Annotated in this window: 54 protein-coding genes and 2 pseudogenes (2 of these 56 cut by a window edge); 31 read left to right on the top strand and 25 right to left on the bottom strand. The window is 42.2% G+C overall.

Going from position 1 to position 57,671, the window contains the following annotated elements; translation table 11 throughout:
* Positions 1 to 984: the 3' portion of a lipid-A-disaccharide synthase gene (gene lpxB, locus HADU_RS14150; RefSeq protein ID WP_004809571.1), read on the top strand. It extends 189 nt beyond the left edge of the window; 984 of the gene's 1,173 nt are visible here — the last part of the coding sequence; its start codon lies beyond the left edge, outside the window; the stop codon is at positions 982 to 984.
* Positions 985 to 993: 9 nt separating this feature from the next.
* Here lpxB and HADU_RS14145 read toward each other — a convergent pair whose 3' ends face one another.
* Positions 994 to 1,929 carry an AraC family transcriptional regulator gene (locus HADU_RS14145; RefSeq protein ID WP_034593059.1) on the bottom strand — a complete coding sequence of 312 codons (936 nt, stop codon included), beginning with the start codon at positions 1,927 to 1,929 and terminating at the stop codon, positions 994 to 996.
* A 178-nt stretch (positions 1,930 to 2,107) separates the two neighbouring features.
* On the opposite strand from HADU_RS14145, the gene HADU_RS14140 reads away from it, so the two are divergent.
* Positions 2,108 to 3,322 (top strand): alkane 1-monooxygenase, encoded by a 1,215-nt coding sequence (locus tag HADU_RS14140; RefSeq protein WP_008307419.1) that lies wholly within the window; start codon positions 2,108 to 2,110, stop codon positions 3,320 to 3,322.
* 83 nt (positions 3,323 to 3,405) lie between these two features.
* Here the strand turns inward: HADU_RS14140 and HADU_RS14135 are convergent, their stop codons facing one another.
* Positions 3,406 to 5,193: an acyl-CoA dehydrogenase gene (locus HADU_RS14135; RefSeq protein ID WP_008307417.1), complete on the bottom strand. Its 1,788-nt coding sequence runs from the start codon at positions 5,191 to 5,193 to the stop codon at positions 3,406 to 3,408.
* Positions 5,194 to 5,306: 113 nt separating this feature from the next.
* Here HADU_RS14135 and HADU_RS14130 point away from each other — a divergent pair, with 113 nt between their 5' ends.
* The gene (locus HADU_RS14130; protein ID WP_034593049.1) at positions 5,307 to 6,287 is read left to right on the top strand and encodes a GlxA family transcriptional regulator; all 981 of its coding nucleotides are present in this window, start codon (positions 5,307 to 5,309) and stop codon (positions 6,285 to 6,287) included.
* Positions 6,288 to 6,294: 7 nt separating this feature from the next.
* On the opposite strand, the gene HADU_RS14125 is transcribed toward HADU_RS14130, so the two are convergent.
* Positions 6,295 to 7,491, bottom strand: a complete 1,197-nt coding sequence (locus HADU_RS14125) for an MFS transporter (protein ID WP_008307414.1) — start codon at positions 7,489 to 7,491, stop codon at positions 6,295 to 6,297.
* Positions 7,484 to 7,924 (bottom strand): MarR family winged helix-turn-helix transcriptional regulator, encoded by a 441-nt coding sequence (locus HADU_RS14120; RefSeq protein WP_034593046.1) that lies wholly within the window; start codon positions 7,922 to 7,924, stop codon positions 7,484 to 7,486. The genes HADU_RS14125 and HADU_RS14120 overlap by 8 nt, the downstream gene beginning before the upstream one ends.
* 254 nt (positions 7,925 to 8,178) lie before the next feature.
* On the opposite strand from HADU_RS14120, the gene HADU_RS14115 reads away from it, so the two are divergent.
* A complete protein-coding gene (locus HADU_RS14115; protein WP_227499365.1) occupies positions 8,179 to 8,898 on the top strand; it encodes a hypothetical protein in 720 nt (239 codons plus the stop codon).
* Between the two features lie 324 nt (positions 8,899 to 9,222).
* Here the strand turns inward: HADU_RS14115 and HADU_RS14110 are convergent, their stop codons facing one another.
* Positions 9,223 to 9,777, bottom strand: a complete 555-nt coding sequence (locus tag HADU_RS14110) for a thermonuclease family protein (RefSeq protein WP_008307411.1) — start codon at positions 9,775 to 9,777, stop codon at positions 9,223 to 9,225.
* A 166-nt stretch (positions 9,778 to 9,943) separates the two neighbouring features.
* Positions 9,944 to 10,861, bottom strand: coding sequence for a LysR family transcriptional regulator (locus HADU_RS14105; protein ID WP_008307409.1), 918 nt, complete (start codon positions 10,859 to 10,861; stop codon positions 9,944 to 9,946).
* Positions 10,862 to 10,952: 91 nt separating this feature from the next.
* Between HADU_RS14105 and HADU_RS14100 the strand changes: the two genes are divergently transcribed.
* The 5 genes from HADU_RS14100 (at position 10,953) to HADU_RS14080 (ending at position 15,362) form a co-directional block, all read left to right on the top strand.
* Positions 10,953 to 12,194 carry an acyl-CoA dehydrogenase family protein gene (locus HADU_RS14100; RefSeq protein ID WP_008307407.1) on the top strand — a complete coding sequence of 414 codons (1,242 nt, stop codon included), beginning with the start codon at positions 10,953 to 10,955 and terminating at the stop codon, positions 12,192 to 12,194.
* A 50-nt stretch (positions 12,195 to 12,244) separates the two neighbouring features.
* Positions 12,245 to 13,366: a phosphotransferase family protein gene (locus HADU_RS14095; protein WP_008307404.1), complete on the top strand. Its 1,122-nt coding sequence runs from the start codon at positions 12,245 to 12,247 to the stop codon at positions 13,364 to 13,366.
* Positions 13,363 to 14,061 (top strand): histidine phosphatase family protein, encoded by a 699-nt coding sequence (locus HADU_RS14090; RefSeq protein ID WP_008307402.1) that lies wholly within the window; start codon positions 13,363 to 13,365, stop codon positions 14,059 to 14,061. The genes HADU_RS14095 and HADU_RS14090 overlap by 4 nt, the downstream gene beginning before the upstream one ends.
* A 36-nt stretch (positions 14,062 to 14,097) precedes the next feature.
* Complete coding sequence (locus tag HADU_RS14085) at positions 14,098 to 14,841, top strand: SDR family oxidoreductase (RefSeq protein ID WP_008307401.1); 744 nt, start codon at positions 14,098 to 14,100, stop codon at positions 14,839 to 14,841.
* A gap of 179 nt (positions 14,842 to 15,020) precedes the next feature.
* Complete coding sequence (locus tag HADU_RS14080; protein ID WP_005222299.1) at positions 15,021 to 15,362, top strand: hypothetical protein; 342 nt, start codon at positions 15,021 to 15,023, stop codon at positions 15,360 to 15,362.
* Between the two features lie 133 nt (positions 15,363 to 15,495).
* Here HADU_RS14080 and HADU_RS14075 read toward each other — a convergent pair whose 3' ends face one another.
* Positions 15,496 to 16,026: a hypothetical protein gene (locus HADU_RS14075; RefSeq protein WP_005222298.1), complete on the bottom strand. Its 531-nt coding sequence runs from the start codon at positions 16,024 to 16,026 to the stop codon at positions 15,496 to 15,498.
* Between the two features lie 270 nt (positions 16,027 to 16,296).
* Between HADU_RS14075 and HADU_RS14070 the strand changes: the two genes are divergently transcribed.
* The 3 genes from HADU_RS14070 to HADU_RS14060 all read left to right on the top strand — a co-directional run bounded on the left by HADU_RS14070 (position 16,297) and on the right by HADU_RS14060 (position 19,001).
* Positions 16,297 to 17,358, top strand: a complete 1,062-nt coding sequence (locus tag HADU_RS14070; RefSeq protein ID WP_008307398.1) for a fatty acid desaturase — start codon at positions 16,297 to 16,299, stop codon at positions 17,356 to 17,358.
* A 312-nt stretch (positions 17,359 to 17,670) separates the two neighbouring features.
* Positions 17,671 to 18,381 (top strand): SGNH/GDSL hydrolase family protein, encoded by a 711-nt coding sequence (locus HADU_RS14065; RefSeq protein ID WP_008307396.1) that lies wholly within the window; start codon positions 17,671 to 17,673, stop codon positions 18,379 to 18,381.
* Positions 18,382 to 18,416: 35 nt separating this feature from the next.
* Positions 18,417 to 19,001 (top strand): uracil-DNA glycosylase family protein, encoded by a 585-nt coding sequence (locus tag HADU_RS14060; protein WP_008307394.1) that lies wholly within the window; start codon positions 18,417 to 18,419, stop codon positions 18,999 to 19,001.
* A gap of 143 nt (positions 19,002 to 19,144) precedes the next feature.
* Here HADU_RS14060 and HADU_RS14055 read toward each other — a convergent pair whose 3' ends face one another.
* The 3 genes and pseudogenes from HADU_RS14055 to HADU_RS14045 all read right to left on the bottom strand — a co-directional run bounded on the left by HADU_RS14055 (position 19,145) and on the right by HADU_RS14045 (position 21,972).
* A complete protein-coding gene (locus HADU_RS14055) occupies positions 19,145 to 19,666 on the bottom strand; it encodes a hypothetical protein (RefSeq protein ID WP_050977189.1) in 522 nt (173 codons plus the stop codon).
* A 125-nt stretch (positions 19,667 to 19,791) separates the two neighbouring features.
* A complete protein-coding gene (locus tag HADU_RS14050) occupies positions 19,792 to 20,229 on the bottom strand; it encodes a hypothetical protein (RefSeq protein ID WP_004809530.1) in 438 nt (145 codons plus the stop codon).
* 185 nt (positions 20,230 to 20,414) lie between these two features.
* Positions 20,415 to 21,972, bottom strand: a pseudogene (locus HADU_RS14045) (phospholipase D-like domain-containing protein).
* A 123-nt stretch (positions 21,973 to 22,095) separates the two neighbouring features.
* On the opposite strand from HADU_RS14045, the gene HADU_RS14040 reads away from it, so the two are divergent.
* The 4 genes from HADU_RS14040 to HADU_RS14025 all read left to right on the top strand — a co-directional run bounded on the left by HADU_RS14040 (position 22,096) and on the right by HADU_RS14025 (position 26,967).
* Positions 22,096 to 23,208, top strand: coding sequence for an S-(hydroxymethyl)glutathione dehydrogenase/class III alcohol dehydrogenase (locus tag HADU_RS14040; RefSeq protein ID WP_004895024.1), 1,113 nt, complete (start codon positions 22,096 to 22,098; stop codon positions 23,206 to 23,208).
* Positions 23,209 to 23,413: 205 nt separating this feature from the next.
* Entirely contained in the window at positions 23,414 to 23,944 is a 531-nt protein-coding gene (locus HADU_RS14035; protein ID WP_004809525.1) for a hypothetical protein, read from the top strand.
* Positions 23,945 to 24,464: 520 nt separating this feature from the next.
* Positions 24,465 to 25,514 (top strand): 3-deoxy-7-phosphoheptulonate synthase, encoded by a 1,050-nt coding sequence (locus HADU_RS14030; protein WP_034593041.1) that lies wholly within the window; start codon positions 24,465 to 24,467, stop codon positions 25,512 to 25,514.
* Between the two features lie 247 nt (positions 25,515 to 25,761).
* Positions 25,762 to 26,967 carry a PilT/PilU family type 4a pilus ATPase gene (locus HADU_RS14025; RefSeq protein ID WP_008307385.1) on the top strand — a complete coding sequence of 402 codons (1,206 nt, stop codon included), beginning with the start codon at positions 25,762 to 25,764 and terminating at the stop codon, positions 26,965 to 26,967.
* A 57-nt stretch (positions 26,968 to 27,024) separates the two neighbouring features.
* Here the strand turns inward: HADU_RS14025 and HADU_RS14020 are convergent, their stop codons facing one another.
* From HADU_RS14020 to HADU_RS13995, 6 genes are all read right to left on the bottom strand, one after another.
* A complete protein-coding gene (locus HADU_RS14020) occupies positions 27,025 to 28,203 on the bottom strand; it encodes an MFS transporter (protein ID WP_008307383.1) in 1,179 nt (392 codons plus the stop codon).
* Positions 28,204 to 28,432: 229 nt separating this feature from the next.
* On the bottom strand, positions 28,433 to 28,807 hold the full coding sequence (gcvH, locus tag HADU_RS14015) for a glycine cleavage system protein GcvH (RefSeq protein WP_004809515.1): 375 nt from the start codon (positions 28,805 to 28,807) through the stop codon (positions 28,433 to 28,435).
* 72 nt (positions 28,808 to 28,879) lie between these two features.
* The gene (locus HADU_RS14010) at positions 28,880 to 29,908 is read right to left on the bottom strand and encodes an AraC family transcriptional regulator (RefSeq protein ID WP_008307381.1); all 1,029 of its coding nucleotides are present in this window, start codon (positions 29,906 to 29,908) and stop codon (positions 28,880 to 28,882) included.
* Between the two features lie 152 nt (positions 29,909 to 30,060).
* Entirely contained in the window at positions 30,061 to 30,510 is a 450-nt protein-coding gene (locus tag HADU_RS14005) for a MaoC family dehydratase (protein ID WP_004895014.1), read from the bottom strand.
* 3 nt (positions 30,511 to 30,513) lie between these two features.
* Entirely contained in the window at positions 30,514 to 32,358 is a 1,845-nt protein-coding gene (locus HADU_RS14000; protein ID WP_005222282.1) for an ABC transporter ATP-binding protein, read from the bottom strand.
* Positions 32,359 to 32,612: 254 nt separating this feature from the next.
* Positions 32,613 to 33,869: a mechanosensitive ion channel family protein gene (locus HADU_RS13995; protein ID WP_004809506.1), complete on the bottom strand. Its 1,257-nt coding sequence runs from the start codon at positions 33,867 to 33,869 to the stop codon at positions 32,613 to 32,615.
* A 358-nt stretch (positions 33,870 to 34,227) separates the two neighbouring features.
* Here HADU_RS13995 and HADU_RS13990 point away from each other — a divergent pair, with 358 nt between their 5' ends.
* Positions 34,228 to 35,007 carry a hypothetical protein gene (locus tag HADU_RS13990; RefSeq protein WP_005222280.1) on the top strand — a complete coding sequence of 260 codons (780 nt, stop codon included), beginning with the start codon at positions 34,228 to 34,230 and terminating at the stop codon, positions 35,005 to 35,007.
* Positions 35,008 to 35,162: 155 nt separating this feature from the next.
* Positions 35,163 to 35,810: a ParA family protein gene (locus HADU_RS13985; RefSeq protein ID WP_005222278.1), complete on the top strand. Its 648-nt coding sequence runs from the start codon at positions 35,163 to 35,165 to the stop codon at positions 35,808 to 35,810.
* A 75-nt stretch (positions 35,811 to 35,885) separates the two neighbouring features.
* On the opposite strand, the gene HADU_RS13980 is transcribed toward HADU_RS13985, so the two are convergent.
* The 5 genes from HADU_RS13980 to HADU_RS13960 all read right to left on the bottom strand — a co-directional run bounded on the left by HADU_RS13980 (position 35,886) and on the right by HADU_RS13960 (position 40,931).
* A complete protein-coding gene (locus tag HADU_RS13980) occupies positions 35,886 to 36,422 on the bottom strand; it encodes a DUF2058 domain-containing protein (RefSeq protein WP_004809500.1) in 537 nt (178 codons plus the stop codon).
* A 16-nt stretch (positions 36,423 to 36,438) separates the two neighbouring features.
* Positions 36,439 to 37,113, bottom strand: a complete 675-nt coding sequence (locus HADU_RS13975; protein WP_008307376.1) for a YoaK family protein — start codon at positions 37,111 to 37,113, stop codon at positions 36,439 to 36,441.
* Between the two features lie 47 nt (positions 37,114 to 37,160).
* A complete protein-coding gene (gene sstT, locus HADU_RS13970) occupies positions 37,161 to 38,357 on the bottom strand; it encodes a serine/threonine transporter SstT (protein WP_008307373.1) in 1,197 nt (398 codons plus the stop codon).
* Positions 38,358 to 38,667: 310 nt separating this feature from the next.
* Complete coding sequence (locus tag HADU_RS13965) at positions 38,668 to 40,419, bottom strand: SulP family inorganic anion transporter (RefSeq protein ID WP_008307371.1); 1,752 nt, start codon at positions 40,417 to 40,419, stop codon at positions 38,668 to 38,670.
* A gap of 200 nt (positions 40,420 to 40,619) precedes the next feature.
* Positions 40,620 to 40,931 carry an ArsR/SmtB family transcription factor gene (locus HADU_RS13960; protein WP_004809492.1) on the bottom strand — a complete coding sequence of 104 codons (312 nt, stop codon included), beginning with the start codon at positions 40,929 to 40,931 and terminating at the stop codon, positions 40,620 to 40,622.
* 283 nt (positions 40,932 to 41,214) lie between these two features.
* Here HADU_RS13960 and cysK point away from each other — a divergent pair, with 283 nt between their 5' ends.
* The 4 genes from cysK (at position 41,215) to HADU_RS13940 (ending at position 45,705) form a co-directional block, all read left to right on the top strand.
* On the top strand, positions 41,215 to 42,213 hold the full coding sequence (cysK, locus tag HADU_RS13955; RefSeq protein ID WP_008307369.1) for a cysteine synthase A: 999 nt from the start codon (positions 41,215 to 41,217) through the stop codon (positions 42,211 to 42,213).
* Positions 42,214 to 42,361: 148 nt separating this feature from the next.
* Positions 42,362 to 45,046 carry a heavy metal translocating P-type ATPase gene (locus HADU_RS13950; RefSeq protein ID WP_008307367.1) on the top strand — a complete coding sequence of 895 codons (2,685 nt, stop codon included), beginning with the start codon at positions 42,362 to 42,364 and terminating at the stop codon, positions 45,044 to 45,046.
* Positions 45,047 to 45,050: 4 nt separating this feature from the next.
* A complete protein-coding gene (gene cueR / locus HADU_RS13945) occupies positions 45,051 to 45,482 on the top strand; it encodes a Cu(I)-responsive transcriptional regulator (protein ID WP_004809488.1) in 432 nt (143 codons plus the stop codon).
* Positions 45,483 to 45,510: 28 nt separating this feature from the next.
* A complete protein-coding gene (locus HADU_RS13940; protein ID WP_004809486.1) occupies positions 45,511 to 45,705 on the top strand; it encodes a heavy-metal-associated domain-containing protein in 195 nt (64 codons plus the stop codon).
* Positions 45,706 to 45,747: 42 nt separating this feature from the next.
* On the opposite strand, the pseudogene HADU_RS13935 reads toward HADU_RS13940, so the two are convergent.
* Both HADU_RS13935 and HADU_RS13930 read right to left on the bottom strand, forming a co-directional pair.
* Positions 45,748 to 46,352: pseudogene (locus HADU_RS13935) on the bottom strand (TetR/AcrR family transcriptional regulator).
* A 210-nt stretch (positions 46,353 to 46,562) separates the two neighbouring features.
* Positions 46,563 to 47,654 carry a putative zinc-binding metallopeptidase gene (locus tag HADU_RS13930; RefSeq protein ID WP_008307362.1) on the bottom strand — a complete coding sequence of 364 codons (1,092 nt, stop codon included), beginning with the start codon at positions 47,652 to 47,654 and terminating at the stop codon, positions 46,563 to 46,565.
* A 317-nt stretch (positions 47,655 to 47,971) separates the two neighbouring features.
* Between HADU_RS13930 and ureE the strand changes: the two genes are divergently transcribed.
* The 9 genes from ureE to HADU_RS13885 all read left to right on the top strand — a co-directional run bounded on the left by ureE (position 47,972) and on the right by HADU_RS13885 (position 55,666).
* Positions 47,972 to 48,454: an urease accessory protein UreE gene (gene ureE / locus HADU_RS13925; protein WP_008307360.1), complete on the top strand. Its 483-nt coding sequence runs from the start codon at positions 47,972 to 47,974 to the stop codon at positions 48,452 to 48,454.
* The gene (locus HADU_RS13920; protein WP_008307358.1) at positions 48,441 to 49,106 is read left to right on the top strand and encodes an urease accessory protein UreF; all 666 of its coding nucleotides are present in this window, start codon (positions 48,441 to 48,443) and stop codon (positions 49,104 to 49,106) included. The genes ureE and HADU_RS13920 overlap by 14 nt, the downstream gene beginning before the upstream one ends.
* 17 nt (positions 49,107 to 49,123) lie before the next feature.
* Positions 49,124 to 49,738, top strand: a complete 615-nt coding sequence (gene ureG, locus HADU_RS13915; RefSeq protein WP_004809476.1) for an urease accessory protein UreG — start codon at positions 49,124 to 49,126, stop codon at positions 49,736 to 49,738.
* Between the two features lie 30 nt (positions 49,739 to 49,768).
* Positions 49,769 to 50,650 (top strand): urease accessory protein UreD, encoded by an 882-nt coding sequence (locus HADU_RS13910; RefSeq protein ID WP_004809474.1) that lies wholly within the window; start codon positions 49,769 to 49,771, stop codon positions 50,648 to 50,650.
* A gap of 353 nt (positions 50,651 to 51,003) precedes the next feature.
* Complete coding sequence (gene ureA / locus HADU_RS13905) at positions 51,004 to 51,306, top strand: urease subunit gamma (protein WP_004809472.1); 303 nt, start codon at positions 51,004 to 51,006, stop codon at positions 51,304 to 51,306.
* Between the two features lie 9 nt (positions 51,307 to 51,315).
* Positions 51,316 to 51,624: an urease subunit beta gene (locus HADU_RS15950; RefSeq protein ID WP_004809471.1), complete on the top strand. Its 309-nt coding sequence runs from the start codon at positions 51,316 to 51,318 to the stop codon at positions 51,622 to 51,624.
* 15 nt (positions 51,625 to 51,639) lie between these two features.
* Positions 51,640 to 53,340 (top strand): urease subunit alpha, encoded by a 1,701-nt coding sequence (ureC, locus tag HADU_RS13895; protein WP_004809469.1) that lies wholly within the window; start codon positions 51,640 to 51,642, stop codon positions 53,338 to 53,340.
* A gap of 184 nt (positions 53,341 to 53,524) precedes the next feature.
* Complete coding sequence (locus HADU_RS15945; protein ID WP_155756527.1) at positions 53,525 to 54,613, top strand: hypothetical protein; 1,089 nt, start codon at positions 53,525 to 53,527, stop codon at positions 54,611 to 54,613.
* A 165-nt stretch (positions 54,614 to 54,778) separates the two neighbouring features.
* Positions 54,779 to 55,666 (top strand): DMT family transporter, encoded by an 888-nt coding sequence (locus HADU_RS13885; RefSeq protein WP_008307354.1) that lies wholly within the window; start codon positions 54,779 to 54,781, stop codon positions 55,664 to 55,666.
* 69 nt (positions 55,667 to 55,735) lie between these two features.
* Here HADU_RS13885 and pcaD read toward each other — a convergent pair whose 3' ends face one another.
* Together pcaD and pcaF are read right to left on the bottom strand one after the other, a co-directional pair.
* Entirely contained in the window at positions 55,736 to 56,515 is a 780-nt protein-coding gene (gene pcaD / locus HADU_RS13880; RefSeq protein ID WP_008307353.1) for a 3-oxoadipate enol-lactonase, read from the bottom strand.
* Between the two features lie 99 nt (positions 56,516 to 56,614).
* A protein-coding gene (gene pcaF / locus HADU_RS13875) for a 3-oxoadipyl-CoA thiolase (RefSeq protein WP_008307350.1) crosses the window boundary here: on the bottom strand, positions 56,615 to 57,671 show its 3' portion. Its footprint extends 149 nt past the window's final position; the window shows 1,057 of its 1,206 coding nt (coding positions 150–1,206); its start codon lies beyond the right edge, outside the window; its stop codon occupies positions 56,615 to 56,617.

Below are 57,671 nucleotides of genomic sequence, written 5' to 3'. Positions count from 1 at the left end.
ATTGTCGAAGTCTTGAAAGATATCCGTAAGCTGTTTGCTGTACGTGATGGACTGGTGGAGACCTGGACGAAAGATCCAGTCGATGTATTTATCGGCATTGATGCACCAGATTTTAACCTGCGTTTGTCCAAGAGCATCAAGCAACGACAGTTGCCGATCAAAACCGTTCAATATGTCAGCCCATCCGTCTGGGCGTGGCGTCAGGGACGTGTACATGGCATTAAAGCCAGTATCGATCTGGTACTGTGTTTATTTCCATTTGAAAAAGTCTTTTATCAAAAATGGCAGGTACCCGCTGCATTTGTCGGTCATCCATTAGCGAGTCAATTGCCGATACAGAATCCACTGGCTGAAGCAAAGCAGGAGCTGGGACTCGATCCTGCCCAGAAATATATTGCCTTGCTGCCAGGCAGCCGGCGTGGAGAAATTGAACGTCTTGGGCCATTGGTGCTGGATACTGCACAAATTTTGCAACAAAAACATCCTGAATATATCTTCCTGATTCCTGCCATCAATGATGCACGTAAGCAGCAAATTCAAGCCTTGCTGCAAACTTATCCAGAAAGCTTACAGACCCAAATTCGTCTGATGGAAAATACCGGTAGCGATTCCAAAATCGGTCGTCAGGTCATGAATGCAGCAGATATCGTCGCTTTGGCATCGGGAACAGCAACTCTGGAAGCAATGTTGTTACATCGTCCAATGGTGACTTTCTATAAGTTACATTGGCTGACTTATCGTATTGTTAAACTTCTGGTGAAAATTCAGTACTATTCATTGCCAAATATTATTGCGGGCAAGAAAGTGATTCAGGAGCTGATTCAATCTGAAGCAACCCCTGAGAATCTTGCTGCCGAAATTGAAGCGTTAATGAATGTTGAAGCAGCACAGATTCAGGCGATGCAGCATCTGACCATGCATAAGCAACTACTTTCAGGGAATAGTGAAGATCCTGTGAGTGCCATTTTAGAACTGGTAAAATAATCTTCTCAGCTATTGTTGACCCTGATGCTGCTGACGATACTGGCTCGGAGTAAGTTCAAACTGCTTTTTAAAGCTCTGACTAAATGCAGTTTCTGAAGAATAACCTACGCGATGCGCAATCTGTTGTACGGTCATTAAGCCATCTCTTAAATAACGTGCTGCCAGACGCATCCTGTGCTGTTGCAGATAAGCCAAAGGCGTTTCACCGACCACTTGCGTAAACAATTGTGCAAATTTGGAACGTGACATATGGCATTGTTCAGCCAGACTTTCAACGGTCCAGCTCTGTTCTGGCTGGCCATGAATGGCAGCTAAGGCACTGGAAAGTTCAGGATGGCTTAAGGCATTTAACCAGCTGGAGGCATGCCGGGCATTCAAAATATAATCCCGTACACATTCAATAAGTAAAATACTGACCAAATGATCGAGAATACGGTCACGGCCCGGACGTGTATTCTGGGTTTCTAAAGCCAGGAACTGTAATCCGATCTGTAACCATTCCGGGGCTGAATCACTCAAAATATGCTGGATATGCAGATAATCCGGCAAAGAGGTAATTAGCGGTCGCGCCATCTGGATATCCATTTTTGAACGAATCGCCAGAATAAAGTTGCGTTGTGGCTGGACCTGACCGAAATCAATACTTTGCTGTGAATGCGAAGCAAAGAAGCTGTTAATGGGACTACTTTGTGTTAGTTCTTGATCATTTGGACAATGCAGCTGGTGCGCTTTGGCAGATGGAAGCAGAATCAGATCACCCTGCTGTAAGACAATGACATGGTCTGAATCTTCAAAGCTAAGGTGTGCCTGTCCATGCAAAATCACATAGGCCAGCATGGACGGTTCATGTCTGTATAACAGCCGATAAGGATGATGAACATTCAGATAGATATATTCTGATTTGGCTAAATGTATATCATCAAAAATTTTACTAAGCGCATCCATGCGTGTTCTATTCTGAATTAAAAAGATATTTTTATTTAAATCTGCATGTGAATTGAGGTCAGAAATCGGCTGATCAGGACAAAGACGCTGACATAGCTTTTCTGGACGCTGACAACTGTGCACATGCGCTGAATTATTCAACTATAAGGGCAGGGTAACATAAAACAGGAGGGTCGCAATGAATGTCCCTGCAAAAATCACAAATATTCACCTGGAGCAGGACGCTCAGTTGCTGAAGGGCCGCCAGCTAGATAAAAAACGTTTCGGATGGCTGTTGAGTCCCGGTCTGCCAGTCATCGGTATGGGTATTTTGGCCGGCTACCATTTTGGACCGAAAGTCACCAAGAAAGTTTTTGCCTTGGGTGGTCCATTATTACTGCATGTCATCATTCCGACACTAGATGCTCTGATTGGCGAGGATGAAAATAATCCCAGCGATGATCAGATCAAAGCTTTAATCAAAGATCCCTATTATGACCGTATCGTAAAATTGTTTATTCCTTTGCAAATGGCTGCTAATACTTTTGCAGGCTATGTGGTATCACGCCCCAATGTTTCATTGACCGATCAGGTTCTACTGGGGATCTCGATGGGTGCAATTAATGGAGTTGGCGTAAACACTGCACATGAATTGAGTCACCGCCCGAATAAATCTGATCACTACTGGTCACATGCCAGCCTGATGCCATTGGCTTATAACCATTTCCGGATTGAACATCCTTATGGACATCATAAACGGGTCGCGACGCCTGAAGATCCTGCCTCATCAAAAATGGGGGAGTCATTCTACAAATTCTGGCCACGTACGGTATTTGGTGGACTTAAATCTGCAATTGAAATTGAAAAACGCCGTTTACAGCGTAAAGACTTGAGTTTCTTTAGCAAGGAAAATGAATTGTTTCATGGCTGGGGGATGACTGCTGCTTATCATGGCTTGATGCTGAAAACCTTTAGCAAGAAGATTATTCCATATACGTTAACACAGGCATTTTATGGCATCAGCCTGTTTGAAATTGTCAATTATATTGAACATTATGGTTTGAAGCGTGCTGAAACTGAGAAAGGTAAATACGAGCGTACTTTGCCTGAACACAGCTGGAACAATAACAATATTGTTACCAACCTGTTTCTGTATCAGTTACAACGCCATTCTGATCATCATGCGTTCCCAAGCCGGCCGTTTCAGGCATTGCGCAATTTTGAGGAAGCACCTGTCTTGCCAAGCGGTTATGCGACCATGCTGATTCCAGCTTTGATACCACCATTGTGGTACAAAATGATGGATAAGCGTGTGTATCAACATTATCAAGGCGACCTGAACAAAGCCAATATCTTACCTGCTAAACGCAAGCAGATTTTCAGAAAATTTGGCATACAAGATAATGCAGCTTAACTATTTTCAGTTTTTAATATTTTCCAGTTTTGAATAAAAAATGCGCCTTTCAGGGCGCATTTTTTATTCATTTTCGTTAAATCTTAAAACCATTCTGGCTGCATATTCAGGCAGGTATCATCAAAGTTCATCAGTAATTGTGCCTGATGTTCAACTTCAGGCAATTCCCAGCGGATAAAGTATTGAGCTGCCTGCATTTTTCCTGTCAGGAATTGTTGATCTTCTGCATAGTCAGACGAGACAAATTTTAACTGTGCCTGATTCGCCATTTCCAGCCATAACCAGGCAATAATGGTTTTACCCATCATATCCAGATATAAACCTGAATTTGCCAATGCTGCCTCAACTCGGCTTTGATGCAAAGCCTGACCTAAAACCTGCGTGGTTTTTTGTACAGTCGCAAGATGCTTTTTAAAAGTTTCTGCCAGTTCAGCTAACTTATGATCCTGAATCTCGGATAAAGTTTTCTGGATACGCTGCATGAGCAGGCTTAAACCTTTACCGTTGTGTTGCCACAGTTTACGACCGAGTAGATCTAGAGACTGAATGCCATAAGTGCCTTCATGGATTGGATTCAGACGGTTGTCCCGGTAGCACTGTTCAATCGGATATTCACGGGTATAGCCTGCACCACCCAAGACCTGAATCGCCAGGTCATTGGCTTTGGGGCCATAGGCAGAAGGGAAGGATTTGACCACTGGTGTAATCAGATCCAGCAAAATAGCACTCTCTTCATCCTGAGCTGCCTGATGTTCATCAATCAGGCGGGCTGCAAACAGACACAGTGCCAGTGATGCTTCAACATAGGACTTCTGGGTCAACAGCATACGTTTAACATCGCTATGCTCAATGATATTCACTGGTTTACTGTTTGGATCTTTATCGGCTACCGGACGTCCTTGTGGACGGTTTTTGGCATAATTCAGAGACTCCAGATAACCACGATAGCCAATCATTGCCGCACCGAGTCCCACACCGACACGTGCTTCATTCATCATCTTGAACATATATTTCAAACCATGACCTGCTTCACCAAGCAAATAGCCTAAGCAATTGTCATTTTCCCCAAAGCTCAGCACTGTCGAGGTAGTCCCGCGATAGCCCATTTTATGCAATAGGCCAGCCAATTGAACATCATTGGATTCATCAAGTGGACCATCGGCACGGGTCTTGAATTTTGGCACAATAAACAGGGAAATACCCTTCACGCCTTGAGGTGCATCCTGAATCCGGGCAAGCACAAGATGCACAATATTTTCAGTAATGTCCTGGTCACCCCCAGAGATAAACATCTTTTGACCTTTAATCCGATAGGATCCATCTGCCTGAGGGATGGCCTTGGTGGTCAGATCACCAAGGGATGAACCGACATCCGGTTCTGTCAGTGCCATGGTGCCAGAAAAACGGCCGCTGAACATATGGGGTACAAATGTGTGTTTCTGTTCCTCGGTGCCGAAAGCCTGAATCACATTGGCTGCGGCAGCGGTCAAGAAAGAATAAGCCACTGTCGATGGATTGGCGGACATAAAAAAGGCATTACACGCCATATTGACCAGAATCGGTAACTGCATACCGCCGGCATCATAATCATGTTGAGCGCAGAGTAATCCGGCATCGGAAAACTGTTTCCATGCAGTTTTGACTTCAGCAATGGTTTCGACTTTTTTGCCGTCAAAAGTTGGTTCGTGCTGATCTGCTTTGGCATTGTGCGGCGCAAAATAATCGGTAGCGATGCCTTTGGCCGTATCTAAAATACTGTCAAAGGTGGTTTTATCATGTTCCTGATAACGTTCAAGTTGGGTCAGCTGTTCCAGTTTAAAAACGTCATACAGCAGGAAATTCAGGTCTTTGTCATCGATAAGTTGAGTCATATTTAGTTTTAAATCGAGTATTTATATGATGTGTTTAAGACTAGTAGTTGCTTTTATTTTTTAGAATTGTCAATAATGACACTTAAGATGTGAAAAGTGACAATGATATTCAGATGAAAAAGGTGGTGGTTTTAGGTTTTGATGGGGCTTTAGCATCGGCTATTACTGGAGTCGTGGATTTATTTGCCATGGCGGGCGTGAGCTGGAACCGGATTCAGCAGCAGGAAATTCATCGTCTGTTTCAGGTAGAAATTGCCAGTACCCAAGGGCAGGCGATCCGTTGTATTAATGGGATATTGATCCAGGCACATTTAGCTTATGCAGATATCAAGGATGTAGATATTACCATTGTCCCTACGATTGCCGGACCGATTATCGAAACCTTGCAACAGAATCCGGAACTGATCCGTTATTTAAAGGAAGCAGACCGGCAGCAGAAAGTGATTGCAGGAAACTGTACGGGGAATTTCTTTTTGGCTGAAGCCGGTATTTTGAATGATCGCCAGGCGACCACGCATTGGGGCTTTCAGGATATGTTTCAGACTCTTTACCCTAAAGTAAAGCTTCATGCCGATCAGCTGATTAGCCGGGATCAGCATATCTACTGTGCAGGTGGTGGTCTGGCCTGGTTTGACTTAGGACTGCACCTGATTGAACGCTACTATGGTTTTGAGCTGGCGATGCAGTCAGCCAAATCCTTTGTGATTGATTACCGGCGTGACAGCCAGCTGTCTTATTCCTTACTAAAAATTGGCAAGACGCATCATGATGAGCTGGTACAAAAAGTACAGGATTGGCTGGAACAGCATTTTCATGAATCACTTAATCTGGAACAACTGGCAACACGTTTTAACCTCACCACACGTACTTTGATTAGACGTTTTAAACAGGCACTGGATGTGCCACCCAATCAGTATCTGCAAGCCCTTCGGATTGAAGCAGCCCGTAAAAGGCTGGAAGAAACTGAACAGGCGGTGGATCTGATCATGCAACATGTCGGTTATCATGATCCAAGCTCTTTCAGGCGATTATTCCATAAAAAAACGGGGTTAACCCCGTTAGAATATCGCCGTCGATTTAGCCGGCGCTTTTAGCATGTCATCAAGTTGCAGCAGCTTTAACTTTACGTCCATGCAGCAGATAATACCAAAGCAGACAGCTGAGTGTAATGACCGCACTATACAAATACAAATGCTGATAACCGATCTGATCCAGAAACTGGCCAATAAAATACGGTCCAAAACCAAGTGCAGCATCAAGAGCAATAAAGAAGGTTGATGTTGCCAGTCCCATACGCTCTATTGTGGTACTTTTTACCGCAATGGTCTGGCAAATGGATTGAATATTGCCATAACCAAAACCTAATAACGCTGCACTAGTGAGGAGCATCCATGAATTATGTGCCTGACTGAGCAAACCAATACCGATTGCCATAATCACAATCGCAGGATACATGATGATGTTTTCGCCTTTACGATCCATCAATGGGCCGGTAAATGGGCGAGAAATCAAAATTGCGGCTGCATACATCAGGAAGAAGAACGAAGCTGCCTGCAAGAGATCAATTTCCTTGGCATACAGGTTAAGAAAAGACAGTACGCCAGAATAACATGCACCAGCAATCAGAATAATAACTGCAATAGGAAAAGCTTTAGGCTCAACAAACTGCGCCAGACGTGAAGTAGGCTGAGCAGACTGCTGCGTACCAGCTTTTGCAGTCAGTTTTACTTTTGAAGTATCAACACCAAAACTGAAGAGCAGACAGGTGAAAGCCACAATAGAAGTAAAAGTAAAAATCACCTTATAGTCATATTGTGACATTAGCCAGATCGCCAGGAATGGACCCACTGCAGTGGCTAGCGTACTACTGGTACTGAAGTAGCCAATGCCTTCAGCACGTCGAGTTGCTGGAATGGTCTGGGCAATGACAGTTCCAATAACAGTCCCTGCGACACCCATCATAAAGCCGTGAGCAAAGCGGATCGCAATCAGATAAGGTACATCCACTGGAATAAAATACAGACCGGAGAACAGGAAAAAGCCCAAGGCTCCAGCAACCAGACTGGCTTTGGCACCCAGATTGGGCAGGAATTTTCCTATCAGCAATCGGCCAACTAAAGTCCCGACCACGAATACACCGGAGATTAATCCCGCTTGTGCAGTAGTGGCATCCAGTTCAGCTAAGGCATAACCAACACTGACAATGACCAGGAGATAGAACACCAGAACCAGCTGGAAGTTCATTGCACTGAGAAAAATAAAATTTTTTGTCCAAAGCTTGGATGGAGCCTCAGTCATGTTGAAGCTCCTTTCTCGCCTGAAGAGAATGCATAAATTCTAAAACAAAAGCATGAGCACGTTTCAGCTCATCTTTATTGAAGTCTTGCAGTAATTCTGCTTCCAAAACATCAATTTTGCCGCAACATTGCTGGAACTGTTGTTCACCCATTTCAGACAGCTGCAGTAATTTCTGGCGTTTATCTGTCATGGGTTGTGATTCAATAAAGTTCATTTCAATCAAAGTATTTAAACGCTTGGTTACAGCAGGTTTTGAAATCCTGAGTTCCTGGGCGATATCCAGTGCTGTACATTGACCATTCATTTTGATAATGACCAGACTTTGCCATAAGGAATAATTTAAGCCGTGTTCAATTAACACCGCATTCATTTCATCCCCGAGCAATCTTGCACAGCGTAATAATGCAAATCTAAAGCGGGAGGTAGTATCCATAAGGAATAATGTTAACCTGGTTAACTAAATATGCTTAATTTACGCTTATAAATATGAAAATTCAAGTGATGTATCAGTTGCTCCGATATGGCTTAACAAATATTTCAACGAGTAAATGAGCTAATCTGGTGGGAAAAATCTTTGGTTTTCTTTAACATGCAAATCTGGATGTGAGCAGTGGCTAAGGTGGATTTATGCAGGATTTAGACCTAACAACAATTATCAGTGAATGTTTTAAAAGCAGTTCTAATTTAATGATGGATTTACATCAACCAGCAATTACCTTACCTGAACAGCTGATCCACGCAGTTAAAGAGGCAGCACAAACACGCGGATATACTGAAACAATTCATCATGTAATGTTGCTGGATCAATTTGATGCTTCTCGACTGAGTTATGTCTTTAGTCCGCTTATTCTGTCCGTGCTAAAACATAAAACCATCTTTATCGCTCCAGCCAATACTGAACTGCAACAGGTGCTGGGAGAATATTTCCGGGTAGAAGCGCTGAAACTAAACCATACCCAAGCCTTACAGGAAATGGATATTTGCTTTGATTTGGCAACTGATGGTTGTTCCATGTCAGATTTACAGCGCTATGCCGTATTCAAGGCCTTACTTGACCCAAATTGTAAGAGCCTGATTGTCATCGGAAATGAACTGGATGCTGGGTTGAAAATATTACTTGAATCATTCGGTATACAGGTTATCCAGCACAAATTGATGCAACAGCATTTTGATTTAACTGAAATCGAATTTAAAAAACTGTTATGGAAAAGGAAGACAGATTCAGTTGCCGTCACTTGTGAAGAGATCACGTCAGCTAATATTGAATTAGTTACTCAACTTAGCGGAATACAGCATGCCGATGCCGAGCGTCTAATTGATGACTTGATGTATAGCGAGCATCTGTTCGAAAAAGTCTCAGTCTTTGGCGAATTTACCGAAACTATTTATAAGCATCAGCTAAAATAAAAGATAGCGGAAAGGCATGTCCCAGAGTTGCAGTGATTAGATTTTAGATACGCGCGGGTGGCAGGGATGCAACACATTCCCCATCACGACACGACGTCGTAATGGGGAAATAAAAGACTTTTGCCTATTTTGAGTTTTTCCAAAGTATGATTCTGCCTGCACAAAGCCATTTAAACTTTTAAAGAGAAGATAAGGCTGTGCATATATAATTATAAATATATAATAATATCATATATTTAAAAATTATCGAATTGCTCTGATGACCTAATACATAGCCTGATTAAAATTGTGAGACGGCAGTGAGCCAAAGGCTCTTTATTCTGCTCAGGATTTTTTCTGTTTACGGTAAACACTTGGTCGTACCGGGTGTGTGCCGCGCCAGAGACCTTTCTTATTTTTCTTGGCATTGCTTTGCAGGCTCATCAGATAGGAGAGGTGTTTCTTGTCACGGATATATTCTTCATAAACCCAAGCCGCACCACGCTTGATCAGTTCTTCATTGACATTTTTACGACGTCGGTAAATGACTCCAACACAGCGTCCATAACGGTCAATATCGGTAATTTGCACACGGACCAGTCTATTCTTGATCATTTTTGAGACCAGCCGCTGGGATTCCTTGCCATAGGCTTGACTGGATTCAGGTGCATCCACATAGGCAAAGCGTAAGCGGGTTTCTGAACGACGGATATTGAAACGATAGCAGGTGAGGGTGTCGCCATCGCTGACGGCCTTAACTCGACACCAGTATTTTTTGCCTTTTTTGAAGGGGCGGAACAGTTCTTGTAAAAACACCACAAGTTTGTGCAGCAAATAATAGGAGAAACATAGAGCCACAAGGCCAAGTAAAATTTGCCAAGAAGTTGAGAGATGCAACAAAATTAAAATCCAGAACAAGCGCAGTCAGGTGAAGAAATAGCTGACTTATAAAGTGTTCATTCTAGATCAAAGCCTCACGTCTTAAGGCTTTGTAATCGTTTATACGAGGATTTTTTAAGCAAACAAAATAGCCTAAGCATTTTTAAAATTCACTTATAAAAATAGCCTAAGCAAAAACTTTATTAATCTCACTCCGTAAAAATTGATGTCTCTTATTGTCTTGTAAATCCTTATACCAATACATTCCCATATTAATTTTCTGCAATTTTACAGGAACTTCAAAAATTTTCAGGCTTTTATCAATATGCAAATGATTTAAAACATTTCTGGGAATGGTGAGCATCGCTGATGGATGCTGCTGCAAAATCTGTAACGCCGTCGAGTAATGCTGACAACGCAGGAAAATTTGCCGAGATAGGTGATTACGGCTTAAATACAGATCTTCAACCAATACGCCAGTCCGGCGCGAAGACACACCAATATGTGGGGAGGCGAGATAACTTTTTTCCGTGACTTGTTGCTGTTGAGTACAGACGACAAACTCATCCTGATCCAGTAATTCAAACTGGATTTTGTCGCCCAAAGGCTGTTCCAGATCGATCACAAAATCAACTTGCTGGGTTGCCAAATCAGAAACAATATTCTTTCGGTCCAGTTTAATACTGACAAACTGAATATCCAGATTAAAACGCTGAAAATGTGCGACCAGTTTTGGCAAGATCATCGGTTCAATTTCATCATGCACAGCAATCTTTAGATTTTGTACCAAGGTGGGCTCAAATTGCTGGTTCTGGATGGAAATATTCTGGATGGTGATGAGAGCATGTTTAATGTCTGAATAAATCTGTTCCGCAAACGGCGTTGGCTGCATTTTACTGCCAGTCCGTACAAACAAATCATCCTGCAGATGCTGTCTTAGACGCTGTAAGGCATGACTGGCAGCAGACTGGGTAATTGACAGGATTTGTGCAGCCCGGGAAATACTTTTCTGTTCAAAGACAGCAACAAAAAGTGGATATAAATTAATATCGATCCGATGGAAACTGCGAAGATCGATACTGTTTTTATTATGAATCTGTTGCATATTAAACTATGGAATAAAATCATTTTATTCATAATATGTTTTAGGTTAAGGTCTTGTAAAGCAGAATAATCATATCCAGAGGAAAGTTGCCATGTTTGAGCTATCAGCACGTGCACAGGACTACGTTGAACGCACCAGAAAATTTATTAGAGATGAGATCGAGCCAATTGAGGCAGATTTCTGGCATCAGGTGCATGAGTTGAATCAGGGCAGTGACTGGACCAAATGGCAATGGCCGGCTGAACTGGAAAATTTAAAAGCCAAAGCCAAAGCAGCGGGATTATGGAATATGTTCCTGCCTTGTGCTGAATTGGGTCAAGGATTGTCAGTTAATGAATATGCGCATATTGCTGAACTGTCTGGACGTAGTCTGATTGCACCAACGGTATTTAACTGTAATGCCCCAGATAGCGGCAATATGGAAGTATTGTGGCGTTATGGTTCTGAGGACCAAAAACAGCAATGGCTCATGCCGTTATTAGAGGGAAAAATCCGCTCGGTATTCTGTATGACCGAACCTTCAGTTGCCTCCAGTGATGCCACAAATATGCAGGCAACGGCGGTCATTGAAGGCGATGAAATTGTATTAAATGGCCGTAAATGGTGGTCCTCTGGTCTGGGTGATCCAAATGCCAAAATCATTATCTTTATGGCACATACTCCCGATGAAACTAAAGACCGTCATCATCAACATTCTATGGTTTTAGTTCCAGTCGATACTACGGGTGTGAAAATCGAACGTATGTTGCCCGTCTTTGGTGATTATGATGCTCCACATGGCCACGGCGAAGTTAGTTTTGATAATGTGCGGGTACCGGTATCCAATTTTATTGGGGGCGCTGGTCAGGGCTTTGAAATTGCCCAAGGTCGTTTAGGCCCAGGTCGTATTCATCACTGTATGCGTTGTATTGGCGCAGCAGAAAAATCTCTGGAACTGATGATTGACCGTGGCATGAGCCGCACGGCGTTTGGTAAAGAGATTTTGAAACTGGGTGGTAATCTGGAACGGGTCGCAGAAGCACGGGTTGCAATTGATCAGGCACGATTATTAACCTTGTATGCTGCCTATAAAATGGATACTTTAGGGAACATGGCGGCTTTGACAGAAATCTCGGCCATTAAAGTCGTGGCACCAAGTGTGCTGGAAAAAGTCGTGGATATGGCAATCCAGATTCATGGTGGCGCTGGTGTTTCACGTGATACACCATTGACCGGATTCTTTGCCCAGGCACGTGCACTACGTTTGGCGGATGGCCCGGATGAAGTACATAAGGGCATGATTGCAAAATTAGAGTTGGCAAAACGTGGTTATAGTACGCGTCGTAAAAAATAAGTCTTAAGTTTAAAGATATTTAGATAGTAAAAAGATTTTAAGGAAATATTATGGCAGTCATTGATGTCGGTGGAAAAGTTCGTGAGGGTGAAGAACTGGATGTCCGCGCTATAGGAAACTGGCTGATTGAACATGGTGAAAATATTGAGGGTCCTGTTGAAGTCACCCAATATTCTGGTGGTGCGTCGAACTGGACTTATCGCCTGAAATATAGCAATGCCGATTTAATTCTGCGTCGTCCACCTAAAGGCACCAAAGCTAAATCTGCACATGACATGGCGCGTGAATATCATGTACAACGGGCACTGGCTGATCACTATCCAGTTGTTCCGGAAATGTTGTTGCTATGTCAGGATGAGTCAGTGATTGGCTGTGATTTCTATGTAATGAAACGCATTGAAGGCATTATTCCACGAGCGAATTTGCCTAAAGATCTGGACTTCAGTGAAGCTCAGGTACGCGAACTCTGTATCAATGTCATTGATAAACTGATCGAGTTGCATCAGGTTCCTTATCACGGTACTGAACTGGAAAAGTTAGGCAAAGGTGAGGGTTACTGCCGACGTCAGGTAGAAGGTTGGGATAGCCGTTATGACAAAGCTAAAACGATTAACGTACCTTCATTCAAGTACGTACGTAACTGGCTAAAAGATAATATTCCTGCCGATTCTAAAACTTGTGTGATTCACAATGACTGGCGTTTTGATAATGTTATTCTGGATCCTGACAATCCAACACAGGTGATTGGGGTACTGGACTGGGAAATGGCGACTCTAGGTGATCCACTGATGGACTTGGGTTCTGCCTTGGCCTATTGGGTGGAAGAGACTGACAATGCAATTTTTAAGGCAACCCGCCGTCAGCCGACCAATCTAAAAGGGATGTTTACCCGTAAGGAGGTTGTGGATTACTACCTGGAAAAAACTGGATTACAGCCAGAGAATTGGACCTTCTATGAAGTATTTGGCATTTTCCGTTTAGCGGTAATTGCCCAGCAGATTTATTATCGTTACTACCATAAACAGACCAATAACCCGGCGTTTAAAGATTTTTGGGTGGTGATTCATGCATTGCATATCCGTGCCTTAAAGCTGATTGGCAAACAAAAGATCGAAGCCAATGATCTTGCCCAGAAGTATATGAACAAATTTAAAGAGTTAATGCCAAAATGACCACCATTTACCTGATTCGACATGGCCAGGCATCTTTTGGAGCAGAAAGCTATGATCAGCTTTCTCCCAACGGTGAACTGCAAGCCAAGTTACTTGGACGTTATTTCGACTCTATTCTTAAAGAAGCACCTGTAGTGATGGCTGGATCAATGCAACGTCATCAGCAAACAGCGCAACTGTGCCTGGATGAGTGTTTTCCTGAAAGTGAATTGATTACCAATCCTGCCTGGAATGAATTTAATCATACTCAAGTCTTTGCCAGGTATGAGCCGCGATTTAATCAGCCGGAATTATTAAAAGAAGATGTGGCACAACATGCCAATCCTCGAGCGTATTTAAGCAAAATCTTTGAAGGGGCAATTGAACGCTGGACGGGGGGAGATTATCACCATGAATATGAAGAATCCTGGCCAGATTTTAAAAACCGTGTTGAATCTGCATTGCAAGATCTATGCGATGAACTGGCTGAGAAAAGACCGCGCTATGCTGTAGTATTTACTTCGGGTGGCGTTATCTCTGTGGCAGCAGGGAAAATTCTAGGCTTGAGTCCAAGCAAAACTTTTGCCTTAAACTGGGCCATTGCCAATACCAGCATGACGACTTTGCGTTTGGTGGGTAATGAACCGCAGTTACTTAGTCTGAATGAACATCATTTTATTAAGGCAAATCAACCAGAATTACTCACCTGGATCTAAAAGATCTGGAACAAAATGATTTTAAAGGAATAAAAAATGGCTAAAACAATTCTAATTACCGGGGCAAGTTCCGGAATTGGTGCAGGTATGGCACGTGAATTTGCACAAAAGGGTTATAACCTGGCAATCTGTGCGCGTCGTATGGAACGTCTGGAAGCTTTAAAGCAGGAACTGGAAAACCAGTACAGGATCAAAGTGATTGCCAAAACCCTGGATGTGACCAACTATGATCAGGTCTTTGAAGTATTTCGTGCCTTTAGGGAAGAGTTTGGTAGCATTGACCGAATTATCGTGAATGCTGGCGTTGGTGAAGGTCGTCGTATTGGAAAAGGCAACTTTGCTATTAACAAAGCTACGGTGGAAACCAATTTTATTTCTGCATTAGCCCAATGTGAAGCTGCAGTCGAGATTTTTCGTGCGCAAAACTCAGGTCATTTGGTCATGATTTCATCCATGAGCGCAATGCGTGGTATGCCAAAACACCTGACCGCTTACGGTGCAAGTAAGGCCGGAGTCGCGCATCTGGCAGAAGGAATTCGTGCCGAGCTGATTGATACACCTATTAAAGTGACGACGATTTTCCCGGGTTATATTCGTACTGAAATTAATGAAGGTGCGAAAAAACTGCCTTTTGAGGTAGACGAAAAAACGGGTTCGCGTTTATTGGCTGCTGAAATTGAAAAAGCGCCGGTTAAAGCGTATGTACCAAAATGGCCTTGGTTACCGTTGGGCTTGGCTATGAAAGTATTGCCACTAAAACTGGTGAATAAACTAGGATAATTCTTGTTTGGATGATCAAAAAGCTCCTAACGGGGCTTTTTTATTTTTGGAATTGAAACATTTTGACTTTAAAAATTAAGAAAATAATGTCTGGAAATTATTTTTTATAAATATGATTATACATTATGGTTTAGCATAGCTAAGGGTTGGTGAATATATGTATATGGGCTTATAACCAAATGAAAAAATTAGCTTTTATCATTATTCTGGTATTGACAGCAATGCCATATGCTCAAGCAGCATCTGATGAAGGAAAAAATCCGGATACGACCCGATTGTGTGAGGGAAAAGGACCTCATGTAAAGCTTACGGTTAAAATTGAGGGTCATACCATAAAAGGCTCATGTCAGATCGGCTTTAAACCTGCTCAAGTAAATGCCTTGGACTATGAAGCAATACGCGCTCCCGCTGTGCAAAATGCATGTAAGAGCAAAGCACGTGGTTCGACTCTTGTCATGAATGTAAATGGTGAACAGATACCGGGTAAATGTGATCTAGTCTTTAAAAGCAATCATTTCTAATAAATTCAACGATTCATGTGACATCACTATTTAAGTTTACCTAATAGATTTTTATTTTAAATCAAAATATTTAATAAAATTTTGATCATTTAAAGGGAATATAGATTCTGACTCTATATTCCTTTAGATATGTTTATTGATATGGGAAATAGTCAAAACAATTTACATTAGACTGATTAAGACGTTGTTGTTCATACACCATTTCTTTACGTTGCTCATCATAGTAGTTGTGTTTTTCCGAAATTGTGGCTAGTAGTGAAGCAGGTAGGTCTTTTCTATTCCTGTTAGCGTCTAATTGCATAACATTTATAGCAGCTATAGCTGCACTTTCTGCTTCACATAAAATTTTTGTCTTTTTACTAAAATGTAGGTCATCCCGATTTGCTTGAACATACTCAGCGATTTTTTGATCATACTGTTTTTCGTAATAATTTAAAGCATGTATGATTTGCCCTGCTGTCATATTTACGGTAATTTGAGGCTTTGTATTAGTCTCCTGACCAATAACTTTTCCTCTCATTAATTCAGGATTATTAGTCTGAAGCATTGGGTTTAAAACATAAGTATATAAACCATCTTTAACTTTTCCCCAATTAATACCTTCCGCGAGAACCGTTGAGCTAACAGTTAGAGTTAGTGCTAAAATAGCTAATTTAATTTTCATAAATATAAGTTAAGTTATTGGAAAAAAATGAAGTTATATTTTAATATTCAACTTTATATGTATGAAAATTCACCTTTAGTCTAGGAATATATCTACTAAATTATTTAAAAGTGAAATCGCTTAAATAAAATACAATTTTATTGAATTAAAATTTATTTTGTAACAACTGCTTTTTTTCTAAACATCTTGTTTTTAAAACCAGAAATATCAACTTTTATTTTTCGTATTTTCCTTTAATGTACACCCGTCCATAAATTAAAGGTTGTACATATGTCTTCATCTTCGGATATGACCAGTCAGCAGCGGATTGCCAAAGTCAGAACTGTCGTCATGCAGGCTGGCGAGGACCTGCGAGCACGATATCCCATCCTGAAACATCAAAATTTTATTGGTGCGAGTATTCTGGCTCTTGCCTGGTCAGGCATGATTATATCTGCGTTCGCCTTTTATTATGGATATCTGACTGCATGGATCACCATTCCACTGATTGCCATATTTGCATCCTTAACACATGAATTGGAACATGATTTGATCCATTACATGTATTTCAAAAAAATGCCATGGGCACATCATTTAATGCTGGCTTTGGTCTGGTTAGCACGTCCGAATACGATCAGTCCGTGGGCACGTCGTCGCCTGCATCTACATCATCATAAATATTCAGGAACTGAAAGTGACCTGGAAGAACGTGGTATCAGTAATGGTATGCCGTGGGGGATTCGACGTATTTTAGTGATCAGTGACCAGTTGATGTCAGTCTATCTGCGGCCATTTCAGATGTTCAAAATGATCCACCTGTTTCTGGAAAAGCAGCCTGAAAAAGAACGTAAAATTGCACAAATTTCACAGCTGCTTGGCTTTTTGCCTTTAAGTATTGCTTACTACGGTTTGTGTTATGTATTTGCAGTATTTCATATTTCCAATGCGATCGTACCCATGTTTGGTTATGAAATGCTGTGGTCACAAGGCATAATCGAGGCCATGCCATGGGTTAATTTAATGGCAGTCATCTGGGTGCTGCCGAACTTTATCCGTTCTTTTAGTTTACAGTTTGTCAGTTCAAATATGCATTATTACGGCGATATTGACCCGCGTGATGTAATCAAACAAACCCAAGTCTTGAACCCATGGTGGATGATGCCATTCCAGCTATTCTGCTTTAACTTTGGTGCAACACATGCGATCCATCATTTTGTCGTAAAAGAGCCATTTTATATCCGTCATATGACTGCCAAGACCGCACATAAAGTCATGAAAGAAGTAGGTGTGCGCTTTAATGATATTGGAACATTCCGTCGTTTAAATCGCTGGAATGAAATCAAAGCTAAGTAAAATAATAATGAAGTAAAATCCTGCTATAAGCGGGATTTTTTATTTCTATACTTTAATTTTGATACAGAATTATTAAGAAGAATTTTAAGCGGTATATATTGATATTGTGTTTTAATTTTTTGATTATTAATTGTTTTTTATAATAATGGCGAATACTTTTTTAAAATACTACAGCCATTATTAGGGGACAAGGCATAGAAATGGATAGAAATATAAATATGTGAATATTCATAAAAATTGACTATTAAGTTGTTACTTGAAAATTATAAACTGGGGTAAAATTCATCCTATCCTTATATAAATTAATCTATTATGTTGCTCAAAGCTGCTACGATTGCCTTAATACCTGCTCTAGTTATCCAGGGTAATCGCGTCAAGAAAAAAACGCTACGATTACCAGAACCTGCTGGGGAACGCGAAGGTCTGATTGGGCAGGGGAAACCTTTATCCATCCTGATTGTTGGTGATTCGGCAGCAGCCGGTGTCGGCGTAGATCATCAAGAAGACGCATTAACTGGGGCAATCTTGAGTCAGCTCCAGCAAGATTATCAGATTCGCTGGAAACTTCAGGCGAAATCGGGAGATACGACTTCCAATGTCATTCGCGTATTAGAAAAAATTCCGGCTGAACACTATGATGTTGTGGTGACTTCAGTCGGTGTAAATGATGTTACCAAGCTGATACCCGCAGATGTGTGGATTAAAAAGCAGCAGAAACTTTATCAGGCGATTGAAAGTCGCTTTAGTCCTGAGTTAATTATCGCGGCCGGTGTTCCACCCATGAACATGTTCCCGGCTTTACCAAATCCATTAGCCTGGTTATTTGGTCGTTATGCCAAAGCCATGAACTCTGAGCTGGAGAAATTTGTCAGCAAGAAAGCCAATATGCAGTGGATTGAGTACGATATCAAACAATATCAGGCACTCAATCTGGAAATGGCCCAAGACGGTTTTCACCCGAGTAAAGAAGTTTATACGCTTTGGGGACAGGAAGTTGCTACAAAAATCCGCCAAAAATTTTAGAATAGAATTTTTATACACTAATTTAGTGGAATTTTATGTCGGATATTGAGACCCATCCTCTAGAACCTTTTTTACCGGAAAATTCCAAACTTCTGATGATGGGCAGTTTTCCGCCACCAGAAACACGTTGGAAAATGCGTTTCTATTATCCAAATTATCAAAATGATATGTGGCGGATATTTGGTTTAATTTTCTTTCATAATAAAGATTACTTTCTGGATCTTGCCAATAAGAATTTTCAGGAGATGCTGATTCGGGAATTTTTGCTGGAAAAAGGTATCGCGATCTTTGATACGGCATACCAGATCCGGCGATTGAAGGGGAATGCTTCAGATAAGTTTCTGGAAATTGTTACGCCGACTGATCTTAACAAACTGCTTGTTCAGATGCCTTTATGTCATAGCATTATGACCACAGGCGATAAAGCAACCGAAACTCTGATGTTATCCATGCCTGAAGACACAGAAAAACCTGCTATCGGGCAGCCGAGTAAAGCACATTTTGCTGGACGCGAATTAAAACTCTATCGAATGCCATCATCATCACGAGCCTATCCATTGGCTTTGGAGAAAAAAGCGGAAGCCTATCGGGAATTGTTTAGAGATGCTGGACTGATTTAGGCTTTAGCGATAAATGTGAATGCGATACTTATACTGTTTACGTTAAAACTATCTTGATTGAAGCAAATATTTCATTTTGGGATTAAGAAAATAAAACAAATTCATACTTATAGTTAATTTCTAACTAATAGTAAGTATTAAATCTATGTATCCGGTATCATTTGTGGATATTCCACCCATTTAAAACCATGCGCCTGAAAATCCCGAACATGGGTAAAGTCAGACCAGATCAGGCGGCTGCCTTTGGTCCATCTTAATAGTTTTATTCTACGATGGACCAGCTCCAGTTCAGTTTCAGGTCGAAGTTCACTGATTTCCGCATATAAACGTACACCTGGATAACTGCTAAATTTACCGCTCATTAAAGATTTTAGCCAAAATGAGCGGTTACTATTTACTGCTTGAATACACGGTTTCGAACTATGTGGAAGGTTCTGTTTCAGGCTGGTACAGTAGCGGTCAAAGAAAAAGCCTGTGGGTTTATATTCATGTAAAAATAAAGTGCCGATGGGACTGCTTGTAGGAAATCCATCAGAGGTGATTGTAGATACCGAGCAGTGCATGGCAGCACGCTGGGCATCAGCAAAGACATTCCGGATCTTAAGCCAATCTTGAGGCTGAATATTTACCATCATAAGGTCATCTTCATTTTTTATTATTTTCATTAACATAGCATAGAGCATATATAAAATTGCTGAGACATTACGACTTACCATTCATCTCTATAGAAATTCTAAAATAAAAAAGGCGATTGAATCGCCCTAAAAGTTTTAAGTGATGGCTTTAAATATTAACTATCATATTCCACATAATCCCAAAGATTTAAACGGGATTTAATTTCACGACGAATATTCGGTAATAAAGGCAACAGCGTGCCATCGATCCATAAACTCAAAGCTTGTGAAGATAGTAATTGTTGCTGCTCATCAACCAGTTTCGCACCTTTGACGACGACCAAAGTTTCTTCATTAACTTCAGTTTCTACACCTTTAAACAGCACCTGCAGATCATAGCCAGAATCCTGAATCAGCCATTCCAGTTCAATCTGGATATTTTCATTGGACTGGATGATAGCCTGACCTTCAATCACCTCTGTATCAGAAATACAGTCATGCTCTACACGGATTTTGGCGAGAAACCACTCCTGAGCGGATAATTCTTGAAGGGTTTTGTTTGGTGTAAGGATATCATTTAACTTAAACTGGCGGCTTAAATCAAAAAATTGCATGGGAGTGTGGCGAAAAAACTTCACGAAAACTGGAAAAGTGTAATTTTAAGGCAATCTAGAGCTATGGTATAGATCATGACCGTATTGATCGAATAAACGTCTAAAACCTGCACAATTTTCAATTAATCCTAAAATTAACAATTTTTAAAATGAGGTGGAAATTCAATTTTGTCATCTGCTTGTCATTACATTGCCCATTCAGCCGGAAAAAGTCGTGACCAAATGCATCATAAAACGCTGGAATCGGGTTGTTTCAGGATCATGTGTAAATTTTAAAATTTTTCCGTCTTTCTGTTGGTCCAGCCAGATAATTTCCCCTTTATCATTCAGCTTAAGTTGATAAGCAATACGTGGCAGATATTTATCTAGTGATGCTGCAATTTCATTTTGAAGCTTCTCTGATTCGATCACCAGTCCGACTTCAGTATTCAGGCGTGCTGAACGGGGATCAAAGTTAAAAGAGCCGATAAAGACTTTGCCATTCGCATGGAAAAACTTGGCATGCAGGCTGGAGCTGTTTTTATTTTTAGCTGGAATCACATTACCTGTCATTTTCTCATACCAGGTACGTTCCCGACGTTCGATATAAGGTTTAAATTCCCAGATTTCTATACCATTTTTGAGTAATTGATTACGGTATTGCTGATAGTAGGCATGTACCACAGGCACATCATTCGCCAAAAAAGAGTTGGTGACAACTCGAATTTTCAAGCCATTTCGGGCACGCTTGCTCAGATAATCCGTTCCCCATTGGGTGGGAACAAAATAGGAAGACACCAAGTCTAACTGATTTTTTGGTTCACCCATCAGATCTAACATCTGGGTATAGATGAAGTCTTCATCATTTATCGTGTGACGTGCTTTTCTGGGGGAATCGGCAACAAAGTGCGCACTGGCCCATTGCACAGGTTGTGACTGTAATTGTTTGGCAATTTGTTGCTCGGCAATATTGACGCGACGCTGGGTTTCCTTGGCATCCAAACGGGTTTGAGCAAATAATTTTCTTAATTCAACCAAATCATCCGGTTTAGACCTTTCCTCTAAGATCTGCTGGATATCATAACTCAGCGTATCATTCCAGAAGTCGATAAAAGACTGGTTGGCATCTGTGACCGCATTGCCGGCAAAGAAAATATCGACATCGGTAAACTGAAAATCATTGCTGGCTTCAAAATATTCACTGCTGATATTACGGCCACCGGTGACAGCCACACTGCCATCGGCAATGATCAATTTATTGTGCATACGGTGATTCACTTTCTTTAAACGCAGCCCATAATCTAGGGCGCGAAAGTGACGAAATTTATAAGGATTAAATAATTTGGTTTCGATATTAGGATGTTGGCTCAGCGCAAGCAGTTTATCATCCAGCTGAGTACCATTCTGGTCATCAATTAATAGCCGGACTTTAACTCCGCGATCGGCGGCATTCAGCAACTGGGACAATACCAGATTGCCAATAAAATCATCGTTCCAGATATAATATTGCAAATCAAGATGATGCTTGGCGTGATTGATTAGGTGTAGCCGTGCTGCAATACTCATGAAACCGTCATATAGCGGTAAATAAGCGGTTAAACCTTCCTGAACATTTTCCCGGGCTTCGGTTTTTTGAATCCAGTGCTGGGATTGTACCGGTGTAATTTTTGCTTTAGTCGATGTGTTTGGATCTAACTCACAGCCTGTCAAAAAAATGGATAAGCTAATAAAACTGATACAAAGTATTTTAGTTCGGTGAGTCATTGAGTTTCCATTAATTATTTGGCTTTATTCTTCCCATATTAAGGATGTTAATGGTTGAATCTCAGAATAGAAAGAGGTTACTGTTAGTCATCTGTTAAATCAGCAAACAAAGGATAGTTTTAAATGAAATCACGTGCAGCGGTAGCGTTCGGTCCAGGCGAGCCATTACAGATCGTTGAAGTTGATGTCGCACCACCGAAAGCTGGCGAAGTTCTGGTAAAAATTAGCCATACGGGCGTGTGTCATACTGATGCCTTCACTTTATCTGGTGAAGATCCTGAAGGTGTATTCCCGGCAATTCTGGGCCATGAAGGTGCAGGTGTGGTGGTTGAAGTAGGTGAAGGTGTCACCAGCTTAAAACCAGGTGATCACGTGATTCCTCTATATACTGCTGAATGTGGTGAATGTCTGTTCTGTAAATCTGGAAAAACTAACCTGTGTGTTGCTGTACGTGCGACTCAGGGTAAAGGGGTAATGCCGGATGGCACCACGCGTTTCTCTTATAATGGCGAGCCAATTTACCATTACATGGGCTGTTCAACATTCTCTGAATATACCGTGGTTGCTGAAGTTTCTCTGGCGAAAATCAATCCGGAAGCAAATCATGAACACGTTTGCTTATTAGGCTGTGGTGTCACTACAGGTATTGGTGCAGTACATAACACAGCAAAAGTACAGGAAGGCGATACGGTTGCAGTATTCGGTCTGGGTGGTATCGGGTTGGCAGTAGTACAAGGTGCCCGTCAAGCCAAAGCCAGCCGTATTATTGCAGTAGATACCAATGCTGACAAATTTGAACTGGCAAAACAGTTCGGTGCAACCGACTTTTTAAATCCAAAAGACTATGACAAGCCAATTCAGCAAGTCATTGTGGAAATGACAGGCTGGGGTGTAGATCATTCATTTGAATGTATCGGTAATGTCGACGTAATGCGTTCTGCACTGGAATGTGCACACCGTGGCTGGGGTCAATCAGTCATTATTGGTGTCGCTGGTGCAGGTAAAGAAATTTCGACCCGTCCATTCCAGCTCGTGACTGGTCGTAAATGGATGGGGACGGCATTTGGTGGCGTAAAAGGTCGTTCACAATTGCCAGGAATGGTTGAACAGGCCATGAAAGGTGATATCCAGCTGGAACCATTTGTAACCCATACCATGCCGCTTGAGCAGATTAACGAAGCATTTGATCTGATGCATGAAGGCAAGTCGATCCGTACAGTGATTCATTTTGACTAAGCGGATTAATTTTAAAAGACCGGTAAATACCGGTCTTTTTTATGTTTATTTATTTTAAATTGGATACATTTGCCTCTTAAACCCTCACAGAGCTTAACTGAATCCGCACAAGCCTTCTAAAGTCATTTTAGTTCAAAGCTTTATAGTGATGAAAGCATATTGATATGCGTTAAGAAAACCATTTTCAACAATAAGGATAAACTCTATGTCGAATGATAATTTTGATCGTGATTTAATCAAGAATTCTCCGAAAGAAGTACGTGATGATTTAAATGCCGATCCAATTACTGGTGAACCGGGTGCGCATCCGGTAGGTACAGGTGTCGGTGCTGCAGGCGGTGCAGCTGCAGGTGCAGCAATTGGTTCTGCTGCTGGTCCGGTTGGAACTGCTGTCGGTGGCGTAGTCGGTGCAGTGGTTGGCGGGTTAGCGGGTCATGGTGTAGGTGAAGTGGTAAACCCAACCGAAGAAGAAGCATATTGGCGTGAAAATTCATTAAATACGCCTTATTATACTGAAGCACGTACAAGTTATAGCGATCTGGATTATGATCGTGATTATCATACGGCGTATCAGGTCGGTTATGAAAATCGTGCCCATTATGATGCTAACACCCGTTTTGAAGATGCCGAATCCGATTTAAGAATCAAATGGGAACAGGTAAAAGGCGAGTCGCGTCTGAACTGGGAGCAGGCTAAATATGCGATCCGCGATGCCTGGAACCGTGTTTCACGTTGATTCTGCTTTAATAATGAGTCACTGAATCTTGACAAGGTCTGAGGTAGCTTCAGATCTTGTCAAACTTTGGTATAGCTATGACAAATAGGTGGATTGATAAATAAAAATAGCCACACTAATAAATATTTTTTTACAATTTTTACTTGTCAAATACTGATATACCGCGTATTTTAAATTTCATATTCACATTTTTATGAATGACATAACATGCTCAAGCAACCTGTAAACTCAAACGCTTATTATTATTTCTGGCAGTTTAGATGATTGCCTGAATGCGTTCGGGCAAGTAAAAGGTTGCCCACCCAGTTTATACCTGATCGGCAACCCTGATCAGGTTTTTTTATGCTTGTTATATTTACTAATTTTGGAGACAGCCATGACTTACTTTAACTATTCATACTTTAGCAGCTTTTATTGGTTCTACTTTAACCAGTTGATGAACCTTAGCACCCAGACACATAGACCCATAAAGCTCAAATAAAAGTTCGGACTGTATTGATCAGTCCAAAGGATGAAAGTCATGAATAGCGTTATTACATCACAACAACAGCAAACTGAAACTCTATTAAGCCTGCCGGCAGAACTGAAAGCACAATTACCATTGTCTCCTCAATTGGCTGAACAGATTGCCGGACAGCGACAAACCATACAGAACATTCTAGAGGGTAAAGATCACCGTCTGATGGTGATTACCGGACCATGCTCCATCCATGATGAAGCCTCCGCACTTGAATATGCAGAAAAATTAAAACAGTTACAGGCTCAAATTTCTGATCAGATTTTCCTGGTCATGCGAGCTTACATTGAAAAGCCTCGTACCACAGTCGGCTGGAAAGGTTTCCTATACGATCCTGTACTGGATGGTTCATCCAATATGCAGCTGGGTCTGCAAAAATCCCGTGAACTTTACCTAAACATTATTGGCATGGGCTTACCGATTGCTTCGGAGATCCTTAGTCCAATGGCGACGGCATACTTCGATGATTTACTGGCTTGGGGTGCGATTGGTGCACGTACCAGTGAATCTCAGATCCACCGCGAAATTTCCAGCCATATGCCATACAGCATCGGTTTCAAAAATGGCACTGATGGTTCGATTCAGATTGCTTTAGATGCGATTCAGTCAGCTTCTCATCCGCATCAGTTCCTGGGCATGAGCCAATCGGGTTTACCATGTATTTTAAATTCCAAAGGTAATCCAAAAGCCCATCTGATTCTGCGTGGATCAAATAGTGGTCCGAACTACCAGTTATCTGAAATCGAGAAAATCAAAGCCAAACATTCAGCGGAATTGCCAGCATTAGTGATTGACTGTAGCCATGGCAACAGTTCCAAAAATCCGATGTTACAACCGGAGGTTTTAGAGCAGATCGTTGCAGAACGCTTACAGACCAATGTTCGCGGTGTGATGCTGGAAAGTCATCTGGTTGATGGCAATCAGAAAATTTCAAATGGTATGGTTTACGGACAGTCGGTTACAGATGGATGTCTGGGCTGGACAAAAACCGAACAACTGTTGTTAAATATGACAGATTCACTGCGACTGGAAGGTTTAAAGCGTAGTGCTTAAATTTACGGTCATGCCTTTCCTCACACTGTTGGGGGAAAGGCAAGAGCGAATGCTACTGAGAGGAAGACTGCTTATAAAGTTTCGATTAGCACCTTCACTATGTTGAACATACAGAATAATAATTCATTAAAAATATATTTATAAAAGCATCAAAAAAAATAAATGATTTCACAATAACAATAATTTTTCAGGATCTGCATCCAACCGTTTTATATCGCGCGATGGACATGATCTGAGGGACCTCGATATGTATACACCCGAATTGCTCGATGAAGCACGTAAATTTATGCACCATATGCTGACCAAAGTGGTTGAATATGGAGGTTCCGATCTTTTTATTACCGCAGATTTTCCACCAAGTATCAAACAGCAGGGCTTGATGAAGCCTTTTGGTCAGCAAAAACTGGCAGCCGATAAAACCCGTTTGTTTGCCTATGTTTTAATGAATGAACGACAGATCAAGGAATTTGAATCAGTGATGGAATGCAATTTCGGTATCAGTGTACCGGGTGTATCACGCTTCCGGGTCAATGTCTTTCAGCAACAGCATAATGTTGGGATGGTAATCAGAACCATTACTACGGAGATTCCAAGCCTTCAGCAATTAGGACTACCAAACTCTTTGCAACAAGTGATTATGGAAAAACGTGGGCTGGTTCTGATTGTAGGTGCGACAGGTGTTGGTAAATCCACCACACTAGCAGCCATGATTGATCACCGCAATACCTATTCTGAAGGACATATTATTACCGTAGAAGATCCGGTGGAATACGTCTATCAGCATAAAAAGTCCATGATTACTCAACGTGAAATTGGCGTAGATTGTGTTTCCTGGCATAACGCGCTAATCAATACCATGCGGCAGGCACCGGATGTGATCGTGATCGGTGAAATCCGGGATACCGAAAGTATGGAGCATGCGATTGCCTTTGCTGAATCCGGTCATCTGTGTTTGGCCACCCTGCATTCTAATAATGCCGATCAGGCTTTAGACCGAATTATTAATTTCTTCCCGGAAGAACGCCGCAATCAGCTGTTAATGGATTTATCCGCCAATATGAAAGCGATTGTCTCTCAGCGTTTGGTCCGTACTGAAGATGGCAAGGGGCGTCGTGCCGCAGTCGAAATTATGCTGAATACCCCATTGGTATCGGATCTGATTCTGAAAGGTGATTTCCATGAATTAAAAGCTATTATGGGCAAATCACGTGAACTTGGTATGCAGACTTTTGATCAGGCATTATTTGATCTTTATAATGAAGGTGCGATTTCTTATGAAGAAGCATTGCGTAATGCTGATTCGACCAATGAACTTCGTCTGCAAATCAAACTGAAAAGTACGCGTGCTAATCCAGCCATGAATAATACGGCCACCGCATTTAGCATGGTGGAAGAGAAAAAGCCGGACAATGAAACGGATGAAGATACCAGTAGCACAGAACAAAGCTTATAAATCTGAGAGGCTAAGTAAAAAACCGACATGAAATAAGGTCGGTTTTTTATTGCTGGATTAAGCTATAACAGTTGTACGTTGAACCACGAATTTAAAATACAGTAGGCTCAGGGCTGTTAGAGCGGCACAAATAATAAAGGCGAAGCTGAAGCTTTGCTTGGTAATCATCATCCCAACGACTAATGAGCCAATGGCAATGCCGATGTCGTAACAGGTGTAGAAAGTCGAAGTGGCATAGCCAATCCGGTGCTTGGGAGCACGTTGAATGGCGAGAGTTTGCAAGCAAGGTTGAGCACTGCCAAAACCCAATCCGATCAGTACGGCTGCCAGCATAAATCCAGTCAGGGTATGAATCTGACTTAAAACCAATAGCCCCAGACTAAAGGTAAGAACCGCAGGATAAATTACATATTGTGGACCTTTAAGGTCATAAATTTTGCCAGTAATCGGGCGTAGGCTCATCATGGAAATGGCAAAAACTACAAAGAATAAGCCTGCGTACTGCATCAGATGAATTGAACTGGCAAAGGGGGCAATAAAGGACATGATGCTGGCATAAGAGAAGGATATCATCATGGCCATTAAGGCAATGGTCAGGGATTTTCTCTCAACAAAATCACTTAAACCCAACTTGGTTTTTTCAGCTTCACTGTCTGGTTGTTTGACTTCTTGCACCGGAATTAGAAAGCAGAAGATATAACCGATAAAGATCATGGCTACCAGTACAGCAGTCACCATGGTATAGCTTAAATAAGGAATAAGACTTAGGCCAATGAGGGGGCCGAGTACAATTCCGAGATTCATCGACATGGCATAATAGCCCATGCCTTCGCCTCGGCGACTATCCGAAATAAACTGGTTTACCACAGGAACACAAACGGTAGTGAGGATACTAAACCAGACTCCATGGATTAAACGCAGAATATATAAATTGGTCATATTGCTAATAAATAAATAGCTAAAAGCAATAAAACAGAACATCGTCGCCGAGATAATTAAAGTACGGCGCTGTCCCAGTTTTTCAATAATCAAACCACTAAATGGGCGGATCAAGATTGCAGAAACCATGAATAGCGTCAGGGTTAATCCGGCTTGGGTTACGCTGCCCCCAAGTTCTTTAAGAATATAAATCGGTAAAATCGTAGTTTGAGCAAAATAAAAAATAAACAAAAACAGATTATTTGCCAGACAAAGCAAAAAGGACTTTGTCCACAACGGCGTTACAGTTGCGTTCATCATGATCCAGAAATTTTAATGTGAGACGCTAGGCCAAAATTAGTATTTTTTTATGGAACATGCTGAATGCGATATTCAGCAACGAAGCGTGTCACGAAGACTATATGGGAGATTATGTGAATAATACAATAAAAAACGACAAATGTGGTGTCATTTTAATATGTAAAAGGTCTTAAAAATTCAGGTATAAAAAAATCAGCCCGCAGGCTGATTCTTAAAACAGGTTAAATTAAAGGCCTGCTTCATATTCAGTATTGCTGAGCAGTTTTTCGACATCTGCGATATTATCTGGCTTGATTTTGTAAATCCAGCCTTTGCCATACGGGTCATCATTAATGAAATCCGGATCATCTTCCAGTGCCGGGTTAATTTCAACAACGATACCAGAAACAGGTGCATGGATATCTGACGCAGTTTTTACAGATTCGACAACACCTGCTTGCTGACCTGCGGTCACGTGTGAATCAAGATCTGGCGCTTCAACATAGACCAGGTCACCTAAAGCATCCTGTGCATGGTCAGAAATACCGGTCACCACAAGATCACCCTCAATGCGTACCCATTCATGTGTACTTGCGTACTTTAATTCTGAAGGATGATTCATTGATAACTCCTTAAATCGCTTAGGTTCATTTTTGACATGATTTATACATTCTTTTGCTGCAAAACAAAAGGCTTATAGATACGGATCTTTACGCCAGTTGCTTGGACTGCGACCACTCCAGCGTTTAAAGGCACGACTGAAGTTGGCGACATCACTATAGCCGAGTTCATCGGCAATCTGTTCCAGAGTGAAGTCTGTTCGTGAAAGCAGGGAAGTTGCATGACGATAACGTACTTCATCGACCAGTGTCGAGAAAGAAGTGCCTTCTGCGGCCAGCTGACGTTTCAAGGTGCGATCCGATATATGCAGACGATCGGCGACTGCTTCAATACTCAAATAATGCTGTTCTGAATTGGTCAAAATATCCCGTACCCGCATGGCAATACGATGCCGTTCACCCAGTGCGGAAAGTTCTGCTTCACACTGGTTAATCGCAATCTGGCTGGCAATTGGGTCGGCATGCACCAGTTTATTCATCAGATAGTTTTTATCAAAGCTAAGTAACAGATGTGGCTGTTCAAAACGAAACTGATGCGTAGGGAATTTCACCATAAAGCGTTCAAAACCTTCCGGCCTTTTAAAATCGAAATCGATTTCTCCGGTTGCATCGCTGATCCCGGTAATGGCTTTAGCCATACTGATCAGACCGATCATCAGGGCGATTGAAATTTCAGTACGCAGCGGTTCCATCTGAATATCAGTTTGTAGCTGTACTGTGGCCTTGACCCCAAAGGTCGAGAAGAACAGTTGTAGGAAGGGCAAACGCAACTGAATAAAACGGTTGGCCAGCACCAAAGCTTCAGTAATATTGTTTGCCGTCATGATGGCATAGCCAATAAAGCCATGAATAGAAATACGCATCTGTGTGCCGAGGTGATAGCCCAAGGTCGGTTCACCAGTCAGCTTGAGTGCGTGTTTAACCATATCATTGGCAATGGCAGTTGGAATTCGGAACTCAGGGTCTGCCAGCTGTTCGCTGGTTAACCCAAAAGGTTTGAATAGCGACTCATCGTTATAGCCCCAGCGGGAGATAACGTCGAGAAGCAAAAGACCATAAACACCCGGGATGCCTTGGTCTTGGCGTGGAACAATCATCTTCATGCGCGATCCGTTGCACTCAGTTAAATTTTTTCTATTTATGTGCCCATATTGGCATGAACTAGCCAGTTTTATCTTTAAAATTGTTGGACAAAATGCCGAGCCTTACCCAAACACTTCAAGCAGATTAGCCTGAAATGTGGGTAAAAATCAAACTAAACTGCTGTAAATTCTCGCTTAAATACCAGAATATTTGTGGTTGAATTAAACAGAACCTGATCTTGCTGGTTCAAGGCTTGGGTTTCATAGCGAACGATGCCACGATCAGGTTTACGTTTGGAAGGTTGAATATCAGTGATGGTCACAATCACCCGGATTTCATCATCAGGGCGGGTCGGGCAGGGCCAACGCACATGCGAATCCGCCCCAATCAGACCATAAGCAACCGGGAAACATTCGGTCCATAAACGCATGACCACTGCAGCAGTATGCCAGCCACTGGCGGCCAGACCCCGGAAGATCGGATGCTGTTCGGCCTGTTCCGCATCGACATGAAACGGCTGCGGGTCATAGGCATGAGCAAACTTTAGAATTTCGTCCTTACTCATGCGGTAAGAACGACTTTTAAACTCATCACCAATCTGCAGGTCTTCCAGATATAACATGTTCTATCCTTGTTTTTTTGTGTCGTGTTCCATTAAAAATCCGCCAGTCTGACGTTGCCACAGATGCGCATAAATTCCATTCAATGCCACCAGTTCATCATGTGTGCCTTGTTCAACAATCTTACCCTGATCCAGCACAATCAACCGGTCCATTTGCGCAATAGTAGAAAGACGGTGAGCAATCGCAATCACAGTTTTACCTTTCATCAGCTCATCCAGACTGCTCTGAATTGCTGCTTCAACTTCTGAATCCAGTGCACTGGTTGCTTCATCCAGAATCAGAATAGGTGCATCTTTCAGAAAGACACGGGCAATCGCAATACGCTGACGCTGACCACCAGACAGCTTGACGCCACGCTCGCCAACATAGGCCTCATAACCACGCTTACCGCGCATATCGCTTAGTTGCGGAATGAATTCCTCTGCCTCAGCTTTACGCACCGCCTCAAACATTTCTTCATCTGTCGCATTCGGACGGCCATATTTTATATTTTCAGCCACACTACGATGTAACAGTGAAGTGTCCTGTGTCACCATGGCAATATTCTTGCGCAGGCTATCTTGAGTCACATCTTCAATATTTTGTCCATCGATTAAAATACGACCTTGGTCAATACGATAGAAATTCAGCAATAGCTGAATTAGGGTAGATTTACCGGCACCAGAACGACCCACCACACCGATTTTTTCACCTGGTCGTATGGTCAGGTTCAAACCATCAATCACATTTTTGTCATTATAGGCAAAGCAAACATTATCAAATTTGATTTCACCCTGTTTCAGTTCCAGTTCTTTGGCATCCGGCTTGTCCTGAATCGAAATTGATTTACCCAGAGTTCCCATGCCGTCCTGAATGGTTCCGACATTTTCAAACAATTGCGAGGTTTGCCACATCAGGAATTCGGCAATACTGTTCAGTTTCAGTACCATCGCCGTAGTTGCAGCAATAATGCCGAGCTGAGCCTGACCTTCCATCCATAACCAGATCGCTGTCCCTAATACACCGCCATAGAGTACGAGGCTCAGTAGCAAAATACTGATTTCATACTGGGCACCCAGTCGCATCTGTTTATAAACCGTCACCATAAACTCTTGCATGGATGCTTTGGCATACTGGCTTTCACGGCCTGCATGAGCAAAAAGTTTAACGGTCTGAATATTGGTATAGGCATCGGTCACACGGCCAGTCATTACCGCACGGGCATCGGCCTGTTCATGTGAGATTTTGCTGAGACGGGGAATAAAATAGCTGGCAGCACAGATAAACAGCAGCAGCCACACCATCAGTGGAATAATCAGATAAGCAGAAATTGAACCGAGTACGATGTTAATGGTAATGAAATAAATCACTACATAGGCCAGCATATCGCCGAGAATGACCCAGAATTCACGGATCGCTAGTGAGGTCTGCATGACCTTGGCAGATAAACGACCGGCAAAGTCATTGTGGAAGAAATCTAGGCTTTGCTTGAGCAGCAGATTATGGAAACGCCAGCGCAAACGCATTGGGAAATTACTGTATAAAATCTGGTGCTTGATCAAGGACTGCGCACTGGCAAAGAAAATATTGGCCAGCAGGACTACAGTGAGTAAAGTCAGGTTGGCCGCATGTTGCTCCAAAAAGGTGTCTGGCTGACTTTGGCTGAGCCAATTGACCAGATCGCCAATTTTAGCATATAGCAAGGCCTCGAAACTGGCTGCACCGGCAGTACAAAGGACAAGAATCAACAGATAACGGCGTACGCCATAAGCCGCTTGCCAGACAAAAGGGAAAAAACTGGTGGGCAAGGGTTGGTTCAGATTTTTGGTGGGATAGGGATCTACCAGCCGTTCAAGCCATCGAAACATTAGTGTGCTCTTTTCTCATGCATTTTGCTTTTCACGGATTATAAAGGATTCTGTTTTTATAAGGCTGAATTAAGGTGAAATTGCCACAAAATGATTAACTAAATCAAACTTTAGGTTGCAAAGTTTAAAACCTAGAAAAGTTGATTTCAGGTAAATAAAAAATTTAAAAAAACATCGATGAAATTGCATAGCTACGTCAATAAAAAAAGCCTGAGATGACGTATCATTTCAGGCTTGGAGTAACTGCGTTTAAATTAAGTAATAATTGGCGAAGCAGGCGCTGTAAATACTTCCTTAAAATCGCTGCCTGAAGGTGCCTGATACACTTTCAGGCCAAATTCCGGAATAATTGCCAATACATGATCCATAATATCAGACTGAATATTCTCATATTCAGTCCACACCGTGGTATTGGTAAAGGCATAGATTTCTAGCGGTAAGCCTTCACTGGTCGGCTGTAATTGACGCACCATTAGAGAAAAGTCTTTAGTAATACCCGGATGCTGTTGCAGATAAAATTCCAGATAGGCACGGAACGTTCCTAAATTGGTTAAACGGCGCTGATTATATTGGGAATTATGCTGTAACTGCTGGTTGAATTTGACCAGTTCTTCAGTCTTGGTATTCAGATAATGATCCAGCAGGATAAAGTTTTTGAGTTTGGTCTGTTCTTCCTCACTCATAAAATGCACGCTGCTTTGATCAATATGAATCGAACGTTTGATACGACGCGCACCAGCTTCCTGCATTCCTCGCCAGTTTTTAAACGTATCCGTCACTAACTTATTGGTTGGAATGGTCGTAACAGTTTTGTCAAAGTTTTGCACGGTCACAGTATGTAATGACATATCAATTACATCACCATCCGCATTCAGTGAAGGCATTTCAATCCAGTCACCGATACGCACCATGTCATAAGAAGAAATCTGTACTGAAGCCACCAATGAAAGAATCGTGTTCTGAAACACCAGCATCAGCACGGCAGCCATCGCACCGAAACCCGCCAGCAAAGTAAACACATCCTTTTTCAGGAAGGTACCCAGAATCATCAATCCACAGACAATAAAAATCAGCAGTTTCACTAGCTGCAAATAGCCTTTAATCGGTTTATTGCGTGATTTGGGGTTGCGCTGATAAATCAGGTTAAAAATATTCAGCAATTCACCCAGTGCTAGGGCAATGGTTAGAAAAATAAAAGCCTGAGCGCCCATCTGTACAAAGGTCTGCACTTTATCTGACAAGTGTGGAACCGTGCTGATCCCATTCATAATCACAATGGCGGGTACAATATTGGCAATACGGCGAATTACACTGTGTTCCGCAAAGATCGTGTTGTTGGCAAAAGGTAATTTGGAAATCAGTTTACGAATTCCACGAACAACAACCTGTTTGGCAAACAGATTGGCGATAAAAGCCACCGCAATCACAATGCTTAAAGAAGACAGCATTTCCAGCCAAGGGTATTGATCTGCCCAATCTTGAATGTTCTGAATAAATCTAAACTGTTCCAACTGATCTTTCTCTTCAATGTAAAAATGCCATACAGTTTATAGGCTTAGAAATTATTTATTAACCTTGAATAACGTTTTAAAACATATCTGTCCCGTTACAGCATTTTGATCCTTCAATATTATGCTTATAAAAAGATACAAAAACGGATAGAGAAGCAGATCCTGCTTATTTAAAATTTGATTAACCAGCGGTCATCCTTATGACTTGTTGAAATGATCAGGAAAGTTTTAAAACTGTTAATTACATCAGATGAACAGGAGACTTTATCGGCATTTCATATCAGCTTCTAAGTAGCCCAGCTATGACAAAGATGCACATCAAAGATCACCCTCCTACAAAAATACAAAGGGTAGAATTATGCAAAAACAGTTAGCAATTGTCGGTCTAGCCTTAGCGCTGAATGCCTGCGGTGATGGGAATGATGATATTTTTAGAGGTGTAGATGGTTCATCCTCAAGCCGCTTGACAGGTGTCTATCTCGGCAGTTTTACAGATGAAAATCTGAGTCCGCGCTCTATTCTGGGTGTGATCGAGAAAAATAGTAATTTCTGGTTATTGTATTCACTGCCAGCAGATAATGGTTATACCGGTATCATGCGTGGGCAGTTTTCTTTATCGGGCAATCGCTTTAGTGCGACCAACATTCGCGACTATAATTTTGCCTTCAATCAAACTGCTAGTGTAACCCTGAATGGTCATTATACGCCGGAAAAGAACCTGCAGGGAAATGTCAATAATACCAATAATCGGCCTTTTAACCTTATTTATAATAGAGATTACAGTCGTGACAATACCAGTATATCCAGCCTGCAAGGGCGCTATAGCGGTCGAACTACAACTTTAACCAATAATGTAATTACTACAGTCAATATCGACCGTAGCGGAGTGGTGACAGGAATTGTCGGCGATCAGGACAAATGTGCATTTGCAGGAAGAGTGAGTTCGGAAAACAATGCACCATATTTTAATATTCATCTGGTCTTAACAGGTTCTGCAAGTTCCGACTGTTTGAATGGGGCACAGCAAGTAGATGGGATATTGCTGAATCAGATTGATAGCCAGTCAATTTATATGATGGCCGAGAACAGCAATCAGCAGGATGCAATTCTGTTTATTGGACAGAAAACTCAAAATTGATCTCAGTTAGAAAGCTTTTTAAACAAAGCATCTGAGGGTGCTTTTTTACAGTCTAATGAAAATGAGTTTTGACTTTTTAAATTAAATCATTCATTTTAAAACCATAATTATTTTAAGTATTTAATAATATTTTTGATTAAAAATGCGGGAATAACATGACGATCTTTGTGGTGACCAGCCCGAAACGAGGGTCAGGTAAAAGTACCTTGGCGATGAATCTGACAGAATATCTGCGTCTTCAAGCCAGAACACTCTATATTGATACTGATGACGACAAGCAGAATTTTGAATGGGTGGCTTTGCATCGTACAGGTTTTGGCTTTGAACATATTTCTTTAAAAGACCATCCAGATGAGTTAATGCGGCGTGTAGAACAGGTCAAAACTCAATATGATGATATCGTGATTGATATCGCCGGGCATGATAGTTATGCATTGCGCTCGGTGTTAATGCGAGCAGATAAACTGATTATTCCTATGTCAGCAGAGGCTGAAGAGCAGGAGATGTATACTGAGATGCTGCAACTGGCCATCAGTGTTGCACAGTTCAATACCCAGTTAAAAGTCTATGGAATACTGATGCGTGTACCTCAGCAGATCGAAATCTCGCAAATTGAAGCAAATCAGAATTTACTCAAAGGCATTCCTGGTGCACATTCTTTGAATACTATTATTTATGAGGATGAAGCCTTTGATGATGCAAAAAACTTGGGCTGTAGCATCTGGGAACATTCACCAGCACAAGGGCAACGTTTTGATCAATTTATTCAGGAGCTAATGGCTGATACAGCACAGCCAGTTTGATTGTCTACCTCGAATCATTATGTTAATAGTGCTTAAAAAAAGCTCCCGAAATAGGGAGCTTTTGGCTTTCATGGATTACCACATCAGGTCATCCGGAATTACATATGCTGCATATGGATCTTCTTCATCGGTGGTCTGTTCATTCTTCTCGGAATTATTCACAATGATGAAGCCTTCCATTTTGGCATTGATACGATCCGCCAGCGCTTTAGGCAGGAAAGCATAGCTGTCATTTTCGCGGGCGATCACCAAACTGCCTGCAACCAGTGCATTATAAATTTGCTGATTCAGATAGACTTTCTTGATTTTAGAATCATCAATAAACTGATAGGAAATCTCACCATCAGTATCCCGAATTTTATGCTGATTGATCATTTGCATGATGGCAGCTTTGAGTTCTTTTTCCTGCAGCGCTGCCTTTTTCTCTTGTTCAATGGCCTGATCTTTTGCCAGCTTTTCCTGTTTGGCCTGTTCAATTTTCGCCTTGATTTCAGCTTCACTGCTATCACCAGTGCGCTTTTCATGAACGGCCTGCTTTGACAATTTTTTTGCTTTCTTATTATCGACCAGACCTGCCTTTAACAATTGTGCCTGTAGTGCGTTTTTAACCATGAGTATTTCCAGAGAATTAATGCTTCAAGCGTCGATAACGTAAATAAATGACCCAGTAAATCAGGCTTAGACTAAGGCTGAGTGCTGCCGGGATCAGGAATGCGTTTAATTTTAAATAAGGATAAATACAGCTGGCAAGAACACCGCCAATTAAAAATCCGATCAGGATCAGTAAATGCAGGATAGTCCGTCGAGATTCGACTTCCAGTCCACGCAACTTATAGCCTAATGACAGCCCAAGATCGGTTAATACACCAGATAAATGCGTAGTGCGGATAATCGTGCCTTTATAGTGACTGACCATGGCATTTTGCACACCCATCGCCACACAGGCCCACAGCAAGCCATAATGAGGAAAATATGGTAACAAGATCCAGCACAGGATAATAAAAAGAGCCACCAGACTGAGCGGATATCCATAACGGCGGCCCAACTGAAAGTGGCTATTTCCCAGGATAAGACCGCTATACATTGAGCCAATGACATAACACGCAGTAACCAGGCAGAGATAGAGAATCTGTTCAGGCTGCCATTGCACCAGTGCCATGGCCAGCATACTGATATTGCCGGTCATATGGGAAACGGATTGGTGCAGGAGAGTAACCAGGCCGAGTACATTAATCATGCCGGCATTCACGGCAAGAAAAAATGCACCCAGTTGAACCCAGATGGGTAAACGCTGTAATGGCATAACAACTCAACATCTATTGGCAAAAATATTGAATTATCAATATAAGATCAATTAGATGCGCGGTCTACAGCTGTAGTAAATAAAACGTCAGTTGATGAGTTGAGTGCAGTTTCAGTTGAATCCTGCAATACGCTAATCACCATACCGATTGCAACGACCTGCATTGCGATATCAGAAGAAATACCAAACAGCCCACATGCCACTGGAATCAGCAGCAATGAACCACCGGCAACACCAGAGGCACCACATGCAGAGACTGCTGCAACCACAGACAGAATCAGCATGGTACTAAAGTCGGCACTAATACCCAAGGTATTGACTGCTGCCAAGGTTAGAACCGTAATGGTCACTGATGCACCACCCATATTGATGGCTGCACCTAGTGGAATGGCTACACTTGAAGTTGATTCAGACACACCTAAGCGTTTCGCCAGATCCAGATTTACCGGAATATTTGCAGCTGAGCTACGGGTAAAGAATGCAGTGATGCCACTCTCGCGCAAGCAGGTAAAGACTAGTGGATAAGGATTGGCACGTGTCACCAATGCAACCAGTAATGGATTCACCACTAGTGCTACGAAGGCCATCGTACCAAGCAATACTGCCAGCAAATGACCGTAGCTTTCTAAAGTTTCCAGACCCGCTTCGGCAAAAGTAACTGCTACCAGACCAAAAATACCGACAGGTGCAAAGCTAATTACCAGACGGATCACATGGTTAATGGCATTTGCTGCATCATTTAATACGGTTTTAGTGGTTTCAGATGCATGACGGAATGCAATGCCCAGTGCCACAGCCCAAGCCAGAATACCAATGAAATTTGCTTCAGCAATTGCAACCACCGGGTTCGCAACAAAGCTGAGCAGCAGATTTTTCAGGATTTCACTTAAACTGCCTGGTGGCTGTAAGTCACCTTGTGCAGCGACGTCAAGGAACAGCGTACTTGGAAACATGATGCTGGCAATTACAGCACTCACTGCGGCCAGGAACATGCCGATCGCATACATGTACATGATCGGGCGCATACGGGAGTTGCCTTGACCCACTTTAAAGTTAGCAATGGAAGCTAGAACTAAAATGAAAACGAGGACAGGAGCGACAGATTTAAGAGCTTTAATAAAAAGGTCGCCTAGCAGACTGAGGTAGGGCGCATATTCTGGAAAAACCAGCGCGACACCAATACCAAGTATAATGGCAATGATGATTCGGGAGACTAAACTCATACGCGAAAGGGCAGAGAACATAAGGTTGCCTTGTGTAAATTACGAGGGCTAAATGCGGAAAAAATTTGCGTTATTTTATACTTAAAATTCTATGTGCTTAAAATATATTTTCAGTTTAAATATAAGTTTATGAAAATAAATGATAATTATAGAAAACCATCTGTATTTTTTGTCTATATTTTACGCAAAATTAGATCTTAGATGAAATTTTAGGATGAAAATGTATACCATATATTTATTATAGAAATGCTCTTAAAAAAGTGATCAATTTTGCTGATACTACGAGATGCCTTCAAAATTAATCACGTTGTTCCTGGAATAGTCAAACGAGTTAAATGGAATAATCTTTACTGTGATCATTAAACAGATCGGGGGAGAGATCCCGAATTGCCTGATAGTGCGTCAGATAAATCCGTCCACTGAGATGTTTAAGCAATTTGGATTCCTGTAAGCGATCCATGACTGGTCCTTTCACTTCAGCAAAGTGTAGACGAATATTGAGTTTGGACAGTTCTGTATTCAGATCTTCCAGCATTTCCAGAGCACTAAGGTCAATAGCACTGATACTGGAACAGTTCAAAATGACATGCTTAAGCTGGTCTTTATCACTGACCGCATTAATCAAAAAGCCCTTAAAGGCATTAGCATTCAAGAAGCTTAGATTTTCATCAATACGCAAGGAAAGCACCTGATCTGAGGTCAGCACCTGATGGCGCTGCACATTGCGGAAATGCTGGGTGCCTTCAATCAGGCCGACTACTGCAATATGCGGACGGGAAATACGCCACAGCATCAGCACGAAGGTGGAAATAATGCCAATAATCAGACCTGTCGAGATATCAATCAGCACCACACCAAAGAAAGTTACCCACATGGCAATCCCGTCTGCTTTGGAATAGCGCCAAGCGTTCATAAAGGGCTGGAAATCAACCAGTTTCCAGATCGATACAATGATCGTGGCGGCAAGAATCGCCAGTGGCAGCTCTTCAAAGAAACCAGTAAAAAACAGGCTAACCAAAATAATCAGCAGAGAAGACAGTACACCCGCCATTGGCGTTCTGGCACCAGCATCTGCGTTGACCACAGTACGTGACAAGCTACCAGTAACTGGAAAGGCAGAACTGACTCCGGCACTAATATTGGCAATACCCAGTGCAATCAGTTCCTGGTTACTGTTTAGCTGGCTACGTTGCTGTAATGCTGTTGCTTGCGCGATAGACAGCGATTCCACAAAACTGATCATCGCAATCATGGTCGCGCCTGGCAGCAAGGTGAGCACTAAATCCCAGTTCCAGTGTGGAAAACTTAAAGGTGGAAATCCGGAAGGAATTGCACCTACCGTTTTGATCCCTTGTGTTTGCAGATTTAGATACACCACAGCCAAAATACCTAAAGCGACTAGCATTAATGGTACAGCACGCACCAGAAAATCAGTCGATCCAATCCGGCTTTGTACAGACTGGGATTTCAGAATTTTTGGAAGATAGATCAGCAGGCCAATGGACAGCAGTCCAAAAACCAGACTTGGCCAGTGAATCAGATGGAGATATTCCAGCAGGCTAAACACAAATTGCTGAAGATTATTGGCTTGTAATGGCACATCGACCAGAAACTTAAACTGTCCAACCGCAATCAGCAGCGCAGAAGCAATAATAAAACTCTGAATCACCGGGTGACTAATCAGCTGAATCAAAAAACCAAAACGCATTAAGCCTAATAATAGGGAAATGATTCCGACCATCAGCGCCAATAAAGTTGCTGCTTCGATATAGACAGGTGAACCGACTTCAAATAAAGGATTTAGTGTGGCGAAGGTCATCATGGAAATGATGGCTACAGGACCAATCGACAAGGTACTGCTACTACCTAGCATCGCGTACAGAATCATAGGCAGGATACTGGCATATAGCCCCATGATCGGCGGCAATCCAGCCAGCATGGCATACGCCATACCTTGCGGCACCAGCATGGCAACCACAATTAACGAAGCCAGCACGTCGGACTTGAATTTAACCGGACTATAATGGCTTAACCATGACCAGGCCGGTAATAATTGCAGCAGTTTTGGCTTCGAATTGGACATATAAAAGTCTAAATCACAAATATAGATATATTATGCACATTTTCTGCTAAGAAATCATGGATAAAAGTGGAGCTTGATCAACCCTCATATAAAAAATGACCTGACCAGTTCTTAGCAATGATTCTGTCTCAAAGAGATGATCTACATATTGAAGATCATCTCCAGTGCCAAGAGGAATGTTTAGACTCTAGATAAAATGCTTAAGCTTTTGCACAGTACAGTTGATACAGCGTATTCAGGATGACCACCAGATTCTGATCTTTAATAGAATAGAAAATTTGCTTACCATCGCGGCGGGTACTGACCACATCACTTTTACGTAACATCATCAATTGCTGGGAAAGTGTAGGTTGCTGGATGTGGGTGAGATTTTCAATTTGGGAAACGTTGAGTTCCGCTTGGGAAAGATGACATAGGATGATGAGACGGTCAGTGTTTGCAAGAGATTTCAGGATGCCAACCACCTGATCAGCTGAATCACGCATGGTGGTGATTTCAAGATCGGTATTCATTCAGAATGTCCATAGAGATAAAATACAGCGCGAATGATTATAAAGGCCTGAATCATTAAACATTTGGTAAAAATCACTTATTTTTATGGCTTTTTGTGAATTTAAATATCAATAAAAATTATATATTTGACATTAAATAATCAGTTATTTTTATTGTATATTAATAACTTATATAATAGTTGATTTGCCATAATAGAGTGCAGATTCCACTTTCTTCTACAAAATCTGAAAATACTTGTATGATGATAGTGCACTTCAAACTAATAACATCAGGGATATACTAATGAGTACAGATGCAGCATTTCCTACGCCCAACAATCTGGGAATAGCGGTTTACAGTAACAATGCAGAAGCCATTGGCAATACACCTCTTGTGCGCATTAATCGTGCCATCACAGGTGGAGCAACTGTACTCGCGAAAGTTGAGAGCCGTAATCCGGCATTTTCGGTGAAATGCCGTATTGGTGCAGCGCTGATTGCAGATGCTGAAAAATCTGGCAAGTTAAAACCAGGCATGCACATTGTTGAACCAACCAGTGGAAATACCGGTATTGCACTGGCTTTCGTTGCTGCAGCAAAAGGCTATCCACTTACGCTGACTATGCCAGCCAGCATGAGTATCGAACGCCGTAAAGTGGTCAAAGCCTTTGGTGCCAACCTGATTCTGACTGAACCTGCGAAAGGTATGAAAGGTGCAGTAGATGAAGCGGTTCGTCTGGTGACTGAACACCCTGAAACATATTTCCTGTCACAACAGTTTGAAAACCCGGCTAACCCGAAAATTCATGAAGAAACGACTGGCCCAGAAATCTGGGAAGCGACTGGCGGTAATGTTGATATTCTGGTCGCTGGTGTAGGAACGGGTGGTACTATTTCTGGCATTTCACGCTATTTCGAAAAAGTCCGTAACAAACCAATTTATTCGGTTGCCGTTGAGCCAGCTGAGTCACCAATTATTGCTCAGGCGAAACGTGGTGAATCATTGACGCCTGGACCACATAAAATTCAGGGGATTGGTGCGAACTTTATTCCTGGTAACCTTGATCTTGATCTGGTAGATGAAGTCATTGCAATTGACAGTACTACGGCAGTGGAATGGGCACGTAAAACGGCATCGCAAGAAGGGATTCTGGTGGGTATATCAAGTGGTGCGGCGATGGCTGCGGCTGCACAACTTGCAGCACGTCCTGAAAATGCAGGTAAAAACATTGTGGTGATTTTGCCAGATGGTGGTGAACGTTACCTGTCATCGATATTATTTGAAGATATTTCTGCAGAATAATTTTCAGCAAGTATTTGGCAATACGTTAAAAGCCCGGGTTTATGATCCGGGCTTTTTTATTTTCACATAAAGACTTGACCTTCCAACTATGGGAAGGTTTAAGCTATAAGCTAGATTCAAACCATCAATAATATGAAGGAGATGTGCCATGCAGGAACTGTCGAATACTCAACTGTATCAAACGACTGTACAGATTGAAGGTATGACCTGTGCTTCTTGCGTGGCACGGGTAGAAAAGGCTTTAAAGAAAATTGAAGGCGTAGTTTCGGCTCATGTCAATCTGTCTACGGAAAAGGTATCGATTAGTGCCGATCATGTGATTCCCTGTGCGGAGATTATCCAGAAAATAGAGCGTGCTGGCTTTAAGGTGGAACAACAGAAATTCGAACTGGATATTGAAGGCATGAGCTGTGCCTCTTGTGCTGCCCGAATTGAAAAAGCCCTCAAAAAAATTCCAGAAGTGCTGGAAGCCAATGTGAATCTATCTACCGAAAAGGCTTATGTCACTGCAGTCAGTTCTTTACAGCAGCAGGCCTTGGTCAAAGCCATTCAGAAAGCCGGTTTTGATGTCAAAGCAGATCAGCTTGAACTAAACATTGAAGGGATGACTTGTGCATCCTGCGTCGCTCGGGTGGAAAAAGCACTCAATAAAGTTGAAGGTGTCACTGCGGCTAGTGTGAATCTGGCCACTGAAACGGTACAGGTTTTTGGTTCAAACCTGAATATTGCTAATCTGATCCAAGCAGTTAAAAAAGCCGGTTATGAGGCACAGCTAAAAACTGCAAAAGTGAATTTCACCGAACAGCAGAATTTCCAGCAGAAAAAAGCTGAAGAAACAGCTTCATTGTATCGTGATCTTTGGGTTGCCCTGGTGCTGGCATTACCAGTATTTATTCTGGAAATGGGATCACATCTGCTTCCGTCCTTCCATCATTTTGTTGCGCATAATATTGGTACGCAGAACAGCTGGTATATCCAGTTTGTACTGACCACTTTGGTATTATTGTTTCCGGGGCGGCGTTTCTACCAGCATGGGATTCCAGCCTTATTGCGACTGGCACCTGACATGAACTCGCTGGTAACGGTAGGTACAGCGGCAGCATATCTGTTTTCTGTTATCGCAACATTCTTCCCATTTTTATTGCCGCAAGCCACCGTACATGTCTATTTTGAAGCGGCAGCGGTCATTATTGCCTTGATCCTGTTAGGTCGCTACCTAGAAGCACGTGCCAAAGGTAAAACCTCACAGGCGATTCAATATCTGATTGGCCTGCAGCCTAAAACCGCACGTGTCTTACAGGATGGACAATGGTTGGACCTGCCCATTTCCGAAGTCCAGCAGGATATGATCATCGAAATTCGCCCGGGTGAAAAAGTCGCAGTAGATGGTGTAGTGACTTCCGGTCATAGCTATGTCGATGAAGCGATGGTGACGGGTGAACCGGTGCCTATAGCCAAAAATATTGATGATAAAGTTGTTGGCGGCACTATTAACCAGAATGGAATCCTACAAATCCGTGCGACCGCCGTGGGTGAAGATTCAGTACTAGCGCAGATCATTAAAATGGTCGAGCAGGCGCAAGGTGCCAAACTGCCGATTCAGGCAGCTGTAGATAAAGTTACCTTATGGTTTGTGCCTGCGGTAATGGGTCTGGCTTTATTGACCTTTATGGTCTGGTTCCTGCTTGGTCCTGAGCCACAATTGAGTTATGCACTGGTTAATGCTGTGGCAGTTCTGATTATTGCTTGTCCATGTGCCATGGGCCTGGCAACACCGACCTCGATTATGGTCGGTACCGGTCGTGCGGCAGAAATGGGGGTACTGTTCCGTAAAGGCGAAGCTCTACAGTTATTGCAGCAAACTAAAGTTGTAGCAGTCGATAAAACCGGAACACTGACGGAAGGAAAACCTGTCATGACTGATTTTCAGGTGCTAGAAGGTTTTAATGAACAGCAGGTTTTACAACTGATCGCCTCGGTAGAAGCCAAGTCTGAACATCCGATTGCCTATGCGATTGTGCAGGCAGCAAAAGAGCAGCAGATCGAATTAATCGAAGTAAGTGAATTTGATTCGATTACTGGTGCCGGGATCAAAGCACAGATCAATAATCAGGATATCCAGATTGGTGCTGAACGATTGATGCAACAGCTGGGTTTAAATACCGAGTACTTTGCTGGAATAGCCTCTAAATTGGGACAAGAAGGCAAAACACCGCTGTATGCAGCGCTCGATGGAAAACTGGCAGCCATTATTGCTGTAGCTGATCCGATTAAAGATACCAGCTTTAAAGCCATTGAAGAATTGCATCGTCAAGGTCTAAAAGTCGCAATGATTACGGGTGATAATCCACATACGGCGAATGCGGTAGCACAACAACTCAAGATTGATCATGTAATTGCTGAAGTCTTACCTCATGAAAAAGTTGATGCCGTAAAAATGCTGCAAAAAGAGCATGGCATTGTAACCTTTGTGGGTGATGGTATTAACGATGCACCGGCACTCGCGCAGTCAGATGTCGGCATGGCGATTGGTACGGGGACTGATGTTGCAATTGAAGCAGCAGATGTAGTGCTGATGTCCGATAATATGCAGCATGTCGCCACCGGCATTGGCATCAGTCAGGCCACCATCAAGAATATTCGACAGAACCTGTTCTGGGCCTTCGTCTATAATATTGCATTGATCCCAATTGCTGCGGGTATCCTGTATCCATTCTTTGGCATCCTGCTTTCGCCAATGTTTGCCGCAGGTGCAATGGCTTTGTCATCAGTATTTGTTGTTAGCAATGCCTTGCGTTTAAAGCTATATCAGCCACTATCAGCACAGGAGTAAATCAGTGAATATTGGACAAGCCGCCAAACGATCCGGTATCTCGGCCAAAATGATTCGCTATTATGAAGAGATTGGTCTGTTACCTGCGCCGAAACGCAGTGAAAGTGGCTATCGTGACTATAGCGATGCTGATATCCGTATGCTCGGTTTTATCCAGCATGCACGCGAGCTGGGATTTTCCTCGGAACAGATGAAAGAGTTGTTAGGGCTATGGCAGAATGAAGTGCGGCAGAGCAGTGAAGTCAAACAGCTGGCACAAAAACATATCACTATACTGGAACAGAAAATTCAGGATATGCAGGCCATGGTCAAAATTTTGAAGCAATCAGTCGCGCGTTGTGCTGGTGATGAGCGTGCAGATTGTGCAATTTTAAAAGATATCGAGCAGGGACTGGATACAAATCCACCCTCCAGCCATCACTCAACTTCAAGTTAGAATAAATTATTCCTAAGGAGATAAGCGCATGAAATTTCGTATTGAAAATATGACCTGTGGCGGTTGTGCACGTAGTGTTACTGCGACCATCAAGGATCTGGATGAACATGCACGTGTTGAAATTGACGTAGAGCAAAAGCTGGTTGAAGTAGAAACTGGCGTACATCAGGATGAAATCGTTGCCGCACTGACTGAAGACGGTTTTCCACCTGTAGCAGTATAAGTAGCGCTACGAAAGCAGGCCTGACCTGTGTGTCAGGCTTTTTTATATAGAGGTATTGTTGGGTGCAATCATCAACGCTTGATTGACATAGAGTTCAATCAATCGTTCACGAGAACCGACAGCTTTTTGATAGCTGGTTGAATTCAGTAACAGGGAAGCGCCATAGGTCACTGTCCAGATAAAAGACAGATAATCCCGGATCGACATGCTACTGTTATTGGCATCCAGATATTCACGAGTAAGGTCACGGATACTCAGAATCCGTTCTTCACGGACCTGATACAGTTCCTGAAACAGCTCTTTCAGGCCTTTTTCAGTATTGGTCAGGCGCTCCTCAATCATATGCAGCAAAATGGTTCGATTGGAATTGTGCAAATGATAAAGCATATATTCCGATACATAAGTCCGGAAGTCAGTATTAAAACGTTTGGAAATCTCTAGAAGACGTTGTTCATTTAAAATAATCAGTTCCAGATATAACTGGTTTTTGCTTTTAAAATGCTTGTAAATGGTCCCCTTGGCAATATCCATTTCACTGGCAAGCTCATTCAGGGTAATGTCTTCGTTATTATCCAGAAGCAGGTTCTCGGCCATGCTCAGAATTTTTTCTTACGCAGAAGAAAGTTCTGTTGTCTTACACTACTCATCTTATCTTTACTAACGTGTCGAAAAAGAACAATAACAGCCTAATTATTTTCAGATTAAATGAATATCAAACTATGGTCGTGCATGGTAATAAAATTGTCTGATAATTGATCATTTACTGGCCAAATTCATGAAAATAACCAGGATCTGGTGGCTAAACAGCAATTTAGAAGATAATTCTCATTGTTTTAGAACGTGACGGGGCAGCGATTTTAGCCGGGTAATTTTGACTCAGCTTCTTTAAATGCTTTGTCCAGTACATGACTATGAATAAAGCGCAGCTTGTTTTTCACCACTTCGGTAAGCGTAAACGGATAGGCATCTTCCAGTCCCATGCTACGATTCAGGGCGTTCAGGTTAAACGTTAAAGTGATCCAGTTATCCAGAATGTGTTCAATGTCTTTGCCGCCAATCGGGCATTCATTAAAGGACATGCTGGCCAAGGTTTTACCATTTCCATCAACACGCAGGCCACCATAAAAAGCGGTTTCCAGAGTGTCCATAATATGCAGATAATGCGCCCAGGTTTCGGCCCAATCTTCCCATGGGTGTGCCGTCGCATAGGTGCTGATATATTTTTCTTGCCAATTTTCTGGCGCACCTTCTTCATAATGGCGCTGCAACGCAGTGGCATAATGCTGACGTTCATCACCAAAATAAAGTCTAAATTCTTCAATTAGTTCTGGATGAAGATGCTGCATGATACTGAAATAAAAATGCCCACTTTCATGGCGGAAGTGACCTAAAAGAGTGCGATAATTTTCACCCATATCAATACGCGTGGTTTCCCGATACACCACATCTGCTTCAATGGCATTCATGGTGATCAGGCCATTGGCATGTCCGGTTAACACTGGCTTACCATCCATAGGCAATAAAAAGTGAAAACGCAGACCAAATACATCATCATCTGTACGTTTTGGACGCGGCATCATATTCATGCGCTGAGTAAGATATAAAAAGCGCCGTTTGGCCTCTTCAAGTCGCCGCCAGTAGGTAATAACGTCAGGATCATCCAGATTGGGAATAATATGGGTCAGCTGACAGGACTCGCAGTAATCCTCATCGCAATCGCCCGGAATCATCCAGTTACAGACCTGATAATGGGTATAGTTATAGCAAGGCTTATAGTGCGTGGCACGATATTCTGATTTCAGCGGAATCCATTCATCTTCACTGATTTTTTCAAAAGTGCACATGTCCTTTTCCGATGCGATATAACCAATCGGAGATTTGCAGTGATGGCATTCAGTTGAATAAAAAAAGATCTGATGCTCACATTTGGGACATTCAAAATATTTCATTTTCACTCCGTGAAAAGCGTGGAACCGCTAAGCCCGAGTAGTTTTACTTAAATCCAGTTGCTATCATTTCATTTAAATAAAACTAAATAATTCAGATACTTGAATCAAAATAACTAAACTCTTAACTCAGCTGGCTGCTCTTATATTTTAGCCGCAGTTGAAGATAGGTGAAATGTCATTCGTAATTTTTATGTAAGAAAATTGAATCCAATATCTTGGCACGATAAATGCTTTATTTTGATGCAATATTTTCTGTTTTTTGATCAATTGTTCCGCTTTGGAACGTGATGAATCAAATTGATGCATATAGGGCCAAGATGAAGATTTTTACCCAACGTTTGGAAGATGCCAGTCACTCTACTGATATTGAAAGCATTGAACTTAGCTTTGATACGCGTCAAAAAAGCCGTTTCCGCGCTACGCTAAAAAATGGCACCGATATTGGTGCAGACCTGCCACGTACCGGGATTTTACGTAGTGGTTCAGTCATCGCCACCGATCGTGGTGAATTGCTGCGTGTTAATGCCAAGCCAGAAACCTTGATGCAGGTCACCGCAGATCATGAATTTGATCTTTTGAAGGCAGCCTATCACCTGGGTAACCGTCATGTGCCGCTGATGCTGACACCAACGGCACTCTACTTTGAACCGGATCATGTGCTGGCTGAAATGGTCGAAGGTTTGGGTTTACATGTAGATACAGTACAACATCCGTTTGAACCAGAGAGCGGCGCTTATGCACAGCACCAGCATGATCACCGTTTAAGCCCAATCAAGTCACTGCATCATGTCGCACATTAAGGCTTCGCAACTACTCAGCCTGCTAACCCTGTCTTCGACGGCACTACCGGTCGGTGCTTACTGCTATTCACAAGGGGTTGAAAGCGCGATTGATACCGGCTTGATTCATGACGAAGCTTCCAGCATTGCCTACTTTAATGAAGTGTTGGAAATGCTATTGCTGCGGTTCGAACTGCCAATTTTAAAATGCTTAATGCAAAGCTATGACGATGAAATCATATTTCAACATTGGGCTGAAATTTACAGGGCAAGCCGTGAAAGTAAGGAATTACTGGCAGAATCCCAGCAGCTGGCATTTTCACTGAATGCCTGGATTCGCGATGTACTCAAGCGACCAGTAAAAGTCAAAAAACAGTATGGCTACGTTCCAGTCTATGCCCAGTTGTGTGGCGAATTGCATTTAGAAGTCGATGATGTTCTGACTGCTTATGCATTTGCTGTTCTGGAAAATCAGGTATTAGCTGCTGTGAAAACAGTGCCTTTGGGGCAAATGAGTGGCCAACGGATTCTCTGGCATCTGCATGGAAAAATTCCGGCACTTATCGAGCGTGCCATTAACCTGAGTGATGATGAGATGAATAGCGCTTTGCCGAATTACGCCATGCTGAGTATGCGCCATGAAAATCAATATTCCCGTTTATTTAGATCTTAAAAATTAAAGGAAAAATTATGTCAGAACGTAGTCCATTACGCGTTGGAATCGGTGGCCCAGTGGGTTCAGGTAAAACTGCTTTAACCCTGAATTTGTGTCAGGCCTTGCGAAATAAATACAACATGGCCGTGGTCACCAATGACATTTATACCAAGGAAGATTCGAACTTCCTGACCCGTAATGAAGCGATGTCGCCTGACCGTATTGTTGGTGTTGAAACTGGTGGCTGTCCACATACTGCGATTCGTGAAGATGCCTCGATTAACCTCGCTGCAATTGATGACCTGTGTGAAAAGTTTGATGGACTGGAGCTGATCATTATTGAAAGTGGTGGCGACAACTTAGCCGCGACATTTAGCCCAGAACTTTCAGACTTAACGCTTTATGTGATTGATGTTGCAGGTGGTGAAAAGATTCCACGTAAAGGTGGCCCGGGTATTACCAAATCGGACTTACTGATCATTAATAAAACCGACCTAGCACCGATGGTGGGTGCAAATCTGGATGTTATGGATCAAGACGCAAAACGTATGCGTGGCGAGAAACCATTTTTATTTTCCAACATGAAAACCAAAGATGGTCTTGAGCAAATTATTGAATTTATCGAAAAACAAGGTTTGTTTAAGGCATAGGTTAGTTAGTCAGGATAAGTGCACAACGAAATGAATAGCGTGGTAGAAGCAGAACACGGCTCAGCAGCAAAACTCTGGTTTGCACGTTTGCAACTGGGTTTTGAGGCAGATTGCAGTAATGGGCGAACCATTCTGCAGCATCGCAAGCATGAGGGTCCGGTTCGTGTGCAAAAAATGCTGTGGCCTGAAAAAACCGGAGTCTGTCATGCAATTATTGTACATCCACCTGCTGGAATTGCCGGAGGAGATCACCTGAGTTTCGATATGCGCGTCGGAGCAAATGCGCACGGACTGGTGACCACACCAGGTGCAGGTAAATGGTACAAGACCAATCTGAAACAGGCCTATCAGCATATTGATATTCGTGTGGAAGAAAAGGGGATTTTTGAATGGCTGCCGCAGGAAACCATGCTATTTGATGGTGCCAATGCACATGCGTCCACTACCATTCATTTAGATCAAACTGCCAGTTTTATTGGCTGGGATATGCTGGTAATTGGCCGTCAGGCAAGATACGAGCAGTTTGAGCAGGGCGGTTATCGCAGCCGTTTTCTACTGTATCGCGGTGCAAAGCTATTGGTTGCAGATCAGCTGAAATTCTCCGGACAGGATCGCTGGTTAAACTCCTGTCTGGGTATGAATGGACATGCTGTGATGGGTAGTCTATGGGCTGTACCGCCTGAAAAATATCGTGCAAGTTTTTATCTGGATGAGCACATCGACCTGATTCGTGAACTCATCATGCGTATGGATGTGCCGGTGACATTAACGCTACTCGATGATGTGCTGACGGCGCGTTATCTCGGAGATGATGTGCGCCAGTGTCATGATGCATTTGCTGCGATTCGTGCACGACTGCGTCGTTACTGGTTTGGATTAGATGAAGAGTTTCCGAGGATTTGGCGGACATAATCCCTCCTTGCGTAGCCGTGCTACTCACCCTTTGATAAAGGGAGGAGAAAAAGGGATTTAGGGAGATTAAAGAATCGTTTGACTGGTAAAAGAGAGGATCAATTATTTTACCTCTTCCTTGTGGTGTAGCAGTGCTACTCATCTCCTAAAAGAAGAAGGAAATCTACTTTCATTTTCCCTCCCTTTGGGAGGGAGTTAGATGGAGGGTCTATGACAATGAAGGTTCACCTCACCCTAAACCTCACTTGTACGTCGCTTTTAAAGCAATGCTTAAAAGCTCGTTCAGGAGAGGGAACACTGAATGAATTTGCACACATTTTGCATTAAAAATATTGAAGAAATAGGAAATAGACATGGAACTAAATCCGACTGAAAAAGACAAAATGCTGATTTTTACTGCAGGACTGGTGGCAGAGCGTCGTAAGGCACGCGGGCTAAAATTGAATTACCCGGAAGCCATTGCCTTTATTTCTGCTGCTTTACTGGAAGGTGCACGTGATGGAATGACGGTTAGCGAACTGATGCATTACGGCACGACTTTACTGACCCGTGATGATGTCATGGACGGTATTGCTGAAATGATTGCCGAAGTTCAGGTTGAAGCGACCTTTCCTGATGGCTCTAAGCTCGTCACTGTGCATCAACCGATTGTCTAGGAGCATCATATGATTCCAGGTGAAATTTTTACGCCAGATACTGATATTGAAATGAATGTGGGTAGACAAACTTTAAAGATGACCGTGGCTAATGCGGGTGATCGTCCGATTCAGGTGGGTTCACATTTTCATTTTGCCGAGGCCAATGATGCTTTGCAATTTGACCGCGAAAAAGCCCATGGCTATCGCTTAAATATTGCAGCAGGAACAGCCGTTCGATTTGAGCCTGGACAAAGCCGTGATATTGAATTGGTGGCTTTAGCCGGTAAGCGCGAAGTGTATGGCTTTGCAGGTCGGGTCATGGGCAAGTTGGACTAAAGGAATACTTATAAAATGAAAATGTCACGCCGTGCTTATGCGGAAATGTTTGGTCCAACGGTTGGCGATCGTGTCCGTTTAGCCGACACCGAACTGTTTATTGAAGTGGAACAAGACCTCACCACATACGGTGAAGAAGTTAAATTTGGTGGCGGTAAAGTCATTCGTGATGGAATGGGGCAATCTCAGCTTTTAGCCAATGACGTTGCTGATACTGTGATTACCAATGCGCTGATTGTCGATTGGTGGGGTATTGTCAAAGCAGATGTTGGTTTGAAAAATGGCCGCATCTGGAAAATTGGTAAAGCAGGCAACCCTGATATTCAGCCTGATATTACTATTCCATTGGGTGCTGCAACCGAAGTCATTGCAGGTGAGGGGCAGATTCTCACTGCTGGCGGTGTGGATACCCATATTCACTGGATTTGCCCGCAACAGGTGGAAACCGCTTTGATGTCAGGTGTGACCACCATGATTGGCGGTGGTACAGGACCTGCGGCAGGCACATCGGCAACCACCGTGACACCGGGGCCTTGGCATATCTCGACTATGCTACAAGCCATTGATGATTTACCGATGAATATTGGTTTACTCGGTAAAGGAAATTTAAGTCAGCCTGAGCCGATAGCCGAGCAAATTAAAGCGGGTGTGGTCGGTTTAAAACTGCATGAAGATTGGGGTTCAACACCTGCAGCTATTGATAACTGTTTAACCGTCGCAGATCAGTATGATGTACAGGTGGCGATTCATACAGACACACTAAATGAAAGCGGCTTTCTAGAAGAAACTTTGGCAGCATTTAAAAACCGTACTATTCATACTTACCATACCGAAGGCGCTGGTGGCGGACATGCGCCTGATATTTTAAAAGCTATTGGTCAGCCGAACGTATTGCCATCTTCGACCAACCCAACCCGTCCATATACCATCAATACGATTGATGAACATTTGGATATGTTGATGGTGTGCCATCATTTAGACCCTGCAATTTCTGAAGATGTGGCATTTGCGGAAAGTCGTATTCGCCGTGAAACTATTGCAGCGGAAGATATTTTGCAGGACTTGGGTGCAATTGCCATGATGTCATCAGACTCGCAAGCAATGGGGCGCGTTGGTGAAGTGGTGATTCGCACATGGCAAACCGCACATAAAATGAAAGTGCAGCGTGGACCTTTGGAGGGTGACAATGCCACACATGATAATAATCGTGTAAAGCGTTATATCGCCAAATATACGATTAACCCTGCCATTACCCATGGTTTAAGTCATGAAATTGGTTCGGTGGAAGTGGGTAAACTTGCCGATTTAATCTTGTGGAAACCTGCGTTTTTTGGGGTAAAACCATCCATGATTATTAAGGGTGGTATGATTGCAGCTGCGCCAATGGGCGATATTAATGCGTCTATTCCAACACCGCAGCCTGTGCATTATCGTCCAATGTTCGGTGCCAATGCTAGAGGCGTGCATAACACCTGCATTACCTTCTTGTCGCAAGTGGCTATCGAAGCAGGCGTCCATGAAAAACTCGGTTTGAAAAAGTTGATTAGTCCATGTAAAAGCACACGGGATATTCAGAAGAAAGATATGAAGCTGAATACTTACTGTCCTGTGATGGAAGTTGATCCTGAAATTTATGAAGTTCGTGCAGATGGTAAGTTATTGACGTGTGAGCCTGCGGAAGTATTGCCAATGGCGCAGAGGTATTTCTTGTTTTAAATGTTTTGTATCAAAGATTCTACTCATAATGATTAGAATCTTTGAGAAGAGGTAAAATTTTATGAATAGACAAATGTATAGAGTTATTTTAGTATTTGAATTATAAGAATTTAGATGAAAATTAAAGAAAAGTAGAACTCAGATGTCATTTAATTTTGAAAGTAAAAATTTTAAGAATCTTATGATGGAATTGTCAGCTATATCTGAAAAGGTAGAGCTAAATTCTGAAGAATATTCAGATACCGTCAAAATCCTTTCCCCTTATATTATTACTGCTGAACAAGTGCTTAATCCTAATATTGACTTAAGGAATTATGATCAACTGACTGAATATTCGAGAGCACAACCTGTTTCTGATTTTGTCAGACAAATTGTCGAGAAACTAAATAAATATAGAAGTTCTAAAGAAGATCGAGATTTAATTGAATTACTAAGTTTAGCTCTTAATCTATTCTATATTTATTTTTCAGAAATAAAATTTAGAATCGGCAGCTTTAACCCATCAATTTCTTTTCAAGTAGGTAGTTTATCCAGTTTCGTAAGTGAATATTTTTATGATCATGAAAAATATAAAAGATATATACAATATGCTGAACGAGATATCCCATTTGCACTAATTCAAGAAATTTATCTATCTAATGAAATACAAAACTTAAATGATTTAAATAAAAATATAAGTTCAATTACCTCTAAGGTTAATGAGTGGCAAAGTACACTGACAGAGCAAACTGCAGAGGTTGAAAAATGGCATAATTCTTTAAAGAGTTATAAAGATGCTTTTAACTTTGTCGGTATATTTGACGGATTTAATGAACTTCACAAGAAAAAAGTAAATGAATTATGGTGGGCTAGATGCGGGTTATTATCACTTGCAGCAAGTATTTTGATAGCTTTAGGTTATGAAATTAATAGTATTCGTGAAATTATAATTGAGAAAAACACAATAGATATAGTTTCTCTTATAGCATTGACTGTACCTTTTACTTTATTGGTATTTTTACTTCTATATTTTTTTAAAATTGTTTTGCAAACAATGCGTTCAATTCAATCACAGTTATTACAGCTTGATTTGCGATTAACTTTATGTCGATTTATTCAAGGTTATGCTGATTCAGCATCTGAATTAAAAAAGAAACATCCTGATGGATTTGATAAGTTTGAATCTATAATTTTTTCACCACTTGTTACTTCCGATGATAAAATTCCTCATACTTTTGAAGGTTTAGATCAATTGTCAAGTGTTGTAAATATCATTAAAAGCAAGGATGGCTAACGTTAAATATTAAACTGATTTTTTGGATATTAAAATTTTAGTTTAGTCCTGTTAACAAATTACAATCCAAACTTTCCGCTATCAACTTCAAACCCTTTTTTAATTAGTCATCTCATCTGCAAAGGCTTAAAATTATTTCACTTTTAACCTAACAGCAGATGAGACATGGCAATCAGTTGGATCTTCTTTACCTTAATGGCTGCATTCATGCAGGCATGGCGTAATGCATTTCAAAAACAACTGAGTTCGACTGTTGACGTCTGGGGTGTAACGCTTGCGCGTTTCTTGTTTGGTTTTCCACTTGCATTTATCTATATCCAACTGCTGTACCATTTTTACCCAGTCATAGAAGTAGTTCATTTTACTGCAAAGTATTGGATATATATTTTCATTGCAGGAGTGAGCCAAATTCTTGCCACTGTACTGATGGTGCAACTGTTTAAACAAAAAAATTATGCAATTGGTGTCGGACTTGCCAAGAGTGAAGCCATCTTAGCCGCGATTATTGGCGTGGCTTTTCTATCAGATCACTTATCGCTCTTAGCTTGGATTGGCGTACTCATTGGCGGTTATGCAGTATTTTTACTGAGTAAAGGTAATCAACTGAGTGGACTATCTGCTAAAACACTGATGATTGGGGTAGGTAGTGGGCTTTGTTTTGCTATTACTTCATTATTGGTTCGTGAAGCCAGTCTAGAATTAACTAATTTACCTGTATTACACCGTGCATCTTGGGTATTGATTTCAGTCATTGGCTTCCAATGCATCAGTATGCTCATTTACCTAAGCCTATTTAGCCGTAAAACACTCGTCGCTATGCGCGAACGTATGGGACTGACTATGAAAGTAGGCTTTTGTAGTTTCACAGCATCCCTTGGTTGGTTTACTGCCATGAGCATGATGAGTGTACCGGTGGTGAAAACCTTAGGGCAGATCGAGATTTTATTTAGTATGCTGATCTCGGCGTATTTCTTTAAAGATAAACTGGCCAAGGCTGAACATTGGGGACTGGTGCTGGTGGTGATTGCAGCAATCTTAGTGATTTGGGCTTAATTCTTATTTAATTTGATCCAGAAAAAAGCCACTGACTAACAGTGGCTTTTCTATTATTACAATGTGCTTTTAAGCTGCAATAAATTTTTGCACCGCCTGATTAAAGGCTTCAGGTTGTTCGATATTTGAAATATGCGATGCATTGATTTCAAATAGTTGGCTGTTGGCAATACGATCAACCATATACTGACCATCAGCTACAGTCGTTACAGGGTCTTGCTGACCTGCAACCACTAAGACAGGCACAGTAATGTCTTGCAGTTGTTCACGAACATCCGCTTTAGCCAAAGCTTCACAACAGCTTGCATAACCTTCCGGGCTGCCAGCCCCAAGGTCGTTTTGAAGGTTATTCACCACTGTTGCGTTGCTTTGAATAAAGGGTTCAGTAAACCAGCGTGATGCTGCAGTTGATGCAATCGGAGCCAAGCCTTGTTCACGAACCAGTGCAGCACGGTCATTCCAGGCCTGTTCCTGACCGATTTTTGCTGCGGTATTGCACACCACCACCTGATTAAAGCGTTCTGGGCGGTTAATCGCCAACCATTGACCGGTTAAGCCGCCCATTGAAATACCGCAGAAAGCTGCTTTTTCAATATTTAAATGATCAAGCAGATTCACCACATCTTGACCAAGTTGATCAATGCTATATGGGCCTTGTGGTGCAGATGAAGCACCGTGACCACGGGTGTCGTAGCAAATCACAAAGAAATCTTGCTGGAAAAAATCAATTTGTGGTTGCCACATTTTGAAGTTCGTACCCAGTGAATTTGAGAAAACCAGTGCAGGTTTTGCAGCATCACTAAAAGTCTGGTAATTAATTTGTGCATTATTTGATGTAAATGTTGGCATTTTTAAATCCTTAATCTTATAAATCCCCCTAAATCCCCCTGAGCAAGGCTTAAGCACTGCTTTAAGCTGAAGCGCAAGAAGGGGGACTTTGAATGAGGATTAAACACGTTCAATAATCAAAGCAATGCCTTGACCGACACCGATACACATTGAACACAGCGCATATTGACCACCGGTTTGTTCAAGCTGGTTCAGTGCAGTCGTCACCAGACGCGCGCCAGATGCACCAAGTGGATGACCCAAAGCAATCGCACCGCCATTTGGATTGACTTTCTCTGAACCATCTTCGATACCCAAGTTACGGGTACATGCCAGTGCTTGAGCAGCAAAAGCTTCATTCAGCTCGATCACATCCATCTGCTCTAAAGTCAGACCGGTTTGCGACAATAGTTTCTTGATGGCAGGTGCAGGACCAAAGCCCATGATGCGTGGTTCAACACCAACAACTGTTGAACCAATAATTTTGGCACGTGGTTTTAAGCCGTGTTGAGCAACCGCTTCATCAGATGCGATTAAAAGAGCAGCCGCACCATCGTTAATCCCTGAAGCATTACCTGCAGTCACCGTACCGTCTGCTTTCACCACTGGTTTCAGTTTTGCCAATGCCTCTGCTGTGGTTGAAGCACGTGGATGTTCATCAGTATCGACAACGATCGGATCGCCTTTACGCTGCGGAATCACCACAGGAATGATTTCATTTTTATAGAAACCTTTGGCCTGCGCTGCTGCGGTACGTTGCTGGCTGGTCAGGGCAAACTTGTCCTGATCTTCACGGTTGATGTTGAACTGTTCCGCCAGGTTTTCAGCGGTTTGTGGCATGGTTTCTACGCCGTACATTTCTTTTAGTTTCGGATTGATAAAACGCCAGCCCATGGTGGTGTCTTCAATCTTCTGGCTACGGCCATAAGCAGATTCAGATTTACCCATCACGAATGGAGCACGCGACATGCTTTCTACACCACCGGCAATAATCAGATTAGCTTCACCGGCTTTAATCGCCCGTGCTGCCATTGCGACTGCATCCATCGATGAACCACACAGGCGGTTCACGGTCGTTGCCGGCACCTGATAAGGCACACCTGCAAGCAGGGATGACATGCGACCGACGTTACGGTTATCTTCACCCGCCTGGTTGGCACAGCCATAGATCACGTCA

The organism is Acinetobacter sp. HA, assembly GCF_000264725.1.
Taxonomy (GTDB): Bacteria; Pseudomonadota; Gammaproteobacteria; order Pseudomonadales; family Moraxellaceae; genus Acinetobacter; species Acinetobacter schindleri.
This window is presented reverse-complemented; position numbering and strand designations above follow the sequence as displayed.

Excerpts from the sequence above, each read along its gene's own strand:
- HADU_RS13930 (WP_008307362.1), bottom strand. The coding sequence starts at position 47,654 with ATGAAATATTTTGAATGTCCCAAATGTGAGCATCAGATCTTTTTTTAT.
- HADU_RS14095 (WP_008307404.1), top strand. The coding sequence starts at position 12,245 with ATGGCAGTCATTGATGTCGGTGGAAAAGTTCGTGAGGGTGAAGAACTG.
- HADU_RS14120 (WP_034593046.1), bottom strand. The coding sequence starts at position 7,924 with ATGGATACTACCTCCCGCTTTAGATTTGCATTATTACGCTGTGCAAGA.
- HADU_RS14020 (WP_008307383.1), bottom strand. The coding sequence starts at position 28,203 with ATGAACGCAACTGTAACGCCGTTGTGGACAAAGTCCTTTTTGCTTTGT.
- sstT (WP_008307373.1), bottom strand. The coding sequence starts at position 38,357 with ATGTTCTCTGCCCTTTCGCGTATGAGTTTAGTCTCCCGAATCATCATT.
- HADU_RS15945 (WP_155756527.1), top strand. The coding sequence starts at position 53,525 with ATGGAATTGTCAGCTATATCTGAAAAGGTAGAGCTAAATTCTGAAGAA.
- ureE (WP_008307360.1), top strand. The coding sequence starts at position 47,972 with ATGAAGATTTTTACCCAACGTTTGGAAGATGCCAGTCACTCTACTGAT.
- HADU_RS14055 (WP_050977189.1), bottom strand. The coding sequence starts at position 19,666 with ATGAAAATAATAAAAAATGAAGATGACCTTATGATGGTAAATATTCAG.
- HADU_RS13920 (WP_008307358.1), top strand. The coding sequence starts at position 48,441 with ATGTCGCACATTAAGGCTTCGCAACTACTCAGCCTGCTAACCCTGTCT.
- HADU_RS14145 (WP_034593059.1), bottom strand. The coding sequence starts at position 1,929 with ATGGATGCGCTTAGTAAAATTTTTGATGATATACATTTAGCCAAATCA.
- cysK (WP_008307369.1), top strand. The coding sequence starts at position 41,215 with ATGAGTACAGATGCAGCATTTCCTACGCCCAACAATCTGGGAATAGCG.
- HADU_RS14075 (WP_005222298.1), bottom strand. The coding sequence starts at position 16,026 with ATGAAAATTAAATTAGCTATTTTAGCACTAACTCTAACTGTTAGCTCA.
- HADU_RS14060 (WP_008307394.1), top strand. The coding sequence starts at position 18,417 with ATGTCGGATATTGAGACCCATCCTCTAGAACCTTTTTTACCGGAAAAT.
- ureC (WP_004809469.1), top strand. The coding sequence starts at position 51,640 with ATGAAAATGTCACGCCGTGCTTATGCGGAAATGTTTGGTCCAACGGTT.
- HADU_RS14035 (WP_004809525.1), top strand. The coding sequence starts at position 23,414 with ATGTCGAATGATAATTTTGATCGTGATTTAATCAAGAATTCTCCGAAA.
- HADU_RS14090 (WP_008307402.1), top strand. The coding sequence starts at position 13,363 with ATGACCACCATTTACCTGATTCGACATGGCCAGGCATCTTTTGGAGCA.
- HADU_RS14000 (WP_005222282.1), bottom strand. The coding sequence starts at position 32,358 with ATGTTTCGATGGCTTGAACGGCTGGTAGATCCCTATCCCACCAAAAAT.
- HADU_RS14100 (WP_008307407.1), top strand. The coding sequence starts at position 10,953 with ATGTTTGAGCTATCAGCACGTGCACAGGACTACGTTGAACGCACCAGA.
- HADU_RS14105 (WP_008307409.1), bottom strand. The coding sequence starts at position 10,861 with ATGCAACAGATTCATAATAAAAACAGTATCGATCTTCGCAGTTTCCAT.
- HADU_RS14065 (WP_008307396.1), top strand. The coding sequence starts at position 17,671 with ATGTTGCTCAAAGCTGCTACGATTGCCTTAATACCTGCTCTAGTTATC.
- HADU_RS13885 (WP_008307354.1), top strand. The coding sequence starts at position 54,779 with ATGGCAATCAGTTGGATCTTCTTTACCTTAATGGCTGCATTCATGCAG.
- HADU_RS14005 (WP_004895014.1), bottom strand. The coding sequence starts at position 30,510 with ATGTTATATCTGGAAGACCTGCAGATTGGTGATGAGTTTAAAAGTCGT.
- HADU_RS14030 (WP_034593041.1), top strand. The coding sequence starts at position 24,465 with ATGAATAGCGTTATTACATCACAACAACAGCAAACTGAAACTCTATTA.
- HADU_RS14130 (WP_034593049.1), top strand. The coding sequence starts at position 5,307 with ATGAAAAAGGTGGTGGTTTTAGGTTTTGATGGGGCTTTAGCATCGGCT.
- HADU_RS13980 (WP_004809500.1), bottom strand. The coding sequence starts at position 36,422 with ATGGTTAAAAACGCACTACAGGCACAATTGTTAAAGGCAGGTCTGGTC.
- gcvH (WP_004809515.1), bottom strand. The coding sequence starts at position 28,807 with ATGAATCATCCTTCAGAATTAAAGTACGCAAGTACACATGAATGGGTA.
- HADU_RS14040 (WP_004895024.1), top strand. The coding sequence starts at position 22,096 with ATGAAATCACGTGCAGCGGTAGCGTTCGGTCCAGGCGAGCCATTACAG.
- HADU_RS14080 (WP_005222299.1), top strand. The coding sequence starts at position 15,021 with ATGAAAAAATTAGCTTTTATCATTATTCTGGTATTGACAGCAATGCCA.
- HADU_RS13975 (WP_008307376.1), bottom strand. The coding sequence starts at position 37,113 with ATGCCATTACAGCGTTTACCCATCTGGGTTCAACTGGGTGCATTTTTT.
- HADU_RS13940 (WP_004809486.1), top strand. The coding sequence starts at position 45,511 with ATGAAATTTCGTATTGAAAATATGACCTGTGGCGGTTGTGCACGTAGT.
- HADU_RS14125 (WP_008307414.1), bottom strand. The coding sequence starts at position 7,491 with ATGACTGAGGCTCCATCCAAGCTTTGGACAAAAAATTTTATTTTTCTC.
- HADU_RS13960 (WP_004809492.1), bottom strand. The coding sequence starts at position 40,931 with ATGAATACCGATCTTGAAATCACCACCATGCGTGATTCAGCTGATCAG.
- HADU_RS14025 (WP_008307385.1), top strand. The coding sequence starts at position 25,762 with ATGTATACACCCGAATTGCTCGATGAAGCACGTAAATTTATGCACCAT.
- HADU_RS14140 (WP_008307419.1), top strand. The coding sequence starts at position 2,108 with ATGAATGTCCCTGCAAAAATCACAAATATTCACCTGGAGCAGGACGCT.
- HADU_RS13965 (WP_008307371.1), bottom strand. The coding sequence starts at position 40,419 with ATGTCCAATTCGAAGCCAAAACTGCTGCAATTATTACCGGCCTGGTCA.
- HADU_RS13950 (WP_008307367.1), top strand. The coding sequence starts at position 42,362 with ATGCAGGAACTGTCGAATACTCAACTGTATCAAACGACTGTACAGATT.
- HADU_RS13990 (WP_005222280.1), top strand. The coding sequence starts at position 34,228 with ATGCAAAAACAGTTAGCAATTGTCGGTCTAGCCTTAGCGCTGAATGCC.
- HADU_RS14010 (WP_008307381.1), bottom strand. The coding sequence starts at position 29,908 with ATGAAGATGATTGTTCCACGCCAAGACCAAGGCATCCCGGGTGTTTAT.
- HADU_RS14115 (WP_227499365.1), top strand. The coding sequence starts at position 8,179 with ATGATGGATTTACATCAACCAGCAATTACCTTACCTGAACAGCTGATC.
- HADU_RS14135 (WP_008307417.1), bottom strand. The coding sequence starts at position 5,193 with ATGACTCAACTTATCGATGACAAAGACCTGAATTTCCTGCTGTATGAC.
- ureG (WP_004809476.1), top strand. The coding sequence starts at position 49,124 with ATGTCAGAACGTAGTCCATTACGCGTTGGAATCGGTGGCCCAGTGGGT.
- ureA (WP_004809472.1), top strand. The coding sequence starts at position 51,004 with ATGGAACTAAATCCGACTGAAAAAGACAAAATGCTGATTTTTACTGCA.
- HADU_RS14070 (WP_008307398.1), top strand. The coding sequence starts at position 16,297 with ATGTCTTCATCTTCGGATATGACCAGTCAGCAGCGGATTGCCAAAGTC.
- HADU_RS15950 (WP_004809471.1), top strand. The coding sequence starts at position 51,316 with ATGATTCCAGGTGAAATTTTTACGCCAGATACTGATATTGAAATGAAT.
- HADU_RS13910 (WP_004809474.1), top strand. The coding sequence starts at position 49,769 with ATGAATAGCGTGGTAGAAGCAGAACACGGCTCAGCAGCAAAACTCTGG.
- HADU_RS14050 (WP_004809530.1), bottom strand. The coding sequence starts at position 20,229 with ATGCAATTTTTTGATTTAAGCCGCCAGTTTAAGTTAAATGATATCCTT.
- pcaD (WP_008307353.1), bottom strand. The coding sequence starts at position 56,515 with ATGCCAACATTTACATCAAATAATGCACAAATTAATTACCAGACTTTT.
- HADU_RS14085 (WP_008307401.1), top strand. The coding sequence starts at position 14,098 with ATGGCTAAAACAATTCTAATTACCGGGGCAAGTTCCGGAATTGGTGCA.
- HADU_RS13985 (WP_005222278.1), top strand. The coding sequence starts at position 35,163 with ATGACGATCTTTGTGGTGACCAGCCCGAAACGAGGGTCAGGTAAAAGT.